The following is a 51,243-nucleotide window of genomic DNA, read 5'->3' as shown; positions in this document are numbered from 1 at the left end:
TCAGGCGAGCGGCGCCTCCCGCACCTATGTCGTCGCGGATGGAACGCGCGTGGTCGGCTATTGTGCGCTGGCGTCCGGCGCGGTGGTCCTGAGCGCGGCTTCCAGCAGGATCAGCCGCAACATGCCCGACCCAATTCCGATCGTCGTGTTCGGCCGCCTCGCGGTCGATCGCGAATGGCAAGGAAGGGGACTGGGCAGCGCCATGTTCCGCGACGCTGCGCACCGCGTGCGGCGAGCCGCCGACACCATCGGAATCCGCGGCATGCTCGTTCATGCCATTTCTGAGGACGCGCGGCAGTTCTACCTGTCGCTCGGCTTCGAGCCGTCGATGCTCGATCCGATGACGCTGTTGGTTCGCCTGGCCGACATCGAGACGGCTCGATGAGGCGCGGTCAGATCGGATCCGGACCCTTGAGCCGCGCGCCATTGACCACGATCGAGCCATCGCCGTTGAGTTCGACGACCCACTGCAGCCGCCCGTTTTCCAGCTTCCGGCCGAGCCCCTGGGCGGCGAGCACGAAGGGAAACGCCTGCTGCGCGCCGGGATCGACGGCGGCTGCCGCCTGAAGCGCGGAAGCGGCCGTCTCGAAGCCCGCCATCTCGATGGTGGCGGTCAAGCTCGGCTTGCCGAGCGAGAACGGCATCTCGCCCGTCATCGCGATCTCGATCCCACCGTTGCGGATGAGGCTCCGCTCCATGACGAAGACCGGCGGGTCGCCGAGGAACTCGGCCATGATGTCCTGGCCGACCGCATCCGGTATCGGCGGCTGCCGATCGAGGTCGAACGCGTCGACGAGCAGGCGGATCGTTTCTTCCGAATTGAGGTTGCGGACGCCGAAGTTGAGACTGACGTCGGTGGGGACCAGCGGCGCGCTCCAGGCCGGGGCGAGGCCGGACGGAAGGCTCAGGCCCTTGAAGCCGAAACCGTAGTCGACCGCACCATCGTCGGCGGCGCCATCGATCGCCAAGGCAAACTCGAGACTGGCGATGCCGAAACGCCCGACGGACGTCTCGACCGTGACATCGCTCGCGTCGTAGCCGACGGAAATCCTGTCCCAGAAGGGCAGCGCGGCCAGGATCAGCCGCTTCAGTTCGGCCTGATCGGCCGCCACTGCCGCTTTGTCTGCATGGGCGACCGCGAATGCGGCGATGTCGAGGAGCGGCCAGACCTGGAAGCCCTTCGCTTCCGTTGCGGCCGTCAACTTTGGCAACGTCAGGGAGAACGACATCTGCGGTCCGTCCGGCAAGGCCCGCATGGTCACGGTCTCGGCGACATCGACCATAGTCTGCAGCGTCTCGTAATCGACGCCTCCGCCGGCCGAACGGGCCGCGGTCGTCTCGAAGGTGCCTGAGCCGCTTGCGATGTCGGTCCGCTGGTTGTCGTCCGACGATACCATCTGCAGGCCGCGGTACGTGCCCTGCGCAACCGAGAAGGTGGCGAGTTCGGGGTCGAATACGCCCGTGAACCCGCTCTGCTCCAGGCTCCACTCTACCCGCGAACTCAGGCTGGGCGACAGTTCGGTCGCCGGCGTCCGGAAGCTGAGCGAACCGTTCGGCGCTATGGCGCCCGAGGCGGCGAAGGTGCCGTCGGCCTGCGGCTTCATCCGGACCGTGAAGGGGTCCAGGTCGAGCGACAGCGATGCGGTTTCGGGCGCCATGGCGGCAAGGGCGTCGAAGTCGACCGTCAGACGGTAGGCGTCGCCGTCGACCGACACGTCGAGCACCCGCTTCTCGAACGCCGACCGGCCGACATAGCGCGACAGCGACTCGACGATGCGGGCCGCACCCGCGTCGTCGACGGTCTGCGCGGGCGCCGGCGCGGTCGTGACCGCGAGGAAGATGAAAAATGGCAGGCCACGGCGCATTCGGATCTCCCTTGTTGCACCAGCTATACTTCAGGACGGTGCTGCAAGAAAGACGGGCGGTCGTCTGCGTCTGCGCGCATCCCGCGTGCCTGGCTACACCGTCGCCAGCGCCCGCTCCAGGTCCTCGATCAGGTCGCCCACGTCCTCCAGCCCCACCGACAGGCGCACCGTGCCGGGATTGATGCCGAGTTCGGCGCGGGCGGCGTCGGTCAGGTTCTTGTGGGTCGTGGTGGCCGGATGCGTGATCAGGCTCTTGGCGTCACCCAGATTGTTGGAGATCAGCACGATCTCCAGCGCGTTCTGGAACCGGAAGGCACCTTCCTTGCCGCCCTTGACCTCGAAACAGACGAGCGTCGAGCCGCCGGTCATCTGGCGCGCGATCACGTCCGCCTGCGGGTGGTCCTTGCGGCCGGGATAGATCACGCGCTCGACGGCGGCATGGCCGGCGAGATGGTCGGCGATCCTCGCCGCGCCTTCGGTCTGGTGCCTGACGCGCAGCGGCAGCGTCTCCAGGCCCTTCAGCAGCGTCCAGGCGTTGAAGGGCGAAAGGCTCGGGCCGGTGTGCCGGAAATAATCGTGCAGGTTCTCGTCGATCCACTTCTTGTCCGACAGCACGATACCGCCGAGGCAGCGGCCCTGGCCGTCGATGTGCTTCGTCGCCGAATAGACGACGACATGGGCGCCGAGCTCCAGCGGCTTCTGCTGCAGCGGCGTGGCGAAGACGTTGTCGACCACCACGCGCGCACCGATCGCATTGGCGATCTTCGCCACGGCCGCGATGTCGACCACTTCCAGCGTCGGGTTGGTCGGACTCTCGAGGAAGAACAGCCTGGTGTTCGGCCGCACCGCCGCTTCCCACTGCGCCATGTCGCGGCCGTCGACCAGCGTGGTCTCGACGCCGTAGCGCGGCATCTGGGTCTCGACGATCCAGCGGCAGGAGCCGAACAGCGCCCGGGAGGCCACCACGTGGTCGCCCGCCTTCACCGAGCAGAGCAACGCCGCGGCCACCGCCGCCATGCCCGACGAGGTGGCGCGCGCATCCTCGGCGCCTTCGAGCAGGCACATGCGTTTCTCGAACATGTCGACGGTGGGATTGGCGTAGCGCGAATAGATGAAGCCCGGTGCCTCGCCCTTGAAGCGGGCTTCCGCCGCCTCGCCGGTCTCGTAGACGAATCCCTGCGTCAGGTAGATCGCCTCGGAGGTCTCGCCGAAGCCCGAACGCTGCGTCCCGCCGTGCACCAGCTGCGTCGCCGGCTTCCAGTTCCTGTTCGTCTCGCCCATCGTCGTCCTGCCTTCAGCGCACAAAAAAACCGGCCGCGAAGTCGCAAGCCGGTTTCCCCTCGGCCCTTTAGCGACTTGTTTAACGTGGCTGCAAGCCGACCGGCCAAATCACCACGGGATAAGCTTCCCCTTAGACCTCCAGCGCCCTTGCGTCAACGTTTGCCGACGTTAAACGTCGGACGGCCCTGCCACCCGGGCGGATGAGGATCGGCATCACCTTGCGCAGCACCGGCATTCTTCCCGACCACGCGATCGCGACGCTGTTTTCCTCAGGCGGCCTTTCCGCATCGCGTCCGCTCGACGCCGACCAGATCCAGCCGGCGAGCCTCGATCTGCGTCTCGGAGAAAAGGCCTACCGCGTCCGTGCCAGCTTCCTTCCGGGTCCCGGTCGGCGGGTCGCCGACAAGCTGGAGCGGCTGAAGCTGCACGAGATCGACCTGACGGGCGGCGCGGTTCTCGAGACCGGCTGCGTCTACATCGTGCCGCTGCTGGAGAGCCTGGCGCTGCCTTCCGGTATTGCGGCGTCGGCCAATCCGAAGAGCTCGACCGGGCGGCTCGACATCTTCACCCGCGTGATGACCGACTTCGGCCCCGAGTTCGACAAGATCGCGACCGGCTATCGCGGCGGCCTCTATCTCGAGGTCAGCCCGCGCACCTTCCCGATCGTCGCGCGCACCGGCTCGCGCCTGTCGCAGATCCGTTTCCGCACCGGCAACGCCATTCTGACCGAGCCGGAACTCGCCGAACTCCACCGCACGGACACGCTGGTGGCGGCCGACCATCCGAGCGTGACCGGCGGCGGCATTGCGCTGTCGATCGACCTTCAGGGCGACGCGAACGGGCTGGTCGGCTACCGCGGCAAGCACCACACCGGCCTGATCGACGTCGACCGGCGCGGCGCGCAGGACGTCGCCGATTTCTGGGAGCCGCTGCATGCCCATCCCGACGGAGAACTGATCCTCGATCCCGACGAGTTCTACATCCTGGTCAGCCGCGAGGCGGTGCACGTGCCGCCGGCCTATGCCGCCGAGATGACGCCCTTCGATCCGCTGGTCGGCGAGTTCCGGGTTCACTATGCCGGCTTCTTCGATCCCGGCTTCGGCCATTCGGCGGCCGGCGGTAGCGGCAGCCGTGCGGTGCTGGAGGTGCGCAGCCACGAGGTGCCCTTCATCCTCGAACACGGCCAGACGGTCGGCCGCCTCGTCTACGAGCACATGCTGGAGCGCCCGAGCGCGCTCTACGGCAGCGATCTCGGCTCGAACTACCAGGCACAGGGCCTCAAGCTCTCGAAGCATTTCCGCTGAGGGGCTCGCCATGGGCTTCCGCCGGTCCCGCATGCGGTTCGGTCGCGGACCGGGCGATCAGCCGGCGCGCGAGCGGGACCTCGCGGCGATCCGCGCCGTCTGGCTCTCGGGCTGCGCCGCGCTCTATCCGCTGTCGCAGGTCAGCCACGCCTTCCCGCTCGTCGCCGCCTGCGCCCGCGCGCAGATGCGGCGCCGGCCGGTCTTCTGGATTCCCGAGTTCTTCTGCGACGAGGCGCTCGACCTCCTGCGCGACGGGACCGCGGCGATCGTCGCCTATCCCTTGACGCCGGACCTCGAACCCGACTGGCCGGCCTGTGCGGAGCTCGCCGTCGTGTCGCCCCCCGACGTCCTCGTCCTCGTCCACTTCTTCGGTCGGGCAGGCCCGGCCGCTGAGGCGCGCCTGTTCTGTGACGGGCGCGGTGCGCTTCTGGTGGAGGACGCCACGCAGATCCTCCAGCCGGTTCAGGGGATCGGGCAGTGGGGCGACTTCCTGCTGTTCGGTCCCCACAAGTTCTTCGACATACCGGACGGCGGTCTGCTGGTCGTGCGCGACCCGGCCGATTGCGCCCCGGTCGAGTCGGCGCTGCTAGCGTCGGCGGGCGGCCATCCCGATCCGACACGATGGCGGCTGAAACGGTGGGAGCGTCTCCTGCGCCGTCACCTGCCGCACCTGCATGTCGGCCGCAGGCCGCCGGTCCGGCGGTTGCCCGGAACCGCGCGGGCCACGATCTTCCGCGAACCCAACGTCAGCCCTTACGCCCTGCGACGGCTGGCCGGCTTCGTCGGGTCCGGCCGCACGCGGCTGATCGCGCAGCGCCGTCTGCTGTTCGAGCGATGGCTCCGCACGCTTCTGGCGCCGCTGCCGGGGGCGGCTCTCGTCGAGCCGCATCCGGACGCCACGCCGTGCTGGTTCTCGGTGTCCTGCGCCGACGAGCCGACGCAGCGCGCCGCGATCGCCGCCCTGCAGGCACAGGGGCTGCATGCGCAGGCATGGCCCAACCATCTGCCGCCGGAGGCGCTGGCCGGACGTCGTCGCCGCGCGGTCATCGCGCTGCGCAACCGCTACCTGATCGTGGCGCCGCCCCGCGCGTGACGCGGAGGCGTCGGAGACACGCGGCGGCGGCCGGTTCAGCCCTGACGAAGCCCGCCGAGCGCCTTCACCTCTTCGCGCAGGGCGCGGATCTCGGCCAGGATCGTTTCCTGCTCGCCCTGCAGCGCCTGCCGTTCGGCGGTCGCCTCCTCCTCGTGCTCGGCCTGCATGGCCGAGACGATGATGCCGATGAAGAGGTTGAGCACGGTGAAGGTGGTGCAGACGATGAAGGGGATGAAGAACATCCAGGCGTAGGGATAGATCTCCATCACCGGCCGCACGATGCCCATCGACCAGCTTTCGAGCGTCATAACCTGGAACAGCGAGTAGGCCGATTTCGCGATGGTGCCGAACCAGTCGGGGAAGCTCGCGCCGAACAGCTTCGTCGCCATCACCGAGAAGACGTAGAAGACCAGCGTCAGGAGAAGCATGATCGAGCCCATGCCGGGCAGGGCGGCGACCAGCCCGCCGACCACGCGGCGCAGCGACGGCACCATCGAGACCAGCCTGAGCACGCGCAGGATGCGCAGCGCGCGCAGCACCGACAGGCTCCCCGTTGCCGGCAGCAGCGCGATGGCGACGACGACGAGGTCGAAGATGCGCCAGGGATCGCGGAAGAAGCTTCCCCGATAGACCAGGATCTTCGCCGCCAGCTCCGCCACGAAGACCGCGAGGATCGCCCTGTCGAGCACGATCAGCACCGGCCCCCACGCGGCCATGACCGCAGGCGAGGTCTCCAGACCCAGCGTGATGGCGTTGACGATGATCAGGGCGGTGATGGCGAGGTCGAAGCGGCGGGATTCGACGAGGCTCTTCAGGGCGGTCACGGGGCGGGCTCCGGGGAGGGACGGGAACGCGCGACAAGTGGGTGGAATTGTGCGCAGCGTCAAGGCGGCGCACGCGGTGTTCCGGCAACCGGGTGCAGGGCAGGGGGAAGTCCGGCGCCGGTGGCGTGCCGGCCGCGGCGATGCCCGCCACCACCTCGCCCCGCCGCGCCACGCAGGCCCGCCCCGCTTCCGCCCGCCCCCGGCGCAACCCCTTCGCCTTTCCCTGCCGCACAATCCCAAACCGCTTGACAGAAGGCGGCGCTGCCGCGATGTAATGAGCCGTCGCGGGTGTAGTTCAATGGTAGAACGGCAGCTTCCCAAGCTGCATACGAGGGTTCGATTCCCTTCACCCGCTCCAGCTTAGCTTTTGGAATCGTTGCCATTTTACGATTGAACTTCACGGTGCCGTTTCACCCGTTTCAGTGCCGTTTCACTGCCGCAGAGCGGCCCGCGCCTGGGCGACTCGACGATTGTGCTCGACGTCGTCGTTTCGGACGTAGCCCAACGTGGTCTTGGCGTTGGTGTGCCCAGCAAGTTTCCGGGCAGCATCAACGCTTCCGGTAGCTTCCTCGGCTTCCGAAATCGCGCCAGCCCGGGCGTCCATGGACCATATGCCCTTCGGCACGCCGGCCTTGTCCGCGATGTCCCGCCAGTCCGTGTAGTAGTAGTTGTCCCGGTACGGGAACCCGGTCGTCTCGGAAACGATCAGCGGCCCCATCTTCGGGAGCCTTGCGTGGGAGAGCACCCACATGACCAACGGGCAAGCCGTTAGGTCATGGCTCGTCGCCACCTTGTTGCGGCTGGTCACGGGCACAGTCAGGACCATGTCGGCAGAGATGTCGGCAGCGGTCAGTCCTCGCCATTTCGTCTTGCCGCGGATGATCCCGCCGGCCTCGCCGGCGACGAGCGGCAACCACTCCCCGATGACATGGATGCGGCGCAGCGCCGTATCCCATTGGATCGCCTGCGTCAGTGCGATCGACGGACGGCCAAGCTCGATCGCCTTCTCGCAGATCGCCCTGGCGTGCTCGTACTCCATCTTCACGCGCCGGGTGTCCGGCGTGCTGAATCGGATGAGCGACAGGATCTCCCGGGCGTCTCGGCATCCGGCAAGTTTCTGCTCGCTGCCATAGGAGAGAGCAGACCGCAGCTTGCGGATCGCCCCATGGGCACGGCGCGTCATCCCCCCTTTCCCCCACTGCTTGTACCAGCGACGGAAATCATCACCGCGGAGCTCGACGATGCGTCGAGCACCAACCGTCTTGTCGATCAAGTTGAGCGACGGGTTGTAGTCCCTGATCTTCGTCGGATGCTTGAGCGCCTGATAGGGCGAGTTCTCATCCGTGCGATAGAGATGGATCAGCGACCTGATGGTGCCGTCGAAGTCGTGCTTCTTCGTCAGCCCCTCGAGTTCACCGCGAAGCTCGTCCGTCCAGCGACGGCAGAGGTCGGCGATCACTTCATCGCTGGTACCGTCTGCTATGGGCCTCGTGGGCAAGCCGCCGGGGGCGGCTTTTACTGCCCGGCTCGGGTTCCAGTAGTGAGCGTAGGAGCCATCGCTCCTCTTTCGCCCCTGATAGCCGGGTCTGTCCCGGCGGGTGCTAGACATCGAAGTTTTCCTCCTGTTCTGGATCGACGGCGTTATTGCCGTTGGCCACAAAAGATGAGATTTTTGCGCGGCGGTCAAAGTAGGCGTCGACGGCTCGCCGGTCCGTCTTGTTGACGAGAGGATCTCTGCGCGGGAAATCCCGCGTAGCCCGAAGGCGGAGGAAAGCTCGCTCGGTGAGGCCGAAATGATCCCTCAGCTGATCATCTGTCATGAAGCGGGGTGGGACCGCGCCGATGATGGGTGCACTGGTGGTCACTTCGCGTCCTCATCGTGCCTGGCCGCCCTTATGACGATCCGCTCATCGAGGTTGGCGGCGCGAGAGCGCGCGTTAGAACTCAATGTCATGACCTTGCCTCCAGAGCTGGTATCGGTCCTCGATCGTCCTCCAGGCGGCAGCCGCCTTGAGATCGTGGTCGAAAAGTTTCCGGCTCGTGACGCCGCAGCGATGCAGGATGATGGCCTTGGCGGTGTCCTTGCATTCGGCGCCGACGAACCGCTGGAACAGCTGCTCGCCGCAGCGCATGGCCGCGCGCCGGGCAAGATCGCCGCCCTTCAGCTCCGGCTCCTCGGCCACATTACTTTTTGCCTTCTCGTTCATGGCGACCGGCGGAGCATCGCCTTTGGGTTCTGCGACCTTGGGGCCGATGAGGTCGATCGTGACCGCATCATCCTCGATGGTCAGGGCGGCGCGGTCGTACCGGGCGGACGCGCCGGGGAGTAGCGCCTCGATAAGCGCGTCCCCGGCGAAGACGTGGCGGTGGATCACGATCGGCTCAGGCATTGCCCTTCACCTCCGCCATCGCTTCGTCTCGGGCGCGGTTGAGTTCGGCCATGGCCGCATCGGATCCGCGAGGCTGGTCAGGGTGCCGCAGAGTGGCGAGGCGCCGATAGCGGGCGGTGATCGCGTCCGCGGTCACCTTTTCGTCCGGCATCTCAAGAACCTCGCGCCACGGCCGCTTCCCGGCCGGCGCCGGCAGCGCCGCAAATCCTGTGAAGGTGGCGCGGACGATGTTGAGGCCGCCATGGCGCAGCTCGGTGCGCCGCGCCTCGAGGACGTGGTGGATGGCCTGGAGGTTGTCCTCGACCTTGGGGTAGCGGTCGACGGCGATGCAGACCGACAGGCTGTCCCACACGAACCAGACCGCGACGCCGGTGTCGGAGGGGCGCTCGCTGCCGAGCGTCACGTTGGACGAGATCACCAGCTGAGAGATCGGCTTGGCGCTGTCGGATCCGAAGTTCGCGAGCGAGGACCGAACGTTCTTCAGCGCGGCCGGCAGGTTCGTCTTGAACCGGGACGTCTGCTTGCTCTTGGTGCGCGGCATCATCGGCGGCCACGCGAGAGGGTAGGCGGTAGGAGCCATGTCAGATCACCAGGGTCAGTTTTTCGGAAGCGCGGGTGACGGCCGTGTAGAGCCAGCGATCGGCGTCCTCGCGGAAGATCTGGCTCTCGTCGAACACGACGACGTTCTGCCACTGCGACCCCTGGCTCTTGTGCCCGGTTATCGCGTAGCCGTAGGTGAATTGCTGGGTGCCCTTCAGGTCGTCATAGGGCAGCTTGGACGCCGCAATGTCGTCCTCGAAGAACTGCTGGCGAACCTTGACGTCGACCGGCTTGCGGTCGGAATCGCTCAGGTCGCACAGCGTCATCTTGATCAGGCCGCCGCGGGGCTTCTTGACGTCCGCCACCACGAAGGTCTCTCCGTTCGAGATCTTGCACTCCTTGTCGTTCTTCAGGCAGATCAGCGTCTCGCCTTCTCGCGGCCGGTTGCCGGTGAAGTTCTTCAGCTCGCGCAGCCGCGCATTGAACCGCTGGCGGGTGGTGTTGCGACCGACAAGGATGGTGTCGGCCTGAGGAACGACTGCCGGGTCGAGGCCTTCGCGGTCCACGACGGTCAGCTGCTCGCTCTCGTAGCGCTGGCCTCGGAACCGTCCTTCGCGGACGGCGGTAGCCAGTCGCAGGATCGGGTTCTCCGCCGCCTGGCGGTGGATCTCGGTCAGCATGTAGTCGGGCTTGCCGCTGGTGAAGAAGCCTCCGCCGGAGACCGGCGGCAACTGCGCGGGGTCGCCGAGCACCAGGATGGGCTTGTCGTAGGACAGCAGATCCCTGGCCAGCTCCTCGTTCACCATCGAGCACTCGTCGATGATGAACATAGAGCACCAGTCTAGCTCATATTGCGGACGCTTGAGCAGCGTCACCTTGCCGGTTTCTTCGTCGCGATCTGCGATGTAGATGGTCGAGTGGATGGTCTTCGCCTTGCGGCAGCCCTTGTCGCGCATGACCTTCGCGGCCTTACCGGTGAAGGCGGCGAAGGCGACCTTGCCGTTCACCAGGTTGGCAACCTCGTTGGCGATCGTGGACTTGCCGGTCCCCGCGTAGCCGGCGAGATAGAAGATCGGGCTCCACTTGATGCGCACCCAAGCGGCCGCCTTGGACAGGGCCTCGTTCTGCTGCGGGGACCATTTCATATGTCGCGCGCCTTCTTCCTGCCGTTGCCCATAGGGCGCTTCGGCCACCGGCTCTTGGGCTTCGTCCCGTCGCGCGGCTCTCGGCTCAGGACGCGACGCTGAAAATCTTCGTGCTCGGCGCTGAGCCGGGCGAGCTTGTGGATCTTGTGGACGTCGGACCCGGCGGTGGTGATGCGCTTCTCGCCGCCGGGTCCGAACGTCTTGGTCTTGTGCTCCTTGATCAGGAGCATGGTGATGTGATCGGGGTCGTTGGCCGGGGGTACGGTGTCCCCGGTCACGGGGTTGATGGGCCGCAGCTCGAGGGCCGGATCGTGGTCGAACTGCACCTGCTCGACGGTGAGACCCATCTTTCGCAGCGCAGCCAGGAGCTTGATCCTGTCCGGTATCCTCCTGCGGCGGCCCTCGCTCATGCCGCCAGATCCTTCCTCGCACCGTTGAGGAGGCCCGCCAGGATGGCGGCATAGCCCGTCTGCAGACTAAGGCAGATGACGCTGGTGTCGTCTCCGGACCGGATCTGCTCGGCTGTGACGCCGACGCGCGTCACGTATTCCTGGACGTGTCGATCGGCTCCTTCGCCGTTGACGATCGTAACCGTGGTGTAGTTCTGCCCCATGTCGTGGTGCTCCTCAGACTTCTGTCAGTTGCCGAATGGGTTCCCGGTTCGGCGGATACGCTGGAGGTGATGGCGGACGGTGTGCTTGGTCTCGTCATCGAAGTCCCTGTCGAGAACCCACTGCAGAAACCCCTCGTCCATCTCGGACCAGGGGCGGCCTTCGTACTTGCCGAAGCGAACCGTCTTCTGCAGGACAGGTGTGGTGGTGAGCGTTGTGAGTTGACCGGGGGACCTGCTCACCAAGAGCCGCGCCAGTATGTGGGCCGTCACGTAGGAATCCGGGCCTGCCCGGTGTGGCGGCATTGCAAGCTCCGGCCACTCGAACTCCCGGTCGATCCCCAGGAAGTAGCGGAGCGTCTGGTTTGAGAACGACGGCGCGTCCTCGCAAAGGTGCTGCGCGCAGATCATGGTGCAGATCCACGGGAAGGAGCCGCCGCCGAAGAACACGCGCTCGAAGGCGGCGCGATGTGCGGCGAAGATGTCGCCCGGTTCCATGCCGCCCATGAGGGTGCGGGTGGCGGTGGTTGGGTCCATGGCGCCGACGAGCATGTCGTCGCTGATGTGATGGACGCCGCGCGAGTCGGGCGGCATCGGGACCCCTGGATTGACGAGGTGGGAAACGGGCCGGAGAACCCGCAGATCCTCCGTCACGTCGGTCCAGCCGATCTCGCAGATGCCGGCGGGCTTTCCCTGCCGCCTGTCCTTGCCCGTGCCGGCGGTCTCGAGATCGACAACGCGAATTTTCATCTGGCCTCTCGCTTCAGTCCGGGTACTTGCCGACGTTCAGCTTCTCGATCCCGAGCAAGGACTTGACCTTGAAGACGAAGGCGGCGTGGTCGCCCATCCAGGACTTGCCTTCGGCCGCCGTGCGGATCGACCAGTCGGTTGCGTCGATGCAGGCCTTCAGGATCGGGTGCAGGTAGTCCGGCAGGGACTCCTTCCAGGAGGGGACCAGCTGCTTCAGCGTGACGCGGCGGTCGGCCGGGTCGAGCTCGTGCTCGTTGGCCACGCGAAGGACCTTGGAGAAGACCTCCGTCGCCTTCTCGACGTCCTCCTGCCTGACGGAGATGTCGGGGAGCTCCGGCGGCTTCTCCGGCAGGTCGGCCTTTTTCTTCTCGGTCTGCTCGTCGCGAGTGCTGCCGTCGTTGATGCCAGAGTGGCGGGTCTGGATGTTCGCGCCGCCCTCAGACCGGGACTCGACCGGCTCGCGCTCGCGCCGCTGCCTGGTGTCCGCGGTGGCGCCCGGGTTGTGCGCCAGCGCGGGGCGGCCGGAAGCATCGTTTTCGATCGTGCGGCCGCTGAAGGGATCGATCCGCTCGACCGCGGGAAGGGCGTTGAGGTCGAACAGCGCGTCCTGACGCTCGATGAGCGTCCGGATCTTGTCGTTGTTGATGGTGATGTACTTGGAGCCGCGGCGGAGCACGGCCTTCTGGTACATCTCGCCTTCGAAATTCCGCCACGCAGGGCTGTTCGGCGCCTTCGATGCGTTGCGGACGGACTGAAGCTCAGCCAGCGTCATGATCTCGCGGTGCATCACCCGCTTCTGGTCGTCCCGGAAGATGACGTAGGCCGCACGGGTCTCGCCGCGAGGCGTATCGGAGAAGACGTCCCAGGTATGGACCAGGCTGTCCGGGTCCGCGGCGTTGAAGCTGAAGGTGTCTTCCCTGCAGACGATCTCGCACACGATGTTGAAGACGGAGCCGAGCTCCTTCATGCGCTTCACGACGCCGTAGACCATCGGCTGGTAGTTCGCGAGGTGCGCCTGGGCATCCCTGTCCCAATAGGGGAGGAGCACCGCCTCCTTGCTGTCGGGCACGAGGCCGTCGGCAGCGCACTTCGAAATCTCGCGACGCAGCGATTCCGGCGTGCACTTCAGGATGTCGGGATTCTGCTGCACCGCGATCATGAAGACAGTGCGCAGCCGGTCGAAGGACTGACCGTTCTCGGCGAGGATGGGGGCCAGCTCGCCCCGCAATTCGTCGATGACTGCGGGGGCGCTAAGCGCGAGCGGGCTGTTCATACTGGACTCCTCGATTGTAGGACGGCATCAGCGAGTGATTGAGCCGGAGCGGGAGCTTCGGCGGCGGGGTCCACAGGGCCTCGGGCCCGTAGAGATCCATGTAGAAGCGATAGGTTTCGAGCGCGGCCGCCACGATGCGCTGGGCGTGCTCGAAGGCGCGGTCTTCCGTGTCCATGGACAGGATGAGCGGGACCATGCCGGCGTCGCGCCGCATCATCACCCACACCCAATCGACGCCCTCGGCCGAGAGGAAGGCATTGAGGAAGTCGGGATCCGGCATCTCGCCGAACACCTGCCACTGGTCGAGTAGCCTGCGGGCGGCGCGGTAGGCCTCGAGGTAGTGGGCGGCCTGGATGTCGTAGCACTCGTCGTAGACCTTGCGCGCCGCCGCCTCTTCGTCATTGCCGCCCTTGAAGGTGGTGAAGGACTTCAGGTCGACGATCAGCGAGCGCGTGCGGGTGCCGGCGGGCGGCAGGCCGTAGTCGAAGCGGGCCTTGCGCCGGATCCCGCTGGCGTCCGTGAAGAAAATCGACAGCTCGGCCGCGCCGTTGATCAGCGAGCCGGCCTGCATGACGGCCGCGAGCACCGGGTCGCGCTGCATGTTGGCGACCGCGTCCTCGATCTCGGTCACCTGGCGCTCAGTGAGTTCGACGTGGTTCGGGTGCGCCGCCTGCCATTCCCTGAGGATGTCTTCGAAGATCGGCGGACACTCCTCGATCTCCTTGGCGCGGGCGATCAGCTCCGGCTTGTTGCCGGTGAGCTTCTGCCCGTGCATGCGCAGGAAGGCCTTGATGTCGTCGGTGGTGACGAGGCAGCCCTCGTAGTCGCCGGGCTGCGGCGGCCTGGCGTAGCGCTCCTCGAATGCCGTCTTGCCCTCCAGCACCCGGCAGTGCCAGGCGCGGCCCCATACCAGGAACTCGCTCTCGATCTCCCTGCGCGGGCGCAGCCGGTCGTACTGCCAGTTGCACGGCTTGCGGGCGAGTTCCTTGATGGAGGTCGAGCCGAGCGCCGGATCGCCGTGGTAGCGCTCCTCGGTGAGGCCGAAGTAGATCCCGTCGGGCAGGATGCCCTCCTCGGGAATGATCTGAGGGGAGAGCCTCATGATGCGCCTCCCTCGGCCGGCAGCGCGTAGCCGACGTGGGCGACATGGAGGGCGTTCATCTTGGCGAGCGTGTTCTCGCCGGCCTTCACGACGAACCACTTGATCCCGTAGGAGCCGAGGTTTTCCAGCTCCTCGACGATCTCGGTGACGCCACCGAAGCCGACCGCGTGGGCGTGCGGGTATTCGCCCTCGCGGTTCGGCTCGACACCGCAGATGCCGTTGATCGCGGGGCTCATTCTGCGGCCTCCCGCATGGCAGCGGCGACCATGCCGTCCTCGATGACGACGCCGACCTTGCCACTCGAGTCGACGCGCTCGATCCAGATCTGCATGTCGTTCTCGTCGGCATAGGCGCGGAGCGTCGCCATCGCCTCGTCGTCGAGGAGCGAGCCGTCGCGCACGCGAATGACCCGCAGCCTGGGGTTCATGGCGCCGGCAACGGCGATCGACACGCGCAGCTGCTCGGCATCGCTGGCCTGGTTGAAGGGCACACCGTTGAGGAGAACGGCGTCCTCGGTCAGCTCGAGGCCGGCGACCGGGAGCTTGGCCTCGCGCACGGCCTTTGCCGCGGCCGCCTTGCGGTCGTCGATGGCCTTGGTGAGGCCGTCGCTGATCTCCTGCTGGCGCTTCGCCTCGGCCTCCAGGCGCTCCCGCTCGACCCGGCGATCGACATAGCGGTTGGCTTCCTCGGCGGTCGTGATGCGCTCGCGGATGGAGGCGGTGTCGATCGGTTCGACGTCATCCTTCACGCCGTCGAGCTCGTCATGCAGCTCCTCGATCGCCTGCTCGGCGGCCGCGATGCCGCCATTCAGGTCAGCGATGCGCTGCTCGAGCTTCCTGATGTCCTCCCGGCGGGTTTCGTTGGCCTCGCGCAGCTGGACGATCCTGCCCTGGATACTGGTGCGCCGCCGACGCTCCTTCTCGATGCCCTCGTTGTGCTCCATCGCGTGCTGGAGCTCGGTGAGGAGATCGGCGGCGCTGACACGCTCGGTCGGGGCGGACGCGGGCACCTGTATCGCCTCGATCCGAGCGGTCAGATCCCGCACCGTGCGGTTCACGTCGGTGCGAGCCTTGAAATCCTTGTCGTTTGCATCGTCGGCGGCCGCGAAGTCGAAGTCCGGGACCATCGCGCGCAGTGCGGTGACCTGATCGCGCGCCTTCATGCGGGAGAAGGCCAGCGGGTCGAAGGTGAGGTCGCCGAGGAAGCTCTTCAGCAGCTCGACGGGGCTGCTGTACTTCGCGCCGTCGCGGTTCTCGACCGTCAGGGTCGTGGTGAACTCGTCCTCGCCCTTCACCTTGAACTTCTTGGTGACGATGTATTCGCCGAGGTCGAGCCGGACGTAGCCGGAGTCGGCGCCGTCGCGCACCGGCTTGCTCTGGACGACCTTATTGCTGTCCAGCGCCCACCAGATGGCGTCGAGGATGCTCGTCTTGCCCTGGCCGTTGCGGCCGGTGATCTCAACGAGGTTCCCGTCGGGGCGGATCTCGACGGCGACGAGCCGCTTGATGTTCTCCGCGTTAAACTGAACGATTTTCATCTTACCGATCCTCGCTCAGGTCGAGGTACCGGCGCATGGCATGACGCGCGAAACCCCGATCGTCGTCCAGCTGGATGATGACCTCCAAGGCTGCGGCGATCCGGCTGCGTCGCTCCGACCAGGCCGCATCAACAATCGGAAATGGCGGACAGAGTGCGGACAGGGCTTCTGCGTGGGGCACGGGACTTAACTCCTGATGACGGGGAACGCTCATCATCATATACGCTAAAAACGTATTTACAACCCGAAAAGTACGCTTCTCTCGTATTTTTTCTCTTGCGGGGAGTTTGTGGGGTACCTAAAAAGAAAGCCCCGGCGGGGTGAACCGACCGGGGCCAAAGGCGACGAAATACAGGCAAAGGGGGCTTACTCCGCACTTGATGGCTTTTCAAGTGATTTCGCCGCCAGCGGGCTTTGAATGCGCAGATTCTTGCGTCTGCTCGGAGGTTCCCGGCGAGAAGTTGCGCAGAAAAAGATTGAAGCGGCGGTCTTCGTGGATTTGTCCCGCCCTGTCCTCTTCACCGAGGCCGTTGAAATCCCAAGCGGTCGCCGATTGCCAGTCTCATCGGAATAAAAGCGCGCGGAACCGTGGCCCATAGGACGCGCCGCCTTGGACCGGGCACCCCCCGGACGGCAAGAAGCGGTGGCCGTCGTCAGCAGGATGACAACCTGCCCGACGGTCAACGTGGTGGAGCCGAGAAAATCCACCGGTGGAGTCGCGGGGACAACGCGACGCCCTCCTTACGGGGGGAAAGGGATACGAGTACGCGGGGCGTCTGCCCTCTGCTTCGTCAGCAGCTTGGGGGCGGCGGCCGTCTCCAAGGCGGAAAGGGCGAAGCTATGGCCGCCCCTTCACTTGCGAGCAATGTGCCCGCATACCCTACCGATTATCCGCAATCGACTGAGCTCTACCTCGAAGGTTTCGAGCGACTGGTTGTCAGAAATGATCTTCACCAGGGCAGGATCGCTGAAGGGCACCCGCTGCAGGCGCTTGATCTGCGGTTCGCTCATCCCGTCGCTGACCACGTAGACGGTGTCGCTGCGAAGGATGTTCTGCGCGAGATCCACCAGAACACGATCCCCCGGATGGTATGTCGGGAACATCGAGTCGCCAACCACCTCCATTACGAGCGTGTTGGCAGGCGAAGCCCTTACTTCATGGCGAAGAAACGCCTCCGAAAGGACCCATTCCGCGACAACCTGATGGCCTGCCATGCTTTCCCCGCCGAGGGAAATTGCAACCTGATTGCCGATCGTGCCCTCTCCAGCTCCGACCCTCACGTCGATTTCCGGGAGGGCACCAGGCAGCGTCGGACGCCAGTGCTCGCGCGTATAGCCAGGCCCGTCAGCCTCCTGATCCGGATCAAAGCTGGACACGAGGGAAGCCCGTTTGAACTCCGGGCCGGCCAGTTGCCACACTTCTGCTGGTGTGATTGCGGGATCGCCGCGGCCGACCAGAGCCTTTTCGATACGGGCGACGAGTTCGCGATCGAGATACGCCCGCTTCATCTTGCCGGGGGTCGTGTAGTGCTGAAGGCTCGAAGCGCCGCCGAAGCCCAGGGCCTTGGCGAATGTGTCCATGGTGAAGTCCGCTCGCTTGTAGAGGGACTTCAATTTCTTCGCGGTGTCGGCCCTGGCATCCATCCTCGGAACATACGCGAATTCCGTATACGAAATCTGCATTGACATTTACGTTTCTCTCGTATTGGTTGGGACATCCCAATTGGAGAAGGAAGCGAACGTGAAACCCACCGTAGGCTCCAACCCAGCGGCGCGGGTCATTGGCATGATGGGTGGTCTCACCAAGCTTGCGCGCGCCATCGATGCACCTGTGACGACGGTTCAGGCCTGGAAGACGCGAGGGGAAATCCCGCAGCGCTATTGGGGAGGGATCTTCGAAGCAGCGAAGGCCACCAGCATCGATCTGAAGATTGAGGATTTTGTCGATCTTCCCGAGGCCGAAGAGCCGGCCGAGCAAGGGGAGACGGAACGCGATGCGCGCGGCTGATCGCAAATCGATGAACCTGAGGACACTCGAGCGAGAGAACGCCGTCATGACGTCCAGAGATCACAACGAAAAGACCCAGCAAGAACAATACGAAGACCAGCAGTTCCTGCGGGGATTCAACGAAATCAAGAATCACGAGAGCGAGATGGCCGGCACCAAGGGCGAGATAGGCCAGGCCTACAAGCGCCTGAAGGATCTCGGCTGGTCCAAGAAGGACATCGAGTTCGCCAAGACGCTCGAGGACAAGGACGTTGGCCAGGTCATCGCCGATTTCGAGCGCAAGATCCGCGTCGCGCGCCTGTTCGGCCACCAGCTCGGCCGCCAGCTCGAGCTCCTGGACAAGGACCGGACCCCACAGGAGGACCGCGCCTACGAGGAAGGCCTTGCCGCCGGCAAGCTGCGCAAGAGCGCGACGAACCCGTACCAGCCCGGCAGCAAGGAGTTCAACCGCTGGCAGGAAGGCTTCGCCGAGGGAACCAAGTTCATCAACGCCGACCTGTCGAAGGCCGTCGCTGACGCTGGCGCGGGCGACTGATCGATCGCCATGGGATATCGGGGCAACACGCGCTACCAGCAGAGCAAGCTGGACAGGGCCTTCCAGAAGGCTGATCGCGAGGCCGCCCTGCGCAAGCAGCAAGGTCGGTGCGCGTACTGCCTCGACCTCCTCAACTATCGGACCGTCACGCGGGATCATGTCCAGCCCCGCAAGCTCGGCGGGCTCGATCACCGCAGCAACATCGTCGCTGCCTGCGAGCCCTGCAACCGGCTGAAGGGTCACATGCCCTATGCCTTCTTCATGCGCATGATCTCCGAGCCGCGCCGCGGCGAGCCCATGGCCTACCGCATGGTGTGGGTGTCGCGGCGGCTCAATACCGCGCTCATCCGGATGGAGCGAAACCTCGACCGGTTCTTAGGGAGGGTGCGATGACTGTCGTCGCTTCAGGCTACGAGCGCCGCGCCAACGACCTCTACGAGACCGAGGCGTGGGCAACCCGCGCCTTTACGGACCGCTTCCCTGTCGAAGGGATGGCCGTGTGGGAGCCCGCCGCCGGCAATCACAAGATGGCGTTCGCACTCCGCGATGCGGGCGCGCAGGTGTGGACGTCGGACATCGCCACCTATGACCGCCAGCACGATCAGCTGTTCGATTTCCTGTCGGACCGCAAGGACCACGCCGTGTTCGATTGCATCGTGACGAATCCTCCATACGGCAAGGGGAACCGCGAAGCGGTCCGGTTCGCGAACAGGGCGCTCGATCGCTGCTCGGGAACGGTGGCACTGCTTCTGACGGCGAAGTTCGACAGCGGGAAGACCCGCAAGCATCTGTTCGCCGACAACCCCCGGTATGTCGCAAAGATCGTGCTCCTGGATCGCATCCAGTGGTTCGAGGGAGATCGCTTGGGGACGGAAGACCACGCCTGGTATGTGTGGGGCCCGAAGCCTCTCCTGCGCACGCCGCCGCGGCTGCTCTACGCGAAGAAGGCGGCATGAGCGCGCCGATCGCCGTCTTCCTCCACAACGCACCCGCCGAATTTCTGAGGAGCGCAGCATGAGCACTGCACCTGGCAGCTACTTCGTCATGGACCCGGGCCGGACCATGGGCTTTGCCTACTGCCTCGCCGGCGGGAGCAAGCTCAGGCACGGCACCTGGCGCTTCAACCAGCCGAAGGCGGGCGAGGCCTATGCCGAGTTCATCACCTACCTGAAGCGCACTCTCAGCGGCCTCAACGACCCGCTGGTCGGCATCGAGCTGATGACCATCGTCGACCACGGGCAGGACGGGAAGAGCGCGATCGACGCGCAGCAGGTCATGTTCTCGTCGGGCTGGCCCACCCACGCGCAGACCGTCTGCCACCTCATGGGGCTTCGGGAGCCGGAGTTCCTGGCCATCTCGTCATGGCGTTCGAAGACGCACGGCCTCACCCGGGCGCCCGAAACCATGAAGAAGGAGAAGCCGGCGGTCCGCCAGAAGTGGCTGAAGTCTAAAGCCAAGGAATACTGCGACCGCAACGGCTGGTCCTACAATTCCGAGGACGAGGCCGAGGCGCTGTGCATGCTCGACGCGCTTCGCATCATCCACGAGCCGAGCTACGCCTTCGACAAGGGCCGCTCCTACATGCAGGAGACCTTGCTGTGAGGGAGAGCGATGCGTGGGTGCACGGGCGGTCGTGCAGGCAGCACGGCGGGCATGCCTGCGACTGTGAACCCTTCATGAAGATCGACGAGTGGGTGCTGGCGAACGCCGCGGGCTGCGTGTTCGGCGCGGTGCAGCGGTTCCAGGCCGACGGCCCCTTCTACGGGATCACCGCTCACGGGCGGACCGGCCCGATGACGAACCTTCTCAATTGTCAGGCGCGCGTCGAGCAAATGATCGAGGTCGGGGTATGAAGCCTGGCCGCACCCCCTGCATCAACCCGCGCTGCAGCCGGACGGGACCGGCTGACGAGTTCCCGGGCGAGATGATCTGCGGCAAGTGCTTCCGCGCGCTGCCGGCTGAAGCCCGCGCCAAGCACCGCGGGTATTGGCGGGAGCTGCGGAAATGGGACCGGCGGATCCTGCGCACCACCGACGAGCTGAAGCGGGAGCGCATGCGTGACATCCGCGCCCGGGTCGCATGGCGTCTAGGCCTGCATTGGGACCGTGAGATCAAGGCGCCGCTGCTCGCGCCGGAGAAGCTGGTTGGGCTCGACACGTTCCTGCAGGAGGCGGGACTTTCGTGACGGCCGTGCGGAACGACCTCTCCTATAAGGACATCCTCGACCAGCTCAACGACAGGGCCGAGGAGATCGCGGCCGCCTGCATCCCAGACGGGAAGAAGAACGGGAACTACTGGCGGGGCGACCTCAACGGCAAGATCTCGGTCCACATCCGTGGCGGCCGCGTCGGCATGGTCGGCTTCTGGCAGGGGCAGGGCGGCAACGACAAGGGCGGCGGCAACCTCATCCACCTGATCGAGCTGGCCTTCGGGTGCGAGACGCATGGCGCGGCGGTGAAGCTGGCGAAGGAGCGATTCCTCGGCATCCGCAAGCGCGAGCTCACCGAGGAGGAGAAGCGCGCCTGGGCCAAGCAACAGGAGGAGTCCAGGCGGCGGGCTGAACAGCGCGAGCGCGACGAGAGCCAGGCGCAGGAGCGCAAGGTCGAGACCGTCCGGTCGATCTGGCAGGAGGCGAAGCCGATCGCCGGTACGGCGGCGGAAACCTATCTCCGGTCGCGGTCGATCGACATGCCGCAGTGGCCGGTATCGCTGCGCTTTCATCCGAGCGTGGCCATCAGTCCGGAGACTCCGCGCAGCCCCCGGCACATGGCGCTGGTCGGCGGCGTGCAGGCGGTCGACCGTCGGCTGGTCGCGCTGTGGCGGATCTTCCTCGAGCCAGACGGCAAGCCGGTTCTCGACGAGAGCGGCAAGAAGGTGAAGCTCGGCTTCGGGCCGGCGGCGGGCGGCGCAGTACGCTTCGGTCCGGTGACCGAGACCTTGCGGCTCACCGAGGGCATGGAGACCGCGCTCGGCGTGATGCTGCTCACCAAGCCCGGGGCGTCGGTGTGGGCGACGCTCTCCACCTCCGGAATGATCGGCTTCCAGATCCCGCCGGGCGTCAGGCGCATCGAGATCTATGCCGACGGCGATCGCCACCGGGAGAACAAGAGGACGGGAGGGGTGCTGCTGCCGCCGGGGATAGCGGCAGCGGAGAAGCTGAAGGCGAAAGCGGAAGAGGCGGGCGTGCAGGCCGTCGTCTTCCCGTCACCCGAGCCGGACGACTGGCTCGACGTGTGGCAGGCGAAATTCAAGGACGAGACGAGGCTCCGAAATGTCCAATACCTCTAGCAACGGCGCGCTTTCCAACCTCGCCATCGAGAAGGCGGTGCTCGGCGCCATCCTACAGGACGAGGAGAACTACTGGAGCGTGAACGAGGTGCTGTCGATGGACCTGTTCTCCACCGACGACCACCAGAAGATCTACGCCGTCATCCACGAGCTGGCGTCGGACGGCCGCGCCATCCGCGTGCCGATCGTGGCCGGACGCATCGGCAACATGAGCGACGGGCAGGACGCCGAGGTGTACCTGTCGATGCTGCTGCACATCGCGTCCAAGGAAGACGAGAAGGTGCCGCTGATCGACTTCGCCCATGAGCTGCGCTCGAGCGCGACCAGGCGGCGGGTGATCGCGGTCGCCGAGGGGATGCTGAAGGCGGCCAAGGACATCGCCTACGACCCACAGCAGATCGTCGACCGTGCCAACGAGCGGCTGGCCGACATCTCGCGCGACGCGCAGATCGAGTTCGAGTCGACCGTGTCGCAGACCATCCGCACCATCTTCGAGTCGGCGAGCAGCCGGGGCACCAACGACATCGCGCTGCGGCCCTGCTTGGTCGGGCTTGAGGAGATGGTCGGCTACTACCCGCCGGGCTCGCTCATTTTGTGGGGTGGCGGGCCGGGCAGCGGCAAGACTGCCATGGCCATGCAGCAGATGCTGTTCACCAGCAAGAACGACCCGGCGACGCTATTCGAACTCGAGATGGACAACATGTCGCTCGTCGCCCGCTCGATCTCGGGCGAGACCGGGGTGTCGGTGCGCGACATCATGCGTGGCCTCACGGAGAACCAGCTGGAACGGCTCCTCGAGGCAGAGCGGCAGTTCCAGGCGCGCCGGCTGCGCATCGTGTCTCCGTCGAAGATGTCGATCCAGCAGATCCGCAGCCGCGCCTACTCCCACCGCCGCAAGTTCGGCCTGCGCATGCTCGTCGTCGATCACCTGAAGCTGGTGGAGCGGCCGTCGAAGTACCGCATGGACCCGGTTGAGCGCGCATATGAGAACGCCCGCGACCTGAAGAGCCTGGCCAAGGATCTCGGCTGCGTCGTCGTCGCGCTCTGCCAGTTCACCAAGTCGGCACGCCAGAAGGAGATCCCCGAGCCCGAGATGGAGGACTTCTACGGCGGTTCGCTCGAAGAGCACGCCGACATCATGCTCGCCAACTTCAACCGGAACGACTGGCTGAAGCGCAACCCTCCTCGCACCAACCAGGGCAAGGCGAAGGAGGATTGGGACGACAAGCTCGCGATCTCGGCCGGCAAGATCGAGGTCTACAAGCTGAAGGACCGCTTCGGCACGCCGCGCGACCGCAAGGTCTTCCATTGGAATGGCAAGCTCACGCTCTTTCAGGACTACGAGACCGTCCAGACCTCGATGATGGACGAGCTCGCGGCCGCGAATTTCTAGGAGGTGAAGGTGAATCAGTTCGAGGGGTACACGAAGGAAACGCTTGGCGGCCATCGGGCGATGGTGCGCACGGCCCGAGATGCCGAGGCCAAGCCGATCCTGTGCAAGGGCGGCAAGCCGCGGATTTTCAAGACCGAGGTCGAGGCGTGGCGCGCTGTGTGCGAAAGCCTGACCCGCTACATCAACGGTCATCTGCTCCGCTATGGCGAGGTGGCAGGGCGCGCCGCCGAGAAGGCCGAGAGCATGTTCCCGACGCTGAAGAGCGGCCGCAACGAAAGGCGCGTCGAGGTGACGCGCAAGGGGGGCCGGCGTGGGTGCATGGGCTAAGGACAAGGCCGCTCCCAGGCACCCGGAGCGCGTCCTCTACACGGTGTGGGCGCTGTGGATCGTCGGGCTGTCCGAGCCGGTGATCGGGCGCGCGGTGGCGCGGAGCCGCAAGCAGATTTCGGGCATCGTTTCGCGGTCGCCGTACCCGAACCGCTCGGCGATGACGATCGAGGAGCGCCAGCGGTGCCTGGACCTGCTTCTGAAGATCCGTATGGGCGACGATGGCAAGCCCATCGACAGCGGCCTGCTGGACCACATTCCGCGCCAGGTCATGGAGCTGCGGAAGAACCAGAAGAAGAGGGGCAAGCGATGAGGAGTTCTCAGCTGCAGGCGCTGCACGAAAAGCTGAAGGCCGCCGAGCAGGCGACGACCGATGCCAGAAGTGCGGCCGTAGCGATACCGAATTCCAAAGAGGGCGGGCGCGAGGGAAGGGGCAGCGGCAACGTGCTCGTCTACATCGACCGCCCTCTGGTCGTGAACGAGCATGCGGGGCCGCTAGAGTTCCTGGTGTCGCGCAACGAGCTCGAGATCCTGGCCGATCAGCCGGGCATGGGCGCCGTGCGCTTTCACACCGCGCTTCGGTTCCGCGACCTGATGGCTGGTTCGCAGGTGAAGGGGTTCCAGTCGCCGGACTGGTCGAGTGTCGGCGGGGGAGGCGGAGGAGGTGGTGCTTGCAACGTGCGCGCCCACCAGATCGACTGCATGCTGCGGCTCGGAAGGATCCGCGACGCTATGCGCAAGCCGTGGATGTTCCAGCTGCTCGAGCGGATCGTCTTCCACGACGAGTGGCTGGACCTCTTCCCTGAGAGCGACCCGGATCCGAAGAAGCGGGGCCGGAAGGCGAGGGCGCGGCAGCAGACGGTGCTGTCGCTGCACTATGTGCTGGACGTGGCCGGGACGGCGCTCGGCCTCATCACGGCAGAGGCGGTCAGGCGGCGTTGGAGGTCCGGTGAGCCATCCCCTGCGCGACCAGTTCGTCGTCGTATTCGGGCGACCAAGGTTTGAGCCCGACCCGCACGGCCGACATAGCAAGGCGCTCGGAGACCATGAGGTCCCGGGCGCCGGTGTTCGTCGAGGAGGCGGTGCGGGCATTTTTGATACCGATCAGCTCGGCACCGGCGGCAACCTGCCGGCTGTTGAATCCCATCCGCGCCAGCCACACGCGGAAATCGGGGATGCTGCTTTTCATCGTTCTTGGCATTGCTCGGTGGTCTCCTCTGCGATTCTGAAGTTCTCGTCGCTGGCCAGCATGAGCCGGGCCAGGACGTGGACGGAGTGGGGGATGTCCTGTTCGCCATCGAGCCACTTCATCACGCGATGCTGCGGCACGCCGGCAATCTCGGCGAAATAGGTGACGGTGACGTCGAGCGTTTCGAGCATCACCGCCAGCTCGGCGCCCGTCAGCCGGCGGTAGCCGCCGGCTTTGCGAGTGTCGACGGTGCGGCTGTCGTAGAGGCGGAGCACCGCCTCCATCGCAGCCACATGGGCCTCGCGCTCCGTATCGAACACCGCGGGTCGATCGCCGTGCCGGACCATGTCGGGGACCAGGCCGGGCAGGGCGAACTGCCCCGCGAACTTGTCGCCGCGGGGGACCGCTTTGCAGATGAGGCGGGATGCTGGTTTCGATGACACGGGGACTCCTCAATACCGGATGCTGCGCTGCGTTCGTCCGTCTTTCCACACCCGCATGATCAGCGTGTTCACGTAGGTGCCGACCTCGGCGAAGGAGGCGGGCGGGAGGTCTTCCCACACCGCATTCATCTTGGCCATGAGCCCGCGGAAGGCAATCGACTTGCGCGTCTCGCGGAACTCAGTGCCGGCCGACATGATGGCGACGAGGCAGCCGTCGTCCTTCAGGAACCGCAGGGCGTGCATGACGTGGTCGATGTCGCGCTCGCGGTCGAAGGGCGGGTTCATGACGACCCGGTCGTAGATGGGATCGGGCCTCACCTGCAGGAAGTCGGCGCAGGTGACCCGATTGTAGATGCCCTCGGCGCGGAGCTGGTCGGCGAGGTGCGGCTGGATCTCGATGCAGTCGACCTGGTTGTCCCAGCGGTACTCCTCGCGGTAGCGCTCGGCCCAATGCCCCCATTCTTTCGGGTCGAACCGCTTGGCGCATCGCCGGGCGAGGTTGCCAGTGCCTGCGGACGGCTCAAGGATGCGCATGCGCGGCATTCCTGCCCGTTGCAGGACGTGCGCCGCCGTAACCACCAGATTGGCCGGTTCGTCGGGGGTCGGATAAAAGCCGAAGTAGCGCGCCGGCGTGCTCTTGGCGTTCTCCGGAGCGAGCGGGTCGTCCTCCTTCGTCATGCCGTCGCCCAGCACCTCGCCATAGTGTGCGGCCAGGATCTTGTTGACCTTTTCGACCAGGTCGTCGCGGGTGAACCAGAGATGGGCGTTGCCGTTCTTGAATATGCGTACCCGGAAGTAGTCGCCCACGTGCAATGACTGCTTCGGTTCCCAGCTGCGCCTCTCATGATGGAGGATTCCGACGATGCCCGCGTAGCTTGCGCGCGCCGACTTTCCGTCGAGAACGAGGAAGGTCCGCTCGATGTCGAGCAGCATGTCGGTTCGGTCGCCATGACCTCGGAAGTAGCCCTCTCCGTTGACGAGGCCGTTGATGATGAGGCGGCCGCCGATCTTGAAACCGTCATGCGAGCGGAACCGGCGGTCGAGCTTGGTGAAGACGTTGACGATTCCGCGCCGGAAGATCGTCTCGGCCTGCGCCATGAAGTTCTCCAGCGTGCCGTAGACGTTATCGACCGTCACCGGCGGCAGCATCCTGTCGATCTCGTCCTGGTTGATCAGGGTGCCGTCGCGGTCGGTGCGCTCGGGCACATAGCGCATCTGGTCGCGCAGCTCCTTCTTCGCCTGAGCGTCCATCAGCTGCTCGATGCCGGTGGTCTCGATGACGTGCGACCAGACCGTGACGTCGATCAGCCGACGGGCTGTGCGCATGTAGCGGTCATAGTCAGGTAGCCGGACGGCATGCAGAAACTGCTTGATCTCCTCGGTCGTCTCGGACCAGGCACCGCTGCGGCCAGGCGCTGCGGCATCCCACAATTTGCCGGCGACGACGAGGGCGTCGTTGGCGGCGACGATCTTGGCGAAGGCGGCTTCGTAATGCTGGAGAGCCGCGTCCCGATAGGCGACGATCTGCTCGATGGTGTTGCGTGAAACGATGGCGTTCATGGGGGTCTCCTTGGTTGCCATGGTTGGCGGGGTCAGCGCGTCAGTCCGTGGATGGCGATGTCTTCGCGAACCTCTGATACGGTCGCATCGAAGTCGACGTTCATCGCGTCAGACCAGTCGAGCAAGGAATGGATCAGGTGCCGTAGGTCGGTAGCTGGTCCGTTCCCATCCTCCAGCAGAAGAGATTTCTGATGTGCGTTGATCGCTGCCTGCGCAGCTTGGATAGCCTTGGTTGGGCCGGTCGGCATGGTGATCTCCTTGTGGTGCCATGGATGGCGGGTGAAGGGCGTGTCGTTAGAAGGGAACATCATCTTCGGAAGACGGGTGCAGTGCTCTCCTCGTGCGCTCGGCAATGTCCTGTTCGGAGAGCGTGCCGCGGAAGGCGTCGATGAGTTCGGCATCGTTGACCGTGACGAACTTCTCGATCTTCGCCCTCGACAGGACGAACCTGCGCTCCGGCGGAAGGAAGGTGAGGCCATAGCGGTGGGTTTGGATCGGGCTGTTCCACTTCGGGGTGAAGAGCCATCGCTCCATTGAAAGGGCCTTCTGCGTGAACATCTCCTCGATCGTTTCCCTGGTGAGCATGATGGTCCCCGTGGTGGATTGTTGGCGGGTTGGTCAAAACTTCCAGCTCTTCACCGATGCGTTGCCGTGGTGGTCGAGGAGGCTGGTGTCGTCGGCGAAGACCCTCTCGTCCTTGGTCAGGCTTGTGGCCAGCGTGAACTGGTGGTCCGCCGTCACCTTGCAGCGCGACACCTCCATCTTGTAGTTGAGGAAGAGCGCCGCGCCCGCGCACAGCTCCAGCTTTGCCGCCCCCGGGTCGTCGAAGGACATGTCGGCCTTGATGGTGCGGTGGCAGGGGAAGGGGGCGACCTTGATCGCCGCCAGCAGATCGGTCGGCTCCCAGGGGCCGAGCCAGCCGGGCATGCTGTTGCGCCGGAAGGGGCATTCCTTGCAGGGTTCGGTCAGATTGGTGCGCATGGTCTCTCTTTCGTTGCCATAGGTGGCGGGGTCAGGTGGCGGGCCAGATGCGGCGGGCGCGGCGGAAGTCTGGCGACAGGATGTACGGCTTGCTGAAGGTACGCTTTCGCCACCGCAACCAGCCGGTTTTCGGCTTGCCCATGTTGACGCAGTGGCGGTCGACGAGGATAAGGCGTCCTGGCCGAAGGCCGCCCCGTGTCGCCCGGATGGCGCGCTTCAGATCGACCAGGCTCTCGCTCGTGATCATGTCCATGATGCAGCGGCGGTCGCGCCGGAAGAGACAGGCCGAATAGTACATCTCGGCGGGAGCGCCCTGGTTGGTCCAGGTGATCGTCATTCCTCGCTTAATCATGCCACCTCCGCCCGGACCCGCTCGACGCTACGCACCCGGATGTCCTCCGGGTCGCAGCGGTAGTTGCACTGCTCGTTAACGAGCGTGCGGACTTCGCGCCGCGCATCGCGGGCGCACATGTCCAGGTTGACGGACACCGTGACGAGCATGGTGACGAGCTTCCTTCGTCTGGCCATCGGCCTTCTCCTATGGGTTCATGATTGAGGGGGTGGGGCGGCGTGCGGCCGCCCCGGCAGGTTTCACACCCGCATGGGCATGAGGCAGTAGAGGACGCAGTCGTCGTCGGTGTCGGACACCAGCACCGGCGCACCGCAGTCGGCGAACTTGATCACCGCCTTGCCTTCGACGCGGGCCAACACCTCGAGCAGGTAGCCGACGTTGAAGCCGATCTCGAGCGGGGTCTCGTTCTCGGCCGCGATCGTCATCTCGGTGGTCCCGAACTCCGGATCCTTGCACGAGGCGCGCAGCCAGCCGTCACCGAGTTTCAGCCGGACCGCGCGGCCGCGCTCGGTGAGAATCGTCGAGGCCTGCGTCACCGCCTCGATCAGCAGGCTCGGCATGATCTCCAGCCGGTGGTCGTTGCCGGAGGGAAGCACCCGGGTGTAGTCGGGGAAGGTGCCTTCGATCAGCTTCGACTCCAGCAGCTCGTCCTCGCCGATGAGGAAGGAGATGCCCGTGTCGGTCACCGTCACCATGATCTCGGCCGGGCAGCCCTTCCGCTTCAAGAGCCGGGACAGCTCGTCAGTGGCGATCCGCGGGATGATGACGCCCTCGTCGGGCATGGCCTCGGCGCCGGCCGGCACGTCGATCTCGTAGCGGGCCAGCCGGTGGCCGTCAGTTGCTGCGAAGGTGAGTTTGGGCAGATGCGTGTTGGAGGGGTCGCCGGTCTTCGGGTCGAATGTGTAGCCTGCCCGCTGGACGACGTGCATGAAGGTGCCGTTGAGGTAGTAGCGCGTCTCCTCGGTGGAGACGGCGAAGGTGACCCGCTGCAGGATCCGGGCCAGCACCTCGGCCTTCAGGATGAAGGAGCAGTTCGACTTCTTCAGCCCCTCGCGGAACTTCTGCTGCGGGACGTCGTCGATGCTGGCCGTCGGCGTCGTGGTGACGTTGAGCTTGCCGATCGACATGACGACCTGGTCGCCGTCCACCGACAGGTTCACCGTCCGGGCGGCCTTCGCCTTCTTCAGCACCGCGAGCAGCTTGTGGGCGTCGAGGATGCAGGCGAAGCCCTTGTCGACCTGACCGGGGACGAAGGTGGTGAAGTACCGATCGAGGTCGGTGCCGCAGACCTGCGCCCCGCCGCGGCTGGCCGTGATGGTGACGTGGTCCAGGATGGGCAGCGTGTTGCGCTTGCCGGTGACCCGGCAGGCGTTGGTCATGGCGACGAGGAGCCGGTCATAGTCGAGCGAGGCGACGGCGGCGGCGACGTGGTTCATGGCGTTCATGGTCCGGTTCTCCGTTGGTTGCATAGTTGCGGGTGGTCAGGCGGCGACGGCCGGCTTCTCGAAGGAGCACAGCTCGAACTGTGCGCCGCAGAGGAGGGAAGGCTTTCTCCGTCGGATGGCTTCGATCAGTTCCTGGCCGACGGCATGGCCTGCCACCGGCGCCGAGGAGGCGGCGACCGTGACGGTCACGGTGATCTTGACGACGTGATGCGGCGCGTTCTTCTGGCATCCCATCGTCACCACCTTTCCGGCCTCGGTGACGACGCGGTTGAAGTACCGGTCGCCTGGCGCGCGGAGCGCCTTGTCGGCGGCGACCATGGCGGTGAAGATCGCATGGATGTCGGGATCGTAGGGCGCGCCGTTGTACTGGTTGTCGTCGATCAGAAGGTCCCAATCGACGTAGCCGATCACGCCAGGGACAAACGTCCAGTCATAGGCCTGTTCGAACTCGTACCCGTTCGCCTCCATGTGCTTGTAGACCCGGTTGCAGATGTCTCGGACTTGCATGCTGACCATGCGCATCCCGCTCGAGCCAATCGTCTCGAACCAGCCCTTCAGCGGCGCCCTATCCGCGTTGTGAATCATCCATTCCCAGGCGCAGAGCGCGCCTTCCACCTGAGCGTAGGTGTATTCGGTTCGGTCTCGGAACTTTCCGGGCAGGGTCTCCGCCATCGGTCTCTCCTTGCGCATGTTTGCGGGTACGAAAAAGCCCGGCGCGATGGCCGGGCTTGGTGGGTTTGCGATGATGGGCGGTCGGCTATTTCTTCCAGCCCCGCAGTTCGGCGATGCAGTCGTCGATTGCCTCGTGGATGGGGCGCCGCCGCCAGAGGCTGTCCTCCTCCTTGGCCTCAAGGCAGGCATGGAACGGCTTCTCCTCGACGTCGAAGACCTTGGTCATGCCCGCCAGCATGTCGATGCGGGTGGGCCGGTCGATGTCTCCGATGAATTGCTCGACAGGCCAGTCCCGCACGGCGAGATAGACATTGCGCGCCAAGGCGGGTCCGGCGACCGCGGCGATGATGATCGCAGCAAGCAGGGGGCGTCGCATGTCTTCCTCCTTCTATCAGGAGGTGAAGCTATGGGAGCCTGGCTACCGCGGTCAAGTCAGCGGCCGTAGGGCACGGCAACCAGGACGTATTCGCGCCCCTCAATCGCGATGGTCTCGAAGCTGCAGTCCATCATGTTGCAGAGGGAGTTGAAGTCGTCGGAGCGGCGGCTCTCTACCTTTGCGCACTGGAGATTGATGCCGTCGGCGTCCTCGTACTCGATCTCCGAGGCCTCGAGGTGCATGTCGAGGCCGCCGATGCGGATGTGCGCCAGCAGCCGCGCTTTCGGGTCGGCGTCGTCGCCGGTCGGCATCCACTCTACGGCATCGAGCGGGATCGTCGGCGGGTCGTTGCGGTGGGGCATGGCGGGTTCCTCCTGAAGGAATGAGGGGATCGGGATCGGCCAGCGCAGCATATAGCCCATGCCCGCCTGGCTCTGGATGGGGACGCCGGCCCGCTGAAGGTCGGCGACGTCGCGATAGATCGTTCGGGTGGAGACGCGGTGCGTTTCGCTGAGCTTCGTGGCGGTCAGCAGGGCGCCGGCATTGAGGCTGTCGATGAGAGCCCTCTGCCGTCGCCTGGTAAGGAGCTGGTCAGGCTGCATCGCCGACCTCCCGATCGTCGGCGGTCTCCTTCACGATGTTGTCGAAGGTGGGCATAGTTGGTCTCCTTGGTTGCCATGGGTGGCGGGTTCGACGATCGGGGTGGGCCAGTCGCGGTCGACGTCGTGCTCGAGCCGGATCGGGCGCAGCTGAATGCGGTCACCGGCGCTCGGACGTGTCGACCACGACGTCGCTCTCCGTGATCTTCACGATGACGGGCTCCTCATGGTCTGAGTCATAGGCCAGCACCCGAAAGACGCCGTCCTGCAGCTCGAGTCCGATCTCGCAGATCTTGGCACCGCCCTGATCGATAGCGGTTATCCAGATGGCATCCCGCTTCGATGCGTCGACGCACACATGGCAGTGGTCAGGCTTGCCTTCCGCTACGTCGAAGCTCAGGTCCGCCACCTGCCAGTCATCGAGGCGGAATGGATGCGACGAGACGATCTTCCGAGTCGCCTCATCCTTCAGTGCGTCGCCAATGGCGATCATCTGGTTCCTCCTTCTTCGGTGGTGGGGTGCGGGAGAACGGGAAGACCCTCCCGCAGGCTGCTTTGATGTACCCGTATTCGTCCGGGCAGTTTCGCTTCAGCCAGTCCAAGGCCCGGGCTTCGATTCCGGAAGGTTCAAGCAAGGACCGCTCCCAGACGTGGTCCCAGACGGCATCGTCGTCACGAAACATGCCGGCCTCATCATCATTCTGAAGCTGGTATTCCGAGCATTCCGAGCCGTTACTTTCGGCGATGAACCAGCCCAGCGGGGCTGCTTCGGTGTTGATGGCGTCGCGAAGGCGCTCCTGCGCCTCCTCGTAGAGGGCTTCACCGATCGTCCGTGTCATGCTCGTCTCCCTTCGTCATCTCGACGGCGATGCTGCTCTTTCTGTCGCTTCCGCGTTCATCGACGGCGAACCCGTGACTGGCGGCAACCGTTGCGGGATGCGCTCATCAGGCGTGACGAACACAATCGGAAATCGTACTGATGTGACGTAAGGCAGAGCCATGTCTGTTCGGAGTGACCGGCGATCGCGAGGAACGTCTTTTGCGCCTATCGATTTTTGTTGCCGCGCTTTTCGTGAGCGCATCGGCCCATGCCCAATCCCTCGTGGGGCGCGCTTCTGTGATCGACGGAGACACGATTGAGATTGCGGGCGAGCGGATTCGGCTTCGTGGCGTCGACGCGCCAGAGAGCGGGCAGCGATGCCAGGACAAGTCCGGTCGTGAGTATCGGTGCGGGCAGGTCGCAGCGAACGCTCTGGACGCCTTCCTGGCTCAGTCCAGGCCCGTCTCCTGCAGTTTCGTTGAGCGCGACCGCTACCGGCGCTTCGTGGGCGACTGCTACCGCGCCGACGGCAAGAGCGTGGCCGCCTGGATGGTGCGCAACGGGCATGCGCTCGACTGGCCCCGGTACAGCCGTGGCGCCTATGCCGCGGATCAGTCCGAAGCCCGACGGGTCGGCGCCGGCATGTGGCAAGGGCGGTTCGTCGAGCCATGGGAGTGGCGCCGCGGCGCCTGGTAGAATCGGGGATAGCTTGCCGTAGTTGGGGGGTGGAACTGGCACATCATCGCGCCGATAGCACTTGACAGTAACAGAGACCTGCGGGTCGCCATTTCGCGATTCGAAGAATCGAGGTAGGGTGTTTGCCGAACCGTTGGAGTTGTTATGCTCGCTCGCTCTCAGAGATCCGGGCCTTCAAGCCGATATCGTCCGCCTGTTTCGGTGCGGACTGACACCCTTCAGAATGTTCTGAGGGTGTTTGATCGTGCTGCCGGATCTGAACGGCAGTTCGATATGCTCCGGAACTATGGGGAGAGGGACATCTTCCTCTACTACGCCGGCGACCTCCACCTCCTCGCAAAGCGAGCAGTTTCAATCGTAGGCACTCGAGACGTGTCGGAGGAGGGGCGCCGCCGCGCGACCAGGCTCGCTCGTGAATTGGCGGATGCTGACGTGTTGGTGATGAGTGGCCTGGCCAAGGGCGTGGACCGTGCTGCTCATGAGGCGACCATTGCAGCTGGCGGATTCACTGCGGCGGTAATCGGCACGCCGTTGTCGAAGGCCTACCCGATCGAGAACAAATCACTTCAGGAAGAAATCTACTCGAACCACCTGTTGATCACTCCTTTTGCGGACGGAGAACCGGTTTACAAAGGCAACTTCCCGAAGCGAAACCGCGTCATGGCACTATTGAGTGACGCAACTGTGATCGTCGAAGCCTCGGACACATCGGGAACGCTCCACCAGGCAGCTGAATGCCAGCGTCAGGGGCGTTGGCTGTTCATCATGAGAGCGGTTGCCGAGAATCCTCGGCTAACTTGGCCGTCTAAGTTCTTGAGCCATCCCAAGACGAAAGTTCTTCGCTCGACCTTTGATATTATCGAAGCATTGGAACATGCCTGAGATAAGTGTCTCGACCCTCATTCGATACAAGACAGACCCTAGCGTCCAGAAAAATGAGGACGAATGGACGGCGATCCACGCGAAGAAAATCATCAAGGGGGAGCCCCTATCGGACCGTGCGCACTTCAGCTGGAAAGTTCGCGATGGACAAACCTACAGAATTGACGCTGCGACGCGATCCACCTTTGAGTCCGACATCTTTTCCCGCGTTGCGGAGCATATGGTCGCCGCGGGTTTAGGGGGCGCGACCATAGTCCCTGTTCCTAACGGTGACGGCGTCGTTGGCGAGCTGAATGAATTCCGCACGTTGCAGTTAGCGCAGGCCATCGCAGCGAGAAGCCCTCATCTTTCAGCGTTTGATGCCCTTCGGTGGCAAGAGCAAATGGGCAAGGCACACAGGAACGAGCGTCGCCGGAACGTGGAAACACATATCGGGATGCTACGTGTGAATCCCAAATCCCCCAAAGATGTAGTCGTCTTCGACGATGTCCTCACGTCCGGCTCGCAACTTTGTGCTGCCAAGATAAAGCTGGAGGATGCAGGCTTCAATGTGCTTGCGCTCTACGCCGTGTTCGATGTTCTCGACGATGGTGAGCGCGGAAGTCCCCCGGCTTGGCGACAGGTCACACGACATCTGGCACGGATGGCCGATTTTTTCGAAGGTATCGATATCCAGTTGACCTGACAACATCACACGACCTGCCCATTTTCCCCATTGGTTTGACGGGCTTCGAGCGCGTTTTTGGTGCATACTGCTGCTCATGTGCAACCTCTACAACATCTCCAAAGGGCCACAGGCCATCCTCGACTTCACGCGGGCGATGCGCAGCGCAGCCGGCAACCTTGCCCCCGGCAGCATCTATCCGAACTACCCGGCGCCCGTGGTGCGCGTCGGCGAGGACGGCGAGCGCGAGCTGGCGATGCTGCAGTGGGGAATGCCGTCGCCGCCGGCCTACGTGAAGGGCGCCGACCGCGGCGTTACGAACATTCGCAACGTCGGCTCGCCGCACTGGCGCCGTTGGCTCGGCGTTTCGAGCCGGTGCGTGGTGGCCGCGACTTCCTTCGCCGAGCCGAGCCCTACTAAGGACGAGAACGGCCGCACGCCGAACGTCTGGTTCGCGATCGATGAGAGCCGGCCGCTGTTCTTCTTCGCCGGGATCTGGACGCGGTGGCACGGCGTCCGAAAGGTGAAGGACGGGCCCGGCGATTTCGACCTGTTCGGATTCCTGACGACCGCGCCGAATGCTGTCGTGAAGCCAGTGCATCCGAAGGCGATGCCGGCTATCCTTACGACGACCGTAGAAATGGAGACCTGGCTCACCGCGCCATGGGAAGAAGCGAAAGAGCTGCAACGGCCGCTTGCCGATGAGCTACTGATGATCGTGCCGAAGCCGGAGGCAGTCGATGGAGCCTGAAGATCGGCTGGCCGATGTACGGTTCAGAAGCCGTCGCGCGTTCTTCGCGGGGATCGCGACTGCCATAGCCGTGTTTGTCGCAATCTGGTTCGGGGTCATGTAGCACCAAGACGCTGGTCTTTCTCCACTTAGCGCGAACGATTGCGTTGTGGGGAAGGGGGCGGGTCGGTATTGGTCGATCCCGCTACGAAAGCCGCTCTTAACAGGTTGCAGGACCTCAGCAAATTGTAACCGAAACGACCATTAAAGGCCTCGTACAAAGTCTAGGAATTTCTCGCGACTTTGACACTAAAGGCTTAATGGCTCCACGCTCCTGGTCACTATCCAGTCCTCTTCATTGTATCGCTCGTAGATAAACATCTTTTCCCCGACTGCGTCCGAAATTTTCTGGCACAAACGCAATACTACTTCTTCTTCATTGTCTTCCATTAGTCTCGTGAGCGTCATGCCTTCATCTGTAATGATTCTAACGGGAATTTGAGGAGTTTCGTCAAAAACTTCGATGGGATGAGCCGAATGGCCCGTTTCCGCATGTGGGAGGCGGCCTAACGATACTGAAGCTGGAAAGCCCAACCCAAATCTATTGAAGAGCATAGTCCATACTTTTATACCACTAATGTCGCTGATCAGGGTAAATTTTCTTACTTGTCCAAATATAGATGGGACTATTAATCCGCTAGCCTCAAGTGCAGACCACTTATTCCACCCAACATTTTTGTTGAGGCAGATGGGAATTACAAATGCCGCACGATGCTCATTTAGCTCAGCAAAGGTAGCGGCTTCAAATGCGTCGATTTCATTAACTATCCTAAGAAATCTCGGGGTGACCGATCCCGGCTCCCGTATTTCTGATGCGAGTATCCGCGCCCACTTCTCTCGCAAATCTTCTGTGGACGCATCTTCAGCAAATCGCTCAAATGGGTTGAGAAAGCTTTCGTCTAACCGCAGATTTCCGTTAGCCGCCTGCGCGTCCGAAGGCGGCCGCGCGCGCAATTCGTCTATTGCTTTAGCGAGGACTCCATCCTTGTTTGCCTGGCGATTCAGGATGGATTGAAAATGCGCTTCAATGGCCCGATCTACAAGTGAGGGATCCTCGTTAATCTTCTTCAGTGCTATCTCAGTAACTTTTTCCAGCATCCTAGCGCGACTATCTGCCAACGTGCGCGCCTGGTTATTTCTTGCCTCAATAGGAGTATTTAGCAGATCAATTATATTCCCACCTAATCGGTCGACGGCCGCAATAAAGCGGCTCTTTGCACTTGCCTTCAGACCGCTTCCTGTAATCTCCGCCGACACGGAGGTTTCAGTGTCGAGATGATCTTTTCCAGCCATCCAAGTCGAGCCAATTGGAAGAGAGAGTAACGAGAAATAAATCAGCCATGTCGATACAGAAAGTCTCCACGGCTAAAGAGCCCCGGCCTTCCGAAAGTCTATATTACTCCTGAAGCTACGCAAAGACTTCACCTTTGGCCGCTCCGTGTAGGGCCGACCTAGGGAGTTTCGCGCGGGCTCGCCTTCACGTCAACCTCCAGACGGTTGCCCCGCCGAGCGAGCTAGGAATATATGCTCCTGCGGCGATGGTCTCAGCCGAAAGGAGAATCGCCTTGGAAAGCCAGTTCTACAGCCTCGGTTTCGTGGTGTACGAGATCGATCCCCACACCCATGACGACATCGGCATCGTTGCCTTCGGGCGGAATGCGCTCGTCGCGCAGGCCGCGTTCACGGCTGCGCTGGAGCGGATGCCGCGATCGATGCTGATGATCCGGCATCGTGCGAGGATTATCCACACGGGCGTGGGGGAGGCGCTGAGGCGGGACGGAGATTACCGACCTGCTTAAGCGGTGGAGCTGCCATCTGCGCAAGGCAGTCCGAGCTGCGGCGTGTTGGACCGTCAGGCGGCGAGGCTTATCGTCTCGCCGAAGGGTGGGGTGAGGCTGTCGAAATCCTTGGTGCGGCCCTGCACGCCCCACAGCACCGGCATCGGCGGTTCGTCGCCGAAGTCGCAGACGTACATGTCGGTGAAGTAGATGCAGGCCCGGGCATCCGGGAACCTCTCGGTGATGGTGCGGAAGGTATCCGAGAAGGCGGTGCCGCCGCCGCCGGCAGCGTTGAGCACCAGCTCGTCGCCGGTCTCGAACTCCTCGATGTGCGCCACCGCCGAGTCGGCGTAGATCACGGTGATCCTGTCGACCGCGCCCTCCTCGTAGGCGCCGCGGATCTCGGCGGCGAACTCGGACAGGATCTTCTGGTCGATCGAGCCAGACGTGTCGACGGCGATGACGATGTGGGAGATGCCGTCGCTGATGTCGCCCGGCATGATGTGGCCGAGCGGCAGGAAGCGTCGGTTCGGCTTCGCCCAGGAGAAATCCCGGGTGGATGCGTCGTCGACGAAGCGCCGCAGCACGGCGCGCCAGTCGATCTTGGGCTTCAGCAGCTGGTCGATGATGCGCTGGATGCCGGCCGGCAGCACGCCGGCCTGCGTCGCCTTGGCGATCGCCGCCGCCTGCCGCACCTGCGCCTGCATCTCGGCCCGGGCCTCTGCGAGCGCCGCCTCGTCATAGGCAGGGGCCGCGTCGAGCACACCGCCGCACCCGCCGGGGTCGATGCCCTGGCCACCGGCGCCGGGCGCGCCGCCGCCGCCGGACTCCTGCTCCTCCTCGAGGAGGCGATAGATTTCCTCGGCGCCGAGCCCGGTGAAGCGGGCGTCGAGCAGGCCCATCGCCGGCATCTTGCCGACCTTCGTCGCCACGAGCTCGCCGTTGATGGCGTAGTCGCAGGCCACGTTGAACAGGCGGTGGTCGCGGTGCTGGCGCCGGGTGTGGTGTTCGAAGGCGTTGTGCAGCACCTCGTGTGCCAGAACGAACATCAGCTCGGCGCGGTTGAGCTTGCCGACGAAGGCGCGGTCGAAGTAGAGCCGCTTGCCGTCGGTCGCCATCGTGTCGATCCGAGGGTCGTCGGTCGCGTCGACCAACTGCAGCTGGCAGGCGAGCGCCCCGAAGAAGGGCTGGTCCCACAACAGGCCGGTGCGGGCGGAGAGGATCTTGTCTTCGGCGTTCATGTGTCGCTTCCTTTCGGCAGTAGGATGGATTTGCGGATGCACAGGGCGGCTGCTTTGGGCGGCAGTGCATGGCGAAGGGCCTCGCAGACATCGTCTCCGACAGCGATCCGTCGTGGCTGCTTGCCTGCCCGCCTTTCCACGATCGTTGCGATGAACTTGCGGGGCGCCACCAAGTAGACGAGGCGGTAGTGCCAGACCCGCCGGCTGCGCGCGTCCTTCGGATGGAACCTCCAGACCAGATGACGGTGGAGCTGCCGCACCGAGAAGTTCTGGCGGACGAACTCGGGAGTCATGGCGCGCGCCGTGCCTCATGCAAGGATGCCCTGGCGCAGGCGGCAAGCGCTTCGGGAGGAAGGCGGGAGCGCAGGTAGCGGACCATGCCGGCGGACACCTTGACCTGGCGTCGCTTCTTGCGCTTCGACACCCTGCGGACCGCGTGAACGATAAAGCAGCGGTCGCTCGGCTTGAACAGCAGGCAGAACTTGCGCTGCGTGACCGGACCACCGCCGTGGCGGACCACCGCCGTGGCGTAGAAATCCCAGGCCAGAGCGATGTTGCGCGGCAGGTTTGGTTCGAACCTGATGCGGCTGTCGAGGATCTGAATACGGTCCATGGTTACCTCTGGAGGATGGCGGCCGCCGTGCACATGGCGAAATGTTCGGGCCGCAGTTTCTTGCGCAGGATGTCGGTGACCCTGCCTGTTTCGATCGGGCTTTCGTCGAGGAAGGCGTCCTTGTGGACGACCTCGGCCTTGCTGATGTCGGGGATGACCTTGCGTCCCTTGGCGCCGACGTCGCCGATCGGGATGGAGTGGATGCCGAAGGCGCGCAGGTTGACGTCGAACCGCAGCACCCACATCGCCATCGAATGGTCGGCGCGGATGCCGAAGAAGTGGAAGTCGATATGGCGCTGCGACTTGCCTCCGGAGTCGATGGGATGGAATGGCCCGAAGACCTTGCGAATGCCGCTCATCGTGACCTCCGGTAGGTGATGGCGCTGGCCGCCGCCGCGGCGACGTGCTCAGGCGACAGCTTGCTTCTCAGGATGTCTGTGACGCGGGCGCCTTCGACCAGCTCGCCGCGCTGCAGTTCCGGCAGGCTGAACAGATCGCGCTCGGCCAGCCGGTCGGCGTCTGCTCTGGCGCTGCCGGACGTGTGCGCCTTGACCGAGAAGCGGCGGCTGTCGGAGAAAAAGCGCAGGGTGTAGCCGCGGATGCTGCCGTCCATCAGCATGGCCGAGAACATCCACTTCATGCCCCACGCCTTCTTCTCGGTTCGGGACGGGCCCCACACCGCCTTGAACCTAACCACTCCTGCCTCCCGTGATGGACAGCGCCGTGATCTCGGCGATGTCCTTCTCGGGCAGCATCGCCCGCAGCGCCGTGGCCGTGCTGCCCTTGGGCAGCATGGACCGCAGCACTGCGAGCGGGCGATAGAAGCGAGCGAGGTCTGCAGCGTGGGCCTGATCCCACTCGCTGAGCGTGAACGTGTACGCCGTGAAGGTGCGGGTCAGCAGCGAGAAGCACAGGTACCAGCGGCGGATCTCGCCGTTGGCTGCCAGCCCGACGAACTCCCACTTACACACCGTCACACGCCGGTCGGGGTACACGCCTTCGTCGCTCTGCTTGTACCCGATCGGCCCGGCGATCCAGTGGACTGCCGCCCTAGCCAAGGACCACGTCCTGATTGCGGGTGGACCAGTCGGTGAAGGTCTGCGTGTGCGAGAAGCCGGGGTCGCGGCGAACCGCGTCGACGGCGAACACGATCTGGAACTCGCGCGCCGGGATGCGCATGACATAGGTCATGGCGTTCTCGAAGGTCTGTGCCGTGACCTTGCGGGCGAGGCCCGTGGCGATGGCGAAGCGCGCGGCCGGCGCCTCGGGAACCGGCGCGCTGTGCGGGTTGGCCAGGACCAGGTCGAGGCTCGGCAGATCCTTGTAGAGCCGGATGAAGCCTTCGATCTCGCCGGCCGCGCCGTCACCGACGAGGCCGCTGATCAGCTGCATCCGCAGCGGCGAGGGCACGTCGACCACCTTGGCCACCTGCTCCCATGCCCGGGGGGTCGGGAAGGCGCGCAGGTCCGACCCGTCCATCATGTGCAGCATGGCCGGGCGGAAGCGCAGGAAGGCCACGACCATGGGCGACAGGCCGATCGCGTTGAAGTGCTCGGCCGTGGTGTCGATGTCCGGATCGACGTCGATGTGAGCGAAGCGGTTGGCCAGCGCCGAGGGCATGCGCTGTGCCGCGGCGCGGTCCGCCTGCCGGTTGCCCGCCGCCAGCACGCGCCAGCCCTTGGGCAGGACATAGTCGCCGACGCGGCGGTCAAGAACCAGGCCGAAGCACGCTGCCTGCATGGAGGGGGCGGCGGCGTTGAGCTCGTCGAGCAGGAGGATGCCTTCGGCGCCGTCGCGGTCGGCCTGCGGGAACTCGTCCGGCACCTTCCAGCGCGCGGTGTCGCCGGAGATGTCGGGCAGGCCCATGAGGGCGACCGGGTCGCGGGTCGAGGCCCGGAAGTCGATCGTCTTCCAGCTGCGGGAGCCGGCGATCTGCTTGACGATCGAGGACTTGCCGACGCCGGGCGCGCCCCACAGGAAGGCCGGGATGTCGGCGTCGATGTAGGCGGTGAGGGCGGTGGCCGCGGACTTGAGGTTCATGATGGTCTCCGTTGATGCATGGTTGCAGGGGTCGGCGGTGCGCTGGGGATGCGCACCGCCTATCGAAAGGGTGGGGTTGTGATGGTTACATGCCGCCTCCTGTGTCCGTTGATGGGCGGGTGGAAGCGGCGATCAGAATTCGACGTAACCGGGGCCGTAGCAGTCCCGGCATTCGAGCCGATCGAAGTCGTAGCCGCGGTCGGCGGCATAGCGCAGCATGAACAGCTGCCCGCGGAGGAGCCGCACCAGCCGGAGCAAGCGCGTCGGAGACGGCTTGGCGTCCAGCTTGTCGATGTCGGTGATGCGCCCGCACTTGGCGCAGGTGCAGAGGTCGGTCATGCGAGGAAGTCCGACACCTGCGCCAGGATCTGCTCGGCGGTGGCGGCCACGTCCTTGCGCTTGCCGGCATCCTCGCGCAGGACCGCCGCGTCCCACACGGCCAGCGGCTGGAGCTTGGCGGCCATGGCGGTCAGCGCCGGGTCGCCGGTGATGTTGAGCGCCGGCAGGATGGCGATCAGGTCGCGGACGTTCTCTACGAGGCTGTCGCGGAACACGCCCTCGGACCGCTCGCCCTTCTTCGACGCGGGCTTGTAGGCGTTGAGCCTGTCGACCATGCGCTCGGTGACGTCGGCGACGCGGCGGTAGATGTCCTTCACGGCGGCCGTCGTGGCGTCGCTCACCTGGCGCTCGATGTCGGCCCGGATGTGCGCGGCCTGCGCCTCGGACATGGACACCCGGAAGTCGTCCGACGTTGGCACGGGCAGGACCGTGCACGCCATCGAGAACTTGCCGCGCAGCTGGTCGACGGTCGGGTAGTCCTCAGCCTTGAACATGCCGTTGAGGCGGACGCGGGCGGACTGGACGTAGCCGGGATAGGCGCGGATGAAGTCGTCGACCGCGGCGTCGAACTTGCGGCGCTGGCCGTTGAGCCAGGACATGTGCGCCATGTAAGCGTCGGCGGCCATGATGCGCCCGCCATTGTCGATCCACGGCAGGGTGCGCTTCAGGAACTCGGTGCGCGTCTCGCTCACCACCTTCACGATGGGGTCGAGGGCTTCCTTCGGCAGCAGCAGCTTGTTGTAGCGGCCGGCATCGGCGGCGGCGTTGTGCTGGTTGTTGACCTCGTCGGTGATCTCCCGATCGAGGCGCCGCCCCGACCACTGCGAGATGGACAGCGACACGATCATCGCCCGGGTGGCGAGGGTCGAGGAGGAGGAGGCGGCGGCGATGGAGGTGATGGCGTTCATGGTTCAGGTCTCCGTGGGTTGCATGCTTGCGGGGTTGAGGCGGTCAGATGCCGCCGAGCTTCGCCCAGACGAATGCCAGGACGAGGAAGATGAAGGCGGTCAGGATGTGGGTGCCTTCCTTTTCGACAGGCACCCTGTCCAGCCCGACACGGGCCAGACCGTGGATGCCGATGCCGAAGAAGAGGGCGGCGAGGAAATAGGCGATGGCGTTGGCGATCATGGGGGTCTCCATGGATTGCAGTTTTGAGGGGGGATGCGACACGACGTTGCGAATCGCGTCGGGAGAATTCAGCTGGAGAGCCTCCGCATCTGCCGGCGAAACCCGTTGGCTGAAACGCCGCCTCTGCCGAGAGCCTCGAACTTCAGGCCTAGGCGGATGCGGCGTGCGTCGAGCAGCCAACCCCGGTAGTGCGCCCAGGTCCATCCGTGCCCGGTGCGCCTCATGTTCATCCACATGGCGCGGGACGCTGCCGCGGCATTGAGGCATTCGATCGCGAGCCTCCGATCGAGGTGGTTCAAGCGGTGGGGCACTGAGATGTCTCCGTAGTCGCTGATCTGCGAGGAAGCTCGCCGGTGAGGGCGAGGCGGATCACGTCGGCGCGGTCCTGATCCGGGAGAAGTGACGGCGCCAGTTCGGCCACCGTTCCCCAATTGAAGCGGGCGCTTGGATAGGGCGCGAGGATATCCGGCACGCGGAACTGTTCGAAATTGCTCTGTCTTGCGGGCATCGGACCGGGCAACCGCCGGTCACGAAAGGGCCGTGGTCGATGGGTGGGCTTCAGGGTGCGCGGATGAAAACGCACCTCGTACCGGATCACCTGGCCCCGATCAGTGACGAGGGCGAACCAGAACTTGAGGCAGCGATTGACGATCTGGCGGGCGTAGGGGCCGTAAAGCGTACCAGTCAGATTGGAGGCCGCCCGCCTGTCAGCCATGGCAGACCAGCCCCTCGGCGCGGGCGCCGAGCACGATGTCTTCGAGGAAGCGGTGTTCGATCGGGACGGTATCGCCCTCGCCGAGACGTTCGCCAGGGTCAAGCAGGCGCTCGGCTATCCAGATCTCGCCGCGCAGGGTGACAGCCGTGCAGGTGACGATTGATCCGAGATTTTGGAATTGCAGGTCGGGCGCACGGGTGCGCATGCGGGTCTCCATTGGTGCATGATTGCGGGAGGGGAGGTGGCGAGCACGGTTGCGGGGCGGGCGCGCTCGCTGACGGTCCCGCCGGGCGGTTACGTGGCGGTCTCCTTCGTTGACGGCCACGAGCGGGCGTTTTCGTCCGTCGAGGCACCAAGTTGCCGTGCCATCGGGCGGGGGATTGCGCCGCCGGTGGTGCTCCGGGCGGCGGGGAGGGTGTCAGGACTTGCGGGCCTTCATTCCTTCGTTGGCTTCGCGCAGGATGCGGCAGACCTCGTCCTTGAGCTCCTGATGCGTCGGCTCGCGGCCAAGTCGCGCGGCGAGCTTGTTCGCGATCGTGTCGGGGTTCGGGTTGTGCCAGGTCACGGTGACGATGAGGGACATCGCGCTCACCACGCCAGTTCGCACGAAAGGACCATGGCAGCGGGCTCCGGCGACGGCTCGCCGGGCGCGGGAACGTGGCCCTCGCCGGCGGGCTGGAGATAGTCGGCGAGGATCGCGCCGGCATAGGGCGCAATGCCGTGCGCGAGGTTGTCGGTGCAGGTGAGGGCGTCGATGCGGTTGGCCAGCAGATGCACGACGGGACCGTGCTCGGTGTAGGCGGTGGCCAGCAGCGCGAAGCTCGGCGCCGTGGGGAACTCGATCGGCTCGCCGGTGCAGGCTTCGATGTTGCCGTCGGTGGGGAAGTCGCGCGCCAGTTCGCAGGCGAGCGAGTCGCGGTCGAGCGGGGACGCCTTGACGGGGCGGGAGACGGTGCCGGCGGCGAGCATGGCCAGCGACAGAGCGAGGAGGGCGGTTTTCATCGGGCGAGACTCCGGGCGGCGCGCAGGGCGGGCAGGTCGGGCGTGGGGAACCGCACCTCGGCCGGCATGGTGAAGGACGGGACGGCGGGCGCACCGATCGGGCGATAGGAGCGCGAGACCGACCACGACACGGTGAGGCGGCCGATCTTGACGAAGTGCAGCCCGCCGACCTTGCGGGTCGACACGTTGAGCCAGGCGGGGATCACTGGACGGACTCCAGGATGCGGACACGGGACAGGCGGGCGCGCTGTGCTTCGGCCGTCCGCAGGAACTCGCGGATCTCGCGGCGGAACAGGCGGGCCTGCCGCTGGCGCGGCGTCTCGAAGTGCGGGTGGTGGAACGGTGCCGGCGCGGCGGCCGGATGCTGGACGGATTCCGAGCGTGGCATTGCGTGATCTCCATTTTTCGCATGATTGCGGTGTTCGGCGTGAAGCCGCGAAAAAGCGCGCTTGCGCCCTTGCGAAGTCTCACGCGGTGGAAGGCGGGCGGCTAGCGCCGTCCGCCCTCAATCACCCGTAGCGGGCTACGTGCTCAGGCCGCCTGCGCGACCGGCTCGACCGTCTCGACCATGGCCGCGACCGGGGCGGCCTTGCCCTTGCCGCCCTTGATGACACGGGGCGCGGCGGGCTTATCGGCGACCGGTGCCGGCGCCTTGTACATCTGGACGAAATTGGCCAGCGCGCGGGCGAAGGCCTTGTCCTCATGCGAGGTGTCGGCGCCTTCGATCGCCTTTTTCGCCAGCGACTCGACCCGGTCCATGAGCGCGGACGTCGTCTTCGCCGCACCCTTCGCCCGCTGGAACTCTGCCGGAGACACGTCCATCGCCTTCGCCATGTCGGATGCCTTGCCCTTGGCATAGGCGAAGGCCATGGCGTCGCGGTTAAAGGTCACCTTGCCGAAGGCGGTGAACCAGTTCTTCAGCGACGCCTGATAGTTGGTCGGCATGGCCTGAAACAGCTGGGTGCAGTAGACCGGATCGTGATGATCCTCCACGTGCTGCAGCGCCGAAAACGCCAGCTGATGCATGTCCGCCGAGAACGTCGCGGCACGCTTGCCGAACCCGGCGACCTTGGCTTTGAGAGCCTTACCGGTCAGAACTTCGAACTTTGCCATTTCCCAATCTCCTGTTTTGGCATGATTGCCGGTGAAGCGAATTGCTTCCCAAACGGCACGCCGCGACGTGCCGTTGAAGCTGCAATTCAGTATTCGCCATACAACTGGCCACATTCGATCCAGACGTGGAACGTGCCGAGATAGCCGTCGTCCAGTCTGGCGATCTCGACCATCACGACCGGTTCGCCTTCTGGATCGAAGTCCGCCGGTCCGGTCAGTTCGAAGGCCGAACCGTGCTGCTTTAGCGTCGCGGCCGCATAGGCCTTTGCCGTCTCAATCGTAAGCATGCGAGTCCCTTTCCATTGCACAAGAAAGCCGGTCGAAACCGGCTTGCCGCTGCAATGTCAGGAAACCGCCGCGACGATGGCCGCGACGGTTTCAATTCGATTGGTTTTGGTTGTTCGAAACGCCCGTGCCTGTATCGGTTGCGGGTCGCAGCACTGAAGCGATTTTCTCGCCTTGCCGAGTATCTTTCCGCCAGTCTTTCCGACCCGGAACCTTCATCGATGCAAGTGTTTTGCCGTCCGCACCTTGCCGCGCGTCCTTCCCCTAACCCGGCCTTTGTCATGGCCGGTAAATACTCCCGCATTTGGGTTGCCCTATTCGTGACCGCGTACCGCGTTTCCCCTTGCCGTCTATTCCAGCCCGCCACCTTGTCCCGGTCGAAACCGAAAGCTTGTGGCAACCTTCCTAGGGCAAGGCGCCTAACCGTCATCTGCGATATCAAAGAACCCGAAACCGACTCTGACCCGGCCCCGTCCCGAACCGCCGAAGCGCTTCGTTGACGTTGAAAATACGCAAAAAACGTATTTGCGCAAGAGGAAGGCCGAAGATTTTTCACCATAGGAAGCTAACTATCTGATCTTGTTGCAAAAAAATCTACGTAGAATGCGTATATGCAGGAGCGCTCAAGGGTCGTTGTGTGTCGTCGTCCACTCATTTTTCCCGCCACCTTCGTACGCGCTTTCGCCGGAGAAGATGCGGAGGCGCGCCACGGGCATGGGAGTTTTCGGCGTTGACATCGCGTGCGGCGCGAGTCACTCATGGCGCCAGAAGACGGATTGCGATTCGCAGTCGTCGAATCATTCCCCCGCTAGTGCTTATCTTTGCCGCCCGCCGTGCACCCGCCCGGCGGGCGTTTGCATACTGCGGCAAGCCCACAGCTTGCACCCATCCCGCGACTCTTGCCGTCCGCCGCTTGGCTTCCCGGTCCGCAGGCGCAACCCGCCGCCCCGCCATCCTGTCCGCCCCTGTCACCGTGAAGGGAAGGGAAGCGAAGGCGAGCGGGAGTAGGGCAGGCCTGCCCGCCTCGACCCTCCCGCCGGTCGACCTGCCGCCGTCCAGCCTCCTTGTCCGTCCGCCTGAAGCGGGAGGGGAAGCGAGAGCCGTACACGCTCGACCTGTCCGCCGCCCGCCCGCCGCCGCCCGGCTCGACCGATCCGCCGCCCCGTCACGTCATGACAACCGGGAGCGGAAGGCAGTAAGGGAAGCGCGAGCGGGAGCGAAGGCGGGAGCCGGACAGGCTCGACCTGCCGCCCCCATTGCCCGCCCGCCCATCCGCCCGCCGCCCGGCTCGACCCCGCCGCCCGGCTCGACCCGCTCGACCCGCCCAGTGCCGATCGATCAAAAAGCCATTCAATTCAATGGCTTGCGTGCGGTCCGCTCCCGCCGGTCGAGCCGGTATGCCCGCCCGTCGGATGACGGCAGACGCGAAAAACTAAGCAAAATCAGATGGTTGACCGTGAAACATCCGTGAAACATACGGGTCCTTCCCGAGAGGGGGGTCCTCCGCGGGGCGGCGGCAGCGCAGCCTTTGAGAGGGTCCGGTCGGTTTTATTCACCGGTTCCGATTCCGAAATGCCTGGGAGCGCGTTCGCACGCAGCACCCGGGACAGAGGCCCCTGCGATCTGGCAGGCGGCCTCCCGATCGAGGCGGCCAGGGGAACGGGACATCCCTTGGTCGCCTCTCGGTTCTCGGGAAAAAAATTCCGCAGACTGGCACGCGTCGATAGAAATCGTTTTGCTCAAACTGCGGTGGATGGTGGCAATCTGGAGAATGAAATTCTGAAACAGGCAGGAGGGCGCCCATGCGCATCGTGAGAAGCGGCACGAACCTGCACCTGATCATGAAATTCCAAGGCGTCTCGAAGGTGATGGCGACGCACCAGGGGCGCATGGAACTGCACCGAGGCGTGATCGACGCCGGCCGCAGGGTGAAGACCAAGGTGCAGCGCGCGGTGAAGAACCAGATGGCGCTTAAGCCTGGCAACTACAGCAGCTACGTGGTCGCCGGCACCCGCGGCGTGCCGAAGAAGGCGGACCTGAGCTACGAGATCTACGGCATCAAGGGCGGGTCGAAGATCGAGAACTACAAGGGGCTCAGCGCCCTGAAGAGCGGCGGCCGCCCGGCGATCCAGCTGAATGCCGGCCGGACGGCGTTCGACACCGGCGTCGTGAAGTCGGGCGTCTGGAACAACCCTCGCGTCTTCAAGCGGTCGTTCGTCGGAACGAACGGCGGCTTCTACGCGCTGCGGCCGGCATCGGCGGGGACATCCGGCCGCGCGCCGAAGGCATTCTGGACCTTCGGCCGCAAGGTCGGGCAGCCGCGCACCGGTGACGGCAAGTTCGCGCCGTCTGGCGCCCGGTACGGCAAGGTCCGCACGCTGTTCGGTCCTTCGCTGATGAAGGAAATCCCGAAGGACGATTCGCTCGCCATCTTCCTGGCCGAGGGGCCGAAGCTCCTCGAGATCCACGTCGGGAAGCGTCTCACCAAGCTGATGAGGTTCTGATGGCCAAGGCCAGCAAGGCGCCGCCGAGGAAGGCGGCCAAGTCGAAGACGCCGCTCGCCGACACGCTGGCATCCACCCAGGACATGGCGGCGGTGCTCGGCGTGACGCCGCGGTGGCTGAGCAAGATGGTGACCGACGGCATCGTGCCCCAGGTCTCGCGCGGCCGGTTCAAGCTGGGCGAGGTGGTGCAGGCCTATTCGGTGTTCCTGAAGCAGGGCGCCGAGAAGAACAAGGGCTCGATCAGCCTCGATCGCCTGCGCGACGAGAAGGCCAAGGAGATCCAGCTCAACAGGCTGCGGAAGGACCGGGCGCTGATCGACCTCGACGAGGCGCTTGGCGTCATCGACCAGGTCACGGGCATGTTCGTGTCGTCGCTCAACGGGCTACCCGCGCAAATCACAGGAGTGCCGCGAGAACGGCAGAGGTTGGATGGCATCTTCGACACCGAGCGCCAGCGGCTCGCCGATCGTTTCGCCGAAAAGCGCGAAGCTCTACGGACGGGTGGTGCAGCTCTTGACCCCGAGAGCGAGGACGACGCCGCCTGAGTGGGCGAAGAAGAACCGCTCGTATCCGAGCACGGCCGGCCGGCCCGGTCCCCGCAACCCGCACCTGACCCCGTACATGGTGCCGTTCCAGCTGGCGGTGCATGGCCGGACGCACAAGCGGTGCGTGATGGTCGTGTCGGCGCAGTCCGGCAAGACGGAATCGATCCTCGACATTCTCGGTGAGCGCCTGGACACGTCCCCGGTCCCGACGCTCTTCATCGGTCCCTCGAAACAGATGCTCACCGAGCAGCTGGAGCCGCGCATCGACGAGTTGCTGACCAGCACGTCGCTGCGGTCGCTGATGGCTCCGGACTACCTGCAGAAGAAGACCCGCAAGTTCGTCAACGGCGTCCCCTTGCGCCTGGCGCACGGCGGATCCTCGACGGCGCTGAAGTCGGATCCCGCCGGCCTGGTGCTGACCGACGAGGCCGACGAGCTGATGTCCAACGTCCGCGGCGCCGGCAGCCCGATCGTCCTGGGCGACGCCCGCGGCGATTCCTATGCCGACTTCGTGCACGCGATCACGTCGACGCCGAGCGAGGGGGTGGCGGAAGTGGAGAAAGATCCGGAGACCGGGCTCGAGTTCTGGGCCGACAGCGATCCGCAGGAAATCCAGTCCACCATTTGGCGGCTTTGGCTCACGGGCACCCGGTATCATTGGGCGTGGCCGTGCCCGGAGTGCGAGGAGTATTTCATCCCGCGCTTCGCCTGCCTCGGCTGGGAGAAGCCCCGGGATGCCGGCGGACGGGAGCTGCCGTCCAACCCGGTGCTGGCCAAGCGCACCGCCTATGTCGCCTGCCCGAACTGCGGCTCGCTGCTCCACGACACCGACGTGGTCGACGGCTCGACCGAGACGGTGAAGGAGTGGATGAACAACCGCGGCGTCTACGTGGCGCCCGGACAGTCGATCGACAAGGACGGCACGGTGCGCGGTCTGCCGCCGGAGAGCTGGACGCTCAGCTATTGGGTGTCCGGGCTGTGCTCGCCCTTCGTGTCATGGGGCGAACGCGCCGCACGGTACGTCGAAGCGGTCCGGTCGGGCAGCGCCGACGACATCAAGGCGGCCAAGAACCAGGGCTTCGGCGAGCTCTACGCGCCCGCCACCGGCGACCTGCCGGAGTGGTCGGCGATCGTCGACCTGAAGCTGCCCTACCTGCGGATGGAGCTGCCCGACGGCGTCCTGTTCATCACCGCCGGTGTCGACGTGCAGGCCGATCGCCTGGTCTACGTCGTTCGCGGCTGGGGCTATCGGCAGGAAAGCTGGCTCCTCGACCACGGCGAGATCTGGGGCGAGACGGAGTACGAGGGGGTCTGGTTCGATCTGGCCGACTACCTCGAGCAGAAGTTCGGCGGCATGCACATCAAGCGCGTGTTCGTCGACTCCGGCTTCCGCCCTGGAAAGCCTGACACCGTGCCGGTGCACATGGTCTACGAGTTCTGCCGCCGGTACTCGCGCGTCGCCTATGCCACGAAGGGCAAGGACCAGCGCAAGACGCCGCTGTCGGTCTCGAAGATCGACGTCACCGCCCGCGGCGGCAAGTCGAGGTACGGCCTCGACCTGGTGCATCTGGACTCGGACTTCTTCAAGTCGTGGGTGCACCAGCGGGTCTCATGGCCCGTCGGCGAGCCCGGCGCCTGGCACCTGCACCAGGAGGTCGACGAAGACTACTGCCGGCAGATCGTCTCGGAAGTCCGGGTGAAGAAGCCGAACGGCAAGGTGTCGTGGGTGCCGCGCACCAAGCGGAACCACTACCTCGACGCCGAAGCCCTGGCCTATGCCGCAGCCTACATGCTCGGCGTGCAGCGCCTGGTGAGCCGCCGGGACGAGCGCCCCGGCTCGAGCAACGAACCCGCAGACGACGAGGAGGACGACGGCCCCGAGCCGCCGCCCGATCGGCCGGCGCCGCAACCGAAGCAGACGATCGCCAAGCAGTCGGTCGCGTCATCCCTGGCGCGGCTCAACCGGAGACGAGGAGAGGCGCTGTGAGCAGCCTGAAGGCGATCTACACGGAAGACGAGCTCCGGGAACTCCTGAGGGAGGCCCGGCTCGCCTACCACGTCCTCACGACGCGCGGCACCGTCCAGGAGGTCAGGACTGAGGACCGGCTCACCCGCTTCCACCCCACGGAATCGGGTTCCCTGTTGAGCTGGATCCAGGAGCTGGAGAGCGCGCTCGGCATCCTGAAACGCGGACGGTCACGCACCGTCTATTTCTGAGAGGTCTCATGAAGACGCCGACAATCATTGACCGGCATGGCAACCCCATGCTGAGCGCGAGGTCTCGTGCCTTCACGGGAGCATCCGCCAGCCATCCGGATCTCGCCCGGTGGACGCCGCGGAACTACTCCCCGGCCGAAGCCATCCACGGCAGCCGGCCGGCGCTCGTGTCGCGCATCCACGACCTGGCGCGCAACGACGGCTGGGCATCTGCCTCGCTGGCGCGCAACATCGATTCGGCGATCGGCGCCGGCTGGCGCCTGTCTGCCAAGCCGAACGCCCGCCGGCTCGGCATCGAGCAGTCGGCCGCCGACGACCTGGCGGACGAGATCGAGGCGGCGTTCGAGGAATATGCGGAGGACCCGCGCTTCTTCTGCGATCTCCAGCGCCGGCAGTATCTCGGCGGCCTGATCGCGCTCGGCTACCGCCACCGGCTCGCCGACGGCGAAGCCTTCGCGGTGCTGCACTGGAAGCCGGAACGGCTCTACGCGACCACGATCGAGATCATCCACCCCGACCGATGCATGACCCCCATGGGCCGCATCGAGGGACAGGGGGTCCGGTCCGGCGTCGAACTCGGGCCGCACGGCGAGCCGATCGGCTACCACTTTCTGGTGGCGCATCCCGGCGAGTCGCCGATGATGGCGGCGACGCTGACGCGGAAGACTGTCTACGTGCCAAGGGAGACCTCCTTCGGCCGGCCCATCGTGGTCCACGCCTTCGAGGCCGCGGAGGCAGGGCAGGTCAGGGGCGTTCCGCTCCTGGCGCCGGTGGTGAAGAAGCTGCGGATGCTCGGCCGCTACGACGAAGCGGAGCTGCAGGCTTCGGTTCTCAACGCGGTGCTCGCCGCCTTCATCACCACGCCCTACGACCAGGATCTCGTGGCCGGCGGCATCGGCAAGATCGACGAGCTGACCCCGCATCAGCAGATGCGGCTCGACATGTACGGCGAGGCGCCGATCAACCTCGACGGCGTCCAGCTCAACTTC

Annotated in this window: 73 protein-coding genes, 1 tRNA gene and 1 riboswitch (2 of these 75 running past the window's edge); of the genes, 26 read left to right on the top strand and 48 right to left on the bottom strand. The window is 65.0% G+C overall.

Translation table 11 applies throughout. From position 1 onward, the window contains the following. Positions 1–385, top strand: the 3' portion of a protein-coding gene (locus tag IAI54_RS14795; protein ID WP_187967934.1) for a GNAT family N-acetyltransferase. The gene continues 107 nt to the left of window position 1, outside the view; the window shows 385 of its 492 coding nt (coding positions 108–492); its start codon lies off the left edge, out of view; the stop codon is at positions 383–385. 7 nt (positions 386–392) lie between these two features. On the opposite strand, the gene IAI54_RS14790 is transcribed toward IAI54_RS14795, so the two are convergent. Both IAI54_RS14790 and IAI54_RS14785 read right to left on the bottom strand, forming a co-directional pair. Beyond that, the gene (locus IAI54_RS14790; RefSeq protein ID WP_187967933.1) at positions 393–1,865 is read right to left on the bottom strand and encodes a hypothetical protein; all 1,473 of its coding nucleotides are present in this window, start codon (positions 1,863–1,865) and stop codon (positions 393–395) included. A gap of 93 nt (positions 1,866–1,958) precedes the next feature. Then, positions 1,959–3,146, bottom strand: coding sequence for an O-succinylhomoserine sulfhydrylase (locus IAI54_RS14785; protein ID WP_187967932.1), 1,188 nt, complete (start codon positions 3,144–3,146; stop codon positions 1,959–1,961). 47 nt (positions 3,147–3,193) lie between these two features. Continuing rightward, positions 3,194–3,271: riboswitch (SAM riboswitch) on the bottom strand. A gap of 93 nt (positions 3,272–3,364) precedes the next feature. Here IAI54_RS14785 and IAI54_RS14780 point away from each other — a divergent pair. Beyond that, a complete protein-coding gene (locus IAI54_RS14780) occupies positions 3,365–4,450 on the top strand; it encodes a 2'-deoxycytidine 5'-triphosphate deaminase (RefSeq protein ID WP_187967931.1) in 1,086 nt (361 codons plus the stop codon). A 10-nt stretch (positions 4,451–4,460) separates the two neighbouring features. Next, entirely contained in the window at positions 4,461–5,543 is a 1,083-nt protein-coding gene (locus tag IAI54_RS14775; protein ID WP_187967930.1) for a DegT/DnrJ/EryC1/StrS aminotransferase family protein, read from the top strand. Between the two features lie 35 nt (positions 5,544–5,578). Here IAI54_RS14775 and IAI54_RS14770 read toward each other — a convergent pair whose 3' ends face one another. After that, positions 5,579–6,367: an ion transporter gene (locus IAI54_RS14770; protein ID WP_187967929.1), complete on the bottom strand. Its 789-nt coding sequence runs from the start codon at positions 6,365–6,367 to the stop codon at positions 5,579–5,581. Between the two features lie 284 nt (positions 6,368–6,651). Between IAI54_RS14770 and IAI54_RS14765 the strand changes: the two genes are divergently transcribed. Next, positions 6,652–6,725: transfer RNA gene (locus IAI54_RS14765), tRNA-Gly, on the top strand. Between the two features lie 72 nt (positions 6,726–6,797). Here IAI54_RS14765 and IAI54_RS14760 read toward each other — a convergent pair. From IAI54_RS14760 to IAI54_RS14700, 13 genes are all read right to left on the bottom strand, one after another. Further along, the gene (locus tag IAI54_RS14760; protein ID WP_187967928.1) at positions 6,798–7,826 is read right to left on the bottom strand and encodes a site-specific integrase; all 1,029 of its coding nucleotides are present in this window, start codon (positions 7,824–7,826) and stop codon (positions 6,798–6,800) included. 142 nt (positions 7,827–7,968) lie between these two features. Further along, entirely contained in the window at positions 7,969–8,232 is a 264-nt protein-coding gene (locus IAI54_RS14755) for a hypothetical protein (RefSeq protein ID WP_187967927.1), read from the bottom strand. A 72-nt stretch (positions 8,233–8,304) separates the two neighbouring features. Continuing rightward, entirely contained in the window at positions 8,305–8,757 is a 453-nt protein-coding gene (locus tag IAI54_RS14750) for a hypothetical protein (protein ID WP_187967926.1), read from the bottom strand. Further along, positions 8,750–9,337: a J domain-containing protein gene (locus tag IAI54_RS14745; protein WP_187967925.1), complete on the bottom strand. Its 588-nt coding sequence runs from the start codon at positions 9,335–9,337 to the stop codon at positions 8,750–8,752. The genes IAI54_RS14750 and IAI54_RS14745 overlap by 8 nt, the downstream gene beginning before the upstream one ends. A 1-nt stretch (position 9,338) precedes the next feature. After that, positions 9,339–10,442 carry an ATP-dependent DNA helicase gene (locus tag IAI54_RS14740; protein ID WP_187967924.1) on the bottom strand — a complete coding sequence of 368 codons (1,104 nt, stop codon included), beginning with the start codon at positions 10,440–10,442 and terminating at the stop codon, positions 9,339–9,341. Further along, positions 10,439–10,852, bottom strand: coding sequence for a hypothetical protein (locus IAI54_RS14735; protein WP_235679056.1), 414 nt, complete (start codon positions 10,850–10,852; stop codon positions 10,439–10,441). Before IAI54_RS14735 ends, IAI54_RS14740 begins: the two co-directional genes overlap by 4 nt. Continuing rightward, the gene (locus IAI54_RS14730) at positions 10,849–11,055 is read right to left on the bottom strand and encodes a hypothetical protein (protein WP_187967923.1); all 207 of its coding nucleotides are present in this window, start codon (positions 11,053–11,055) and stop codon (positions 10,849–10,851) included. The genes IAI54_RS14735 and IAI54_RS14730 overlap by 4 nt, the downstream gene beginning before the upstream one ends. A gap of 24 nt (positions 11,056–11,079) precedes the next feature. Next, on the bottom strand, positions 11,080–11,802 hold the full coding sequence (locus IAI54_RS14725) for an exonuclease domain-containing protein (RefSeq protein ID WP_187967922.1): 723 nt from the start codon (positions 11,800–11,802) through the stop codon (positions 11,080–11,082). A 13-nt stretch (positions 11,803–11,815) separates the two neighbouring features. Then, a complete protein-coding gene (locus IAI54_RS14720; protein WP_187967921.1) occupies positions 11,816–13,075 on the bottom strand; it encodes a RecT family recombinase in 1,260 nt (419 codons plus the stop codon). Beyond that, positions 13,053–14,177 (bottom strand): exonuclease family protein, encoded by a 1,125-nt coding sequence (locus IAI54_RS14715; protein WP_187967920.1) that lies wholly within the window; start codon positions 14,175–14,177, stop codon positions 13,053–13,055. The genes IAI54_RS14720 and IAI54_RS14715 overlap by 23 nt, the downstream gene beginning before the upstream one ends. Beyond that, positions 14,174–14,413, bottom strand: a complete 240-nt coding sequence (locus tag IAI54_RS14710) for a hypothetical protein (protein WP_187967919.1) — start codon at positions 14,411–14,413, stop codon at positions 14,174–14,176. Before IAI54_RS14710 ends, IAI54_RS14715 begins: the two co-directional genes overlap by 4 nt. After that, on the bottom strand, positions 14,410–15,714 hold the full coding sequence (locus tag IAI54_RS14705) for an AAA family ATPase (RefSeq protein ID WP_187967918.1): 1,305 nt from the start codon (positions 15,712–15,714) through the stop codon (positions 14,410–14,412). Before IAI54_RS14705 ends, IAI54_RS14710 begins: the two co-directional genes overlap by 4 nt. Before the next feature lie 852 nt (positions 15,715–16,566). Beyond that, on the bottom strand, positions 16,567–17,403 hold the full coding sequence (locus IAI54_RS14700; protein ID WP_235679055.1) for a S24 family peptidase: 837 nt from the start codon (positions 17,401–17,403) through the stop codon (positions 16,567–16,569). A 52-nt stretch (positions 17,404–17,455) separates the two neighbouring features. On the opposite strand from IAI54_RS14700, the gene IAI54_RS14695 reads away from it, so the two are divergent. The 12 genes from IAI54_RS14695 (at position 17,456) to IAI54_RS14640 (ending at position 24,270) form a co-directional block, all read left to right on the top strand. Next, entirely contained in the window at positions 17,456–17,722 is a 267-nt protein-coding gene (locus tag IAI54_RS14695; RefSeq protein ID WP_187967917.1) for a carph-isopro domain-containing protein, read from the top strand. A gap of 46 nt (positions 17,723–17,768) precedes the next feature. Continuing rightward, entirely contained in the window at positions 17,769–18,257 is a 489-nt protein-coding gene (locus IAI54_RS14690; protein ID WP_187967916.1) for a hypothetical protein, read from the top strand. Between the two features lie 9 nt (positions 18,258–18,266). Continuing rightward, positions 18,267–18,650, top strand: a complete 384-nt coding sequence (locus IAI54_RS14685; RefSeq protein ID WP_187967915.1) for an HNH endonuclease — start codon at positions 18,267–18,269, stop codon at positions 18,648–18,650. Next, positions 18,647–19,213 (top strand): hypothetical protein, encoded by a 567-nt coding sequence (locus tag IAI54_RS14680; protein ID WP_187967914.1) that lies wholly within the window; start codon positions 18,647–18,649, stop codon positions 19,211–19,213. The genes IAI54_RS14685 and IAI54_RS14680 overlap by 4 nt, the downstream gene beginning before the upstream one ends. 58 nt (positions 19,214–19,271) lie before the next feature. Then, positions 19,272–19,859 (top strand): hypothetical protein, encoded by a 588-nt coding sequence (locus IAI54_RS14675; protein WP_187967913.1) that lies wholly within the window; start codon positions 19,272–19,274, stop codon positions 19,857–19,859. A 74-nt stretch (positions 19,860–19,933) separates the two neighbouring features. After that, positions 19,934–20,110 carry a hypothetical protein gene (locus IAI54_RS14670; protein WP_187967912.1) on the top strand — a complete coding sequence of 59 codons (177 nt, stop codon included), beginning with the start codon at positions 19,934–19,936 and terminating at the stop codon, positions 20,108–20,110. Then, positions 20,107–20,442, top strand: a complete 336-nt coding sequence (locus IAI54_RS14665) for a hypothetical protein (protein ID WP_187967911.1) — start codon at positions 20,107–20,109, stop codon at positions 20,440–20,442. Before IAI54_RS14670 ends, IAI54_RS14665 begins: the two co-directional genes overlap by 4 nt. After that, a complete protein-coding gene (locus IAI54_RS14660) occupies positions 20,439–21,545 on the top strand; it encodes a DUF7146 domain-containing protein (protein WP_187967910.1) in 1,107 nt (368 codons plus the stop codon). The genes IAI54_RS14665 and IAI54_RS14660 overlap by 4 nt, the downstream gene beginning before the upstream one ends. After that, on the top strand, positions 21,529–22,938 hold the full coding sequence (locus tag IAI54_RS14655) for a replicative DNA helicase (RefSeq protein ID WP_187967909.1): 1,410 nt from the start codon (positions 21,529–21,531) through the stop codon (positions 22,936–22,938). The genes IAI54_RS14660 and IAI54_RS14655 overlap by 17 nt, the downstream gene beginning before the upstream one ends. A 9-nt stretch (positions 22,939–22,947) precedes the next feature. Continuing rightward, positions 22,948–23,265 carry a hypothetical protein gene (locus tag IAI54_RS14650; protein WP_187967908.1) on the top strand — a complete coding sequence of 106 codons (318 nt, stop codon included), beginning with the start codon at positions 22,948–22,950 and terminating at the stop codon, positions 23,263–23,265. After that, a complete protein-coding gene (locus IAI54_RS14645; RefSeq protein WP_187967907.1) occupies positions 23,249–23,578 on the top strand; it encodes a hypothetical protein in 330 nt (109 codons plus the stop codon). Before IAI54_RS14650 ends, IAI54_RS14645 begins: the two co-directional genes overlap by 17 nt. A gap of 131 nt (positions 23,579–23,709) precedes the next feature. After that, positions 23,710–24,270 (top strand): hypothetical protein, encoded by a 561-nt coding sequence (locus IAI54_RS14640; RefSeq protein ID WP_187967906.1) that lies wholly within the window; start codon positions 23,710–23,712, stop codon positions 24,268–24,270. On the opposite strand, the gene IAI54_RS14635 is transcribed toward IAI54_RS14640, so the two are convergent. The 14 genes from IAI54_RS14635 to IAI54_RS14570 all read right to left on the bottom strand — a co-directional run bounded on the left by IAI54_RS14635 (position 24,194) and on the right by IAI54_RS14570 (position 31,721). Further along, on the bottom strand, positions 24,194–24,454 hold the full coding sequence (locus IAI54_RS14635; protein WP_187967905.1) for a hypothetical protein: 261 nt from the start codon (positions 24,452–24,454) through the stop codon (positions 24,194–24,196). The two genes, IAI54_RS14640 and IAI54_RS14635, sit on opposite strands and share 77 nt — an antisense overlap. After that, a complete protein-coding gene (locus tag IAI54_RS14630) occupies positions 24,451–24,897 on the bottom strand; it encodes a hypothetical protein (protein ID WP_187967904.1) in 447 nt (148 codons plus the stop codon). Before IAI54_RS14630 ends, IAI54_RS14635 begins: the two co-directional genes overlap by 4 nt. A 9-nt stretch (positions 24,898–24,906) precedes the next feature. Then, positions 24,907–26,457: a DUF4942 domain-containing protein gene (locus tag IAI54_RS14625; RefSeq protein ID WP_187967903.1), complete on the bottom strand. Its 1,551-nt coding sequence runs from the start codon at positions 26,455–26,457 to the stop codon at positions 24,907–24,909. Positions 26,458–26,489: 32 nt separating this feature from the next. Next, positions 26,490–26,705 (bottom strand): hypothetical protein, encoded by a 216-nt coding sequence (locus tag IAI54_RS14620; RefSeq protein ID WP_187967902.1) that lies wholly within the window; start codon positions 26,703–26,705, stop codon positions 26,490–26,492. 46 nt (positions 26,706–26,751) lie between these two features. Further along, positions 26,752–27,042, bottom strand: coding sequence for a hypothetical protein (locus IAI54_RS14615; RefSeq protein WP_187967901.1), 291 nt, complete (start codon positions 27,040–27,042; stop codon positions 26,752–26,754). Positions 27,043–27,075: 33 nt separating this feature from the next. Further along, positions 27,076–27,438, bottom strand: coding sequence for a hypothetical protein (locus tag IAI54_RS14610; RefSeq protein ID WP_187967900.1), 363 nt, complete (start codon positions 27,436–27,438; stop codon positions 27,076–27,078). A gap of 31 nt (positions 27,439–27,469) precedes the next feature. Beyond that, complete coding sequence (locus tag IAI54_RS14605; protein ID WP_187967899.1) at positions 27,470–27,790, bottom strand: hypothetical protein; 321 nt, start codon at positions 27,788–27,790, stop codon at positions 27,470–27,472. Beyond that, positions 27,787–27,966 carry a hypothetical protein gene (locus IAI54_RS14600; protein WP_187967898.1) on the bottom strand — a complete coding sequence of 60 codons (180 nt, stop codon included), beginning with the start codon at positions 27,964–27,966 and terminating at the stop codon, positions 27,787–27,789. Before IAI54_RS14600 ends, IAI54_RS14605 begins: the two co-directional genes overlap by 4 nt. Positions 27,967–28,029: 63 nt before the next feature. Further along, the gene (gene dnaN, locus IAI54_RS14595) at positions 28,030–29,235 is read right to left on the bottom strand and encodes a DNA polymerase III subunit beta (protein ID WP_187967897.1); all 1,206 of its coding nucleotides are present in this window, start codon (positions 29,233–29,235) and stop codon (positions 28,030–28,032) included. A gap of 36 nt (positions 29,236–29,271) precedes the next feature. Continuing rightward, complete coding sequence (locus IAI54_RS14590; protein ID WP_187967896.1) at positions 29,272–29,907, bottom strand: hypothetical protein; 636 nt, start codon at positions 29,905–29,907, stop codon at positions 29,272–29,274. Positions 29,908–29,992: 85 nt separating this feature from the next. Next, entirely contained in the window at positions 29,993–30,283 is a 291-nt protein-coding gene (locus tag IAI54_RS14585) for a hypothetical protein (RefSeq protein WP_187967895.1), read from the bottom strand. Positions 30,284–30,339: 56 nt separating this feature from the next. Beyond that, entirely contained in the window at positions 30,340–30,885 is a 546-nt protein-coding gene (locus IAI54_RS29305) for an HTH domain-containing protein (RefSeq protein ID WP_187967894.1), read from the bottom strand. A 157-nt stretch (positions 30,886–31,042) separates the two neighbouring features. Continuing rightward, complete coding sequence (locus IAI54_RS14575; RefSeq protein WP_187967893.1) at positions 31,043–31,375, bottom strand: hypothetical protein; 333 nt, start codon at positions 31,373–31,375, stop codon at positions 31,043–31,045. Further along, positions 31,344–31,721 carry a hypothetical protein gene (locus IAI54_RS14570; RefSeq protein ID WP_187967892.1) on the bottom strand — a complete coding sequence of 126 codons (378 nt, stop codon included), beginning with the start codon at positions 31,719–31,721 and terminating at the stop codon, positions 31,344–31,346. Before IAI54_RS14570 ends, IAI54_RS14575 begins: the two co-directional genes overlap by 32 nt. A gap of 173 nt (positions 31,722–31,894) precedes the next feature. On the opposite strand from IAI54_RS14570, the gene IAI54_RS14565 reads away from it, so the two are divergent. The 4 genes from IAI54_RS14565 (at position 31,895) to IAI54_RS14550 (ending at position 34,695) form a co-directional block, all read left to right on the top strand. Continuing rightward, positions 31,895–32,398, top strand: coding sequence for a thermonuclease family protein (locus IAI54_RS14565; RefSeq protein WP_338021459.1), 504 nt, complete (start codon positions 31,895–31,897; stop codon positions 32,396–32,398). Positions 32,399–32,632: 234 nt separating this feature from the next. Then, the gene (locus tag IAI54_RS14560; protein WP_235679054.1) at positions 32,633–33,280 is read left to right on the top strand and encodes a DNA-processing protein DprA; all 648 of its coding nucleotides are present in this window, start codon (positions 32,633–32,635) and stop codon (positions 33,278–33,280) included. Then, positions 33,273–33,965 (top strand): hypothetical protein, encoded by a 693-nt coding sequence (locus IAI54_RS14555; RefSeq protein WP_187967890.1) that lies wholly within the window; start codon positions 33,273–33,275, stop codon positions 33,963–33,965. Before IAI54_RS14560 ends, IAI54_RS14555 begins: the two co-directional genes overlap by 8 nt. A 76-nt stretch (positions 33,966–34,041) precedes the next feature. After that, complete coding sequence (locus tag IAI54_RS14550) at positions 34,042–34,695, top strand: SOS response-associated peptidase (protein ID WP_187967889.1); 654 nt, start codon at positions 34,042–34,044, stop codon at positions 34,693–34,695. A 288-nt stretch (positions 34,696–34,983) separates the two neighbouring features. Here the strand turns inward: IAI54_RS14550 and IAI54_RS14545 are convergent, their stop codons facing one another. After that, positions 34,984–36,027, bottom strand: coding sequence for a DUF2806 domain-containing protein (locus tag IAI54_RS14545; protein WP_187967888.1), 1,044 nt, complete (start codon positions 36,025–36,027; stop codon positions 34,984–34,986). A 272-nt stretch (positions 36,028–36,299) separates the two neighbouring features. On the opposite strand from IAI54_RS14545, the gene IAI54_RS14540 reads away from it, so the two are divergent. Further along, positions 36,300–36,533, top strand: coding sequence for a hypothetical protein (locus IAI54_RS14540; RefSeq protein WP_187967887.1), 234 nt, complete (start codon positions 36,300–36,302; stop codon positions 36,531–36,533). 53 nt (positions 36,534–36,586) lie between these two features. On the opposite strand, the gene IAI54_RS14535 is transcribed toward IAI54_RS14540, so the two are convergent. The 17 genes from IAI54_RS14535 to IAI54_RS14450 form a co-directional block, all read right to left on the bottom strand. Beyond that, positions 36,587–37,753 carry a vWA domain-containing protein gene (locus IAI54_RS14535; RefSeq protein WP_187967886.1) on the bottom strand — a complete coding sequence of 389 codons (1,167 nt, stop codon included), beginning with the start codon at positions 37,751–37,753 and terminating at the stop codon, positions 36,587–36,589. 289 nt (positions 37,754–38,042) lie between these two features. Further along, a complete protein-coding gene (locus IAI54_RS14525; RefSeq protein WP_187967884.1) occupies positions 38,043–38,366 on the bottom strand; it encodes a hypothetical protein in 324 nt (107 codons plus the stop codon). 2 nt (positions 38,367–38,368) lie between these two features. Further along, on the bottom strand, positions 38,369–38,725 hold the full coding sequence (locus IAI54_RS14520) for a hypothetical protein (RefSeq protein WP_187967883.1): 357 nt from the start codon (positions 38,723–38,725) through the stop codon (positions 38,369–38,371). Further along, a complete protein-coding gene (locus IAI54_RS14515) occupies positions 38,722–39,063 on the bottom strand; it encodes a hypothetical protein (RefSeq protein ID WP_187967882.1) in 342 nt (113 codons plus the stop codon). Before IAI54_RS14515 ends, IAI54_RS14520 begins: the two co-directional genes overlap by 4 nt. Next, positions 39,056–39,337 (bottom strand): hypothetical protein, encoded by a 282-nt coding sequence (locus IAI54_RS14510; RefSeq protein WP_187967881.1) that lies wholly within the window; start codon positions 39,335–39,337, stop codon positions 39,056–39,058. Before IAI54_RS14510 ends, IAI54_RS14515 begins: the two co-directional genes overlap by 8 nt. A 79-nt stretch (positions 39,338–39,416) precedes the next feature. Beyond that, the gene (locus IAI54_RS14505; RefSeq protein ID WP_187967880.1) at positions 39,417–40,406 is read right to left on the bottom strand and encodes an AAA family ATPase; all 990 of its coding nucleotides are present in this window, start codon (positions 40,404–40,406) and stop codon (positions 39,417–39,419) included. A 132-nt stretch (positions 40,407–40,538) separates the two neighbouring features. Continuing rightward, positions 40,539–40,745, bottom strand: coding sequence for a hypothetical protein (locus IAI54_RS14500; protein WP_187967879.1), 207 nt, complete (start codon positions 40,743–40,745; stop codon positions 40,539–40,541). Next, positions 40,742–41,653 carry a hypothetical protein gene (locus IAI54_RS14495; RefSeq protein WP_187967878.1) on the bottom strand — a complete coding sequence of 304 codons (912 nt, stop codon included), beginning with the start codon at positions 41,651–41,653 and terminating at the stop codon, positions 40,742–40,744. The genes IAI54_RS14500 and IAI54_RS14495 overlap by 4 nt, the downstream gene beginning before the upstream one ends. 43 nt (positions 41,654–41,696) lie before the next feature. Next, on the bottom strand, positions 41,697–41,873 hold the full coding sequence (locus IAI54_RS14490) for a hypothetical protein (protein WP_187967877.1): 177 nt from the start codon (positions 41,871–41,873) through the stop codon (positions 41,697–41,699). 295 nt (positions 41,874–42,168) lie between these two features. Beyond that, the gene (locus tag IAI54_RS14485) at positions 42,169–42,588 is read right to left on the bottom strand and encodes a hypothetical protein (RefSeq protein WP_187967876.1); all 420 of its coding nucleotides are present in this window, start codon (positions 42,586–42,588) and stop codon (positions 42,169–42,171) included. Then, complete coding sequence (locus IAI54_RS14480) at positions 42,581–42,793, bottom strand: hypothetical protein (RefSeq protein WP_187967875.1); 213 nt, start codon at positions 42,791–42,793, stop codon at positions 42,581–42,583. Before IAI54_RS14480 ends, IAI54_RS14485 begins: the two co-directional genes overlap by 8 nt. A 213-nt stretch (positions 42,794–43,006) precedes the next feature. Beyond that, positions 43,007–43,171, bottom strand: coding sequence for a hypothetical protein (locus IAI54_RS14475; RefSeq protein ID WP_187967874.1), 165 nt, complete (start codon positions 43,169–43,171; stop codon positions 43,007–43,009). Positions 43,172–43,176: 5 nt separating this feature from the next. After that, positions 43,177–43,590, bottom strand: coding sequence for a hypothetical protein (locus IAI54_RS14470; protein ID WP_187967873.1), 414 nt, complete (start codon positions 43,588–43,590; stop codon positions 43,177–43,179). Continuing rightward, positions 43,587–43,796, bottom strand: coding sequence for a hypothetical protein (locus IAI54_RS14465; RefSeq protein WP_187967872.1), 210 nt, complete (start codon positions 43,794–43,796; stop codon positions 43,587–43,589). The genes IAI54_RS14470 and IAI54_RS14465 overlap by 4 nt, the downstream gene beginning before the upstream one ends. Further along, positions 43,793–43,978, bottom strand: coding sequence for a hypothetical protein (locus tag IAI54_RS14460; protein ID WP_187967871.1), 186 nt, complete (start codon positions 43,976–43,978; stop codon positions 43,793–43,795). The genes IAI54_RS14465 and IAI54_RS14460 overlap by 4 nt, the downstream gene beginning before the upstream one ends. Positions 43,979–44,121: 143 nt before the next feature. Then, positions 44,122–44,703: a hypothetical protein gene (locus IAI54_RS14455; RefSeq protein ID WP_210321128.1), complete on the bottom strand. Its 582-nt coding sequence runs from the start codon at positions 44,701–44,703 to the stop codon at positions 44,122–44,124. A gap of 86 nt (positions 44,704–44,789) precedes the next feature. Beyond that, a complete protein-coding gene (locus tag IAI54_RS14450; protein WP_187967869.1) occupies positions 44,790–44,990 on the bottom strand; it encodes a hypothetical protein in 201 nt (66 codons plus the stop codon). Between the two features lie 1,800 nt (positions 44,991–46,790). On the opposite strand from IAI54_RS14450, the gene IAI54_RS14445 reads away from it, so the two are divergent. The 5 genes in view from IAI54_RS14445 to IAI54_RS14425 are tightly spaced (at most 8 nt apart) and all read left to right on the top strand, a layout consistent with a single transcriptional unit that may run on beyond the window. Further along, a complete protein-coding gene (locus IAI54_RS14445; RefSeq protein WP_187967868.1) occupies positions 46,791–47,492 on the top strand; it encodes a hypothetical protein in 702 nt (233 codons plus the stop codon). Then, positions 47,492–48,037: a hypothetical protein gene (locus tag IAI54_RS14440; RefSeq protein WP_187967867.1), complete on the top strand. Its 546-nt coding sequence runs from the start codon at positions 47,492–47,494 to the stop codon at positions 48,035–48,037. Before IAI54_RS14445 ends, IAI54_RS14440 begins: the two co-directional genes overlap by 1 nt. Beyond that, on the top strand, positions 47,997–50,024 hold the full coding sequence (locus IAI54_RS14435) for a terminase gpA endonuclease subunit (protein ID WP_420838226.1): 2,028 nt from the start codon (positions 47,997–47,999) through the stop codon (positions 50,022–50,024). The genes IAI54_RS14440 and IAI54_RS14435 overlap by 41 nt, the downstream gene beginning before the upstream one ends. Beyond that, positions 50,021–50,254 carry a gpW family head-tail joining protein gene (gene gpW, locus IAI54_RS14430; protein WP_187967865.1) on the top strand — a complete coding sequence of 78 codons (234 nt, stop codon included), beginning with the start codon at positions 50,021–50,023 and terminating at the stop codon, positions 50,252–50,254. Before IAI54_RS14435 ends, gpW begins: the two co-directional genes overlap by 4 nt. An 8-nt stretch (positions 50,255–50,262) precedes the next feature. After that, positions 50,263–51,243: the 5' portion of a phage portal protein gene (locus IAI54_RS14425; RefSeq protein WP_187967864.1), read on the top strand. The gene runs 582 nt beyond the window's last position; the window shows 981 of its 1,563 coding nt (coding positions 1–981); the start codon lies at positions 50,263–50,265; its stop codon lies beyond the right edge, outside the window.

The sequence above is a fragment of the Aquibium microcysteis genome (genome assembly GCF_014495845.1).
Taxonomy (GTDB): domain Bacteria; phylum Pseudomonadota; class Alphaproteobacteria; order Rhizobiales; family Rhizobiaceae; genus Aquibium; species Aquibium microcysteis.
This window is presented reverse-complemented; position numbering and strand designations above follow the sequence as displayed.

What these genes read in the sequence shown, in the direction of transcription:
- IAI54_RS14715 (WP_187967920.1), bottom strand. Translation starts at nt 14,177, where the DNA reads ATGAGGCTCTCCCCTCAGATCATTCCCGAGGAGGGCATCCTGCCCGAC.
- IAI54_RS14745 (WP_187967925.1), bottom strand. Translation starts at nt 9,337, where the DNA reads ATGGCTCCTACCGCCTACCCTCTCGCGTGGCCGCCGATGATGCCGCGC.
- IAI54_RS14680 (WP_187967914.1), top strand. Translation starts at nt 18,647, where the DNA reads ATGACTGTCGTCGCTTCAGGCTACGAGCGCCGCGCCAACGACCTCTAC.
- IAI54_RS14615 (WP_187967901.1), bottom strand. Translation starts at nt 27,042, where the DNA reads ATGCTCACCAGGGAAACGATCGAGGAGATGTTCACGCAGAAGGCCCTT.
- IAI54_RS14730 (WP_187967923.1), bottom strand. Translation starts at nt 11,055, where the DNA reads ATGGGGCAGAACTACACCACGGTTACGATCGTCAACGGCGAAGGAGCC.
- IAI54_RS14585 (WP_187967895.1), bottom strand. Translation starts at nt 30,283, where the DNA reads ATGCGACGCCCCCTGCTTGCTGCGATCATCATCGCCGCGGTCGCCGGA.
- IAI54_RS14675 (WP_187967913.1), top strand. Translation starts at nt 19,272, where the DNA reads ATGAGCACTGCACCTGGCAGCTACTTCGTCATGGACCCGGGCCGGACC.
- IAI54_RS14480 (WP_187967875.1), bottom strand. Translation starts at nt 42,793, where the DNA reads ATGCGCACCCGTGCGCCCGACCTGCAATTCCAAAATCTCGGATCAATC.
- IAI54_RS14690 (WP_187967916.1), top strand. Translation starts at nt 17,769, where the DNA reads ATGACGTCCAGAGATCACAACGAAAAGACCCAGCAAGAACAATACGAA.
- IAI54_RS14620 (WP_187967902.1), bottom strand. Translation starts at nt 26,705, where the DNA reads ATGCCGACCGGCCCAACCAAGGCTATCCAAGCTGCGCAGGCAGCGATC.
- IAI54_RS14700 (WP_235679055.1), bottom strand. Translation starts at nt 17,403, where the DNA reads ATGTCAATGCAGATTTCGTATACGGAATTCGCGTATGTTCCGAGGATG.
- IAI54_RS14525 (WP_187967884.1), bottom strand. Translation starts at nt 38,366, where the DNA reads ATGGACCGTATTCAGATCCTCGACAGCCGCATCAGGTTCGAACCAAAC.
- IAI54_RS14475 (WP_187967874.1), bottom strand. Translation starts at nt 43,171, where the DNA reads ATGTCCCTCATCGTCACCGTGACCTGGCACAACCCGAACCCCGACACG.
- IAI54_RS14445 (WP_187967868.1), top strand. Translation starts at nt 46,791, where the DNA reads ATGCGCATCGTGAGAAGCGGCACGAACCTGCACCTGATCATGAAATTC.
- IAI54_RS14450 (WP_187967869.1), bottom strand. Translation starts at nt 44,990, where the DNA reads ATGCTTACGATTGAGACGGCAAAGGCCTATGCGGCCGCGACGCTAAAG.
- IAI54_RS14655 (WP_187967909.1), top strand. Translation starts at nt 21,529, where the DNA reads ATGTCCAATACCTCTAGCAACGGCGCGCTTTCCAACCTCGCCATCGAG.
- IAI54_RS14785 (WP_187967932.1), bottom strand. Translation starts at nt 3,146, where the DNA reads ATGGGCGAGACGAACAGGAACTGGAAGCCGGCGACGCAGCTGGTGCAC.
- IAI54_RS14535 (WP_187967886.1), bottom strand. Translation starts at nt 37,753, where the DNA reads ATGAACGCCGAAGACAAGATCCTCTCCGCCCGCACCGGCCTGTTGTGG.
- IAI54_RS14590 (WP_187967896.1), bottom strand. Translation starts at nt 29,907, where the DNA reads ATGGCGGAGACCCTGCCCGGAAAGTTCCGAGACCGAACCGAATACACC.
- IAI54_RS14710 (WP_187967919.1), bottom strand. Translation starts at nt 14,413, where the DNA reads ATGAGCCCCGCGATCAACGGCATCTGCGGTGTCGAGCCGAACCGCGAG.
- IAI54_RS14720 (WP_187967921.1), bottom strand. Translation starts at nt 13,075, where the DNA reads ATGAACAGCCCGCTCGCGCTTAGCGCCCCCGCAGTCATCGACGAATTG.
- IAI54_RS14545 (WP_187967888.1), bottom strand. Translation starts at nt 36,027, where the DNA reads ATGGCTGGAAAAGATCATCTCGACACTGAAACCTCCGTGTCGGCGGAG.
- IAI54_RS14490 (WP_187967877.1), bottom strand. Translation starts at nt 41,873, where the DNA reads ATGATCGCCAACGCCATCGCCTATTTCCTCGCCGCCCTCTTCTTCGGC.
- IAI54_RS14570 (WP_187967892.1), bottom strand. Translation starts at nt 31,721, where the DNA reads ATGACACGGACGATCGGTGAAGCCCTCTACGAGGAGGCGCAGGAGCGC.
- IAI54_RS29305 (WP_187967894.1), bottom strand. Translation starts at nt 30,885, where the DNA reads ATGCAGCCTGACCAGCTCCTTACCAGGCGACGGCAGAGGGCTCTCATC.
- IAI54_RS14440 (WP_187967867.1), top strand. Translation starts at nt 47,492, where the DNA reads ATGGCCAAGGCCAGCAAGGCGCCGCCGAGGAAGGCGGCCAAGTCGAAG.
- IAI54_RS14470 (WP_187967873.1), bottom strand. Translation starts at nt 43,590, where the DNA reads ATGAAAACCGCCCTCCTCGCTCTGTCGCTGGCCATGCTCGCCGCCGGC.
- IAI54_RS14790 (WP_187967933.1), bottom strand. Translation starts at nt 1,865, where the DNA reads ATGCGCCGTGGCCTGCCATTTTTCATCTTCCTCGCGGTCACGACCGCG.
- IAI54_RS14605 (WP_187967899.1), bottom strand. Translation starts at nt 27,790, where the DNA reads ATGATTAAGCGAGGAATGACGATCACCTGGACCAACCAGGGCGCTCCC.
- IAI54_RS14485 (WP_187967876.1), bottom strand. Translation starts at nt 42,588, where the DNA reads ATGGCTGACAGGCGGGCGGCCTCCAATCTGACTGGTACGCTTTACGGC.
- IAI54_RS14735 (WP_235679056.1), bottom strand. Translation starts at nt 10,852, where the DNA reads ATGAGCGAGGGCCGCCGCAGGAGGATACCGGACAGGATCAAGCTCCTG.
- IAI54_RS14505 (WP_187967880.1), bottom strand. Translation starts at nt 40,406, where the DNA reads ATGAACCTCAAGTCCGCGGCCACCGCCCTCACCGCCTACATCGACGCC.
- IAI54_RS14740 (WP_187967924.1), bottom strand. Translation starts at nt 10,442, where the DNA reads ATGAAATGGTCCCCGCAGCAGAACGAGGCCCTGTCCAAGGCGGCCGCT.
- IAI54_RS14625 (WP_187967903.1), bottom strand. Translation starts at nt 26,457, where the DNA reads ATGAACGCCATCGTTTCACGCAACACCATCGAGCAGATCGTCGCCTAT.
- IAI54_RS14455 (WP_210321128.1), bottom strand. Translation starts at nt 44,703, where the DNA reads ATGGCAAAGTTCGAAGTTCTGACCGGTAAGGCTCTCAAAGCCAAGGTC.
- IAI54_RS14610 (WP_187967900.1), bottom strand. Translation starts at nt 27,438, where the DNA reads ATGCGCACCAATCTGACCGAACCCTGCAAGGAATGCCCCTTCCGGCGC.
- IAI54_RS14775 (WP_187967930.1), top strand. Translation starts at nt 4,461, where the DNA reads ATGGGCTTCCGCCGGTCCCGCATGCGGTTCGGTCGCGGACCGGGCGAT.
- IAI54_RS14705 (WP_187967918.1), bottom strand. Translation starts at nt 15,714, where the DNA reads ATGAAAATCGTTCAGTTTAACGCGGAGAACATCAAGCGGCTCGTCGCC.
- IAI54_RS14600 (WP_187967898.1), bottom strand. Translation starts at nt 27,966, where the DNA reads ATGGCCAGACGAAGGAAGCTCGTCACCATGCTCGTCACGGTGTCCGTC.
- IAI54_RS14725 (WP_187967922.1), bottom strand. Translation starts at nt 11,802, where the DNA reads ATGAAAATTCGCGTTGTCGATCTCGAGACCGCCGGCACGGGCAAGGAC.
- IAI54_RS14635 (WP_187967905.1), bottom strand. Translation starts at nt 24,454, where the DNA reads ATGAAAAGCAGCATCCCCGATTTCCGCGTGTGGCTGGCGCGGATGGGA.
- dnaN (WP_187967897.1), bottom strand. Translation starts at nt 29,235, where the DNA reads ATGAACGCCATGAACCACGTCGCCGCCGCCGTCGCCTCGCTCGACTAT.
- IAI54_RS14750 (WP_187967926.1), bottom strand. Translation starts at nt 8,757, where the DNA reads ATGCCTGAGCCGATCGTGATCCACCGCCACGTCTTCGCCGGGGACGCG.
- IAI54_RS14550 (WP_187967889.1), top strand. Translation starts at nt 34,042, where the DNA reads ATGTGCAACCTCTACAACATCTCCAAAGGGCCACAGGCCATCCTCGAC.
- IAI54_RS14500 (WP_187967879.1), bottom strand. Translation starts at nt 40,745, where the DNA reads ATGACCGACCTCTGCACCTGCGCCAAGTGCGGGCGCATCACCGACATC.
- IAI54_RS14460 (WP_187967871.1), bottom strand. Translation starts at nt 43,978, where the DNA reads ATGCCACGCTCGGAATCCGTCCAGCATCCGGCCGCCGCGCCGGCACCG.
- IAI54_RS14685 (WP_187967915.1), top strand. Translation starts at nt 18,267, where the DNA reads ATGGGATATCGGGGCAACACGCGCTACCAGCAGAGCAAGCTGGACAGG.
- IAI54_RS14555 (WP_187967890.1), top strand. Translation starts at nt 33,273, where the DNA reads ATGCCTGAGATAAGTGTCTCGACCCTCATTCGATACAAGACAGACCCT.
- IAI54_RS14665 (WP_187967911.1), top strand. Translation starts at nt 20,107, where the DNA reads ATGAAGCCTGGCCGCACCCCCTGCATCAACCCGCGCTGCAGCCGGACG.
- IAI54_RS14495 (WP_187967878.1), bottom strand. Translation starts at nt 41,653, where the DNA reads ATGAACGCCATCACCTCCATCGCCGCCGCCTCCTCCTCCTCGACCCTC.
- IAI54_RS14670 (WP_187967912.1), top strand. Translation starts at nt 19,934, where the DNA reads ATGAAGATCGACGAGTGGGTGCTGGCGAACGCCGCGGGCTGCGTGTTC.
- IAI54_RS14520 (WP_187967883.1), bottom strand. Translation starts at nt 38,725, where the DNA reads ATGAGCGGCATTCGCAAGGTCTTCGGGCCATTCCATCCCATCGACTCC.
- IAI54_RS14575 (WP_187967893.1), bottom strand. Translation starts at nt 31,375, where the DNA reads ATGATCGCCATTGGCGACGCACTGAAGGATGAGGCGACTCGGAAGATC.